Origin of the sequence: Gemella sp. 27098_8_149 (assembly GCF_041433745.1) — a bacterium.
In the GTDB taxonomy this organism is placed as follows: domain Bacteria; phylum Bacillota; class Bacilli; order Staphylococcales; family Gemellaceae; genus Gemella.
Genome location: NZ_JAPWCB010000013.1, coordinates 1 through 57,019 on the forward strand (window position 1 = coordinate 1; position 57,019 = coordinate 57,019).

The 57,019-nt window shown below is 30.4% G+C and carries 49 protein-coding genes and 1 other RNA gene; 12 read left to right on the forward strand and 38 right to left on the reverse strand.

Features of this window, described 5'->3' with window-relative positions; translation table 11 throughout:
• The first annotated feature begins 312 nt into the window (after positions 1-312).
• Positions 313-1,461, forward strand: coding sequence for a site-specific integrase (locus tag O3801_RS06245; protein ID WP_371454424.1), 1,149 nt, complete (start codon positions 313-315; stop codon positions 1,459-1,461).
• A 79-nt stretch (positions 1,462-1,540) separates the two neighbouring features.
• Here O3801_RS06245 and rpmG read toward each other — a convergent pair whose 3' ends face one another.
• Positions 1,541-1,690 carry a 50S ribosomal protein L33 gene (gene rpmG, locus O3801_RS06250; RefSeq protein WP_003145675.1) on the reverse strand — a complete coding sequence of 50 codons (150 nt, stop codon included), beginning with the start codon at positions 1,688-1,690 and terminating at the stop codon, positions 1,541-1,543.
• 151 nt (positions 1,691-1,841) lie between these two features.
• Entirely contained in the window at positions 1,842-2,495 is a 654-nt protein-coding gene (fsa, locus tag O3801_RS06255) for a fructose-6-phosphate aldolase (protein ID WP_371454425.1), read from the reverse strand.
• A 147-nt stretch (positions 2,496-2,642) separates the two neighbouring features.
• Between fsa and O3801_RS06260 the strand changes: the two genes are divergently transcribed.
• Positions 2,643-3,002 (forward strand): hypothetical protein, encoded by a 360-nt coding sequence (locus O3801_RS06260; RefSeq protein ID WP_294683135.1) that lies wholly within the window; start codon positions 2,643-2,645, stop codon positions 3,000-3,002.
• An 81-nt stretch (positions 3,003-3,083) separates the two neighbouring features.
• On the opposite strand, the gene O3801_RS06265 is transcribed toward O3801_RS06260, so the two are convergent.
• The 19 genes from O3801_RS06265 to O3801_RS06355 form a co-directional block, all read right to left on the reverse strand.
• Entirely contained in the window at positions 3,084-3,926 is an 843-nt protein-coding gene (locus O3801_RS06265) for a DegV family protein (protein ID WP_294683134.1), read from the reverse strand.
• A gap of 19 nt (positions 3,927-3,945) precedes the next feature.
• Positions 3,946-4,374 carry a DUF1836 domain-containing protein gene (locus tag O3801_RS06270; protein ID WP_294683133.1) on the reverse strand — a complete coding sequence of 143 codons (429 nt, stop codon included), beginning with the start codon at positions 4,372-4,374 and terminating at the stop codon, positions 3,946-3,948.
• Between the two features lie 129 nt (positions 4,375-4,503).
• Complete coding sequence (locus O3801_RS06275) at positions 4,504-5,865, reverse strand: MATE family efflux transporter (RefSeq protein ID WP_294683132.1); 1,362 nt, start codon at positions 5,863-5,865, stop codon at positions 4,504-4,506.
• Positions 5,866-5,956: 91 nt separating this feature from the next.
• Positions 5,957-6,221: signal recognition particle sRNA large type (gene ffs, locus O3801_RS06280), an RNA gene on the reverse strand.
• Between the two features lie 119 nt (positions 6,222-6,340).
• Positions 6,341-6,601, reverse strand: coding sequence for a hypothetical protein (locus O3801_RS06285; RefSeq protein WP_294683131.1), 261 nt, complete (start codon positions 6,599-6,601; stop codon positions 6,341-6,343).
• Positions 6,602-6,646: 45 nt separating this feature from the next.
• Positions 6,647-7,096 carry a threonine/serine exporter family protein gene (locus O3801_RS06290; RefSeq protein WP_294683130.1) on the reverse strand — a complete coding sequence of 150 codons (450 nt, stop codon included), beginning with the start codon at positions 7,094-7,096 and terminating at the stop codon, positions 6,647-6,649.
• A 10-nt stretch (positions 7,097-7,106) separates the two neighbouring features.
• Complete coding sequence (locus O3801_RS06295) at positions 7,107-7,877, reverse strand: threonine/serine exporter family protein (protein ID WP_294683129.1); 771 nt, start codon at positions 7,875-7,877, stop codon at positions 7,107-7,109.
• A gap of 23 nt (positions 7,878-7,900) precedes the next feature.
• On the reverse strand, positions 7,901-8,581 hold the full coding sequence (locus tag O3801_RS06300) for a tRNA (adenine(22)-N(1))-methyltransferase (RefSeq protein ID WP_371454426.1): 681 nt from the start codon (positions 8,579-8,581) through the stop codon (positions 7,901-7,903).
• Positions 8,582-8,594: 13 nt separating this feature from the next.
• The gene (locus O3801_RS06305; RefSeq protein WP_371454427.1) at positions 8,595-9,803 is read right to left on the reverse strand and encodes a DNA polymerase IV; all 1,209 of its coding nucleotides are present in this window, start codon (positions 9,801-9,803) and stop codon (positions 8,595-8,597) included.
• A gap of 117 nt (positions 9,804-9,920) precedes the next feature.
• Positions 9,921-11,768 carry a ribonuclease J gene (locus O3801_RS06310; RefSeq protein ID WP_371454428.1) on the reverse strand — a complete coding sequence of 616 codons (1,848 nt, stop codon included), beginning with the start codon at positions 11,766-11,768 and terminating at the stop codon, positions 9,921-9,923.
• Entirely contained in the window at positions 11,761-12,537 is a 777-nt protein-coding gene (locus O3801_RS06315; RefSeq protein WP_371454429.1) for a ribonuclease HII, read from the reverse strand. Before O3801_RS06315 ends, O3801_RS06310 begins: the two co-directional genes overlap by 8 nt.
• Positions 12,527-13,405, reverse strand: coding sequence for a ribosome biogenesis GTPase YlqF (gene ylqF, locus O3801_RS06320; RefSeq protein ID WP_371454430.1), 879 nt, complete (start codon positions 13,403-13,405; stop codon positions 12,527-12,529). Before ylqF ends, O3801_RS06315 begins: the two co-directional genes overlap by 11 nt.
• Before the next feature lie 237 nt (positions 13,406-13,642).
• Positions 13,643-14,305, reverse strand: a complete 663-nt coding sequence (locus O3801_RS06325; RefSeq protein ID WP_294683123.1) for a methionine ABC transporter permease — start codon at positions 14,303-14,305, stop codon at positions 13,643-13,645.
• Positions 14,305-15,318, reverse strand: coding sequence for a methionine ABC transporter ATP-binding protein (locus O3801_RS06330; RefSeq protein WP_294683122.1), 1,014 nt, complete (start codon positions 15,316-15,318; stop codon positions 14,305-14,307). The genes O3801_RS06325 and O3801_RS06330 overlap by 1 nt, the downstream gene beginning before the upstream one ends.
• 358 nt (positions 15,319-15,676) lie before the next feature.
• A complete protein-coding gene (locus tag O3801_RS06335) occupies positions 15,677-16,708 on the reverse strand; it encodes a DHH family phosphoesterase (RefSeq protein WP_371454431.1) in 1,032 nt (343 codons plus the stop codon).
• The gene (locus tag O3801_RS06340) at positions 16,684-17,991 is read right to left on the reverse strand and encodes a DRTGG domain-containing protein (protein ID WP_371454432.1); all 1,308 of its coding nucleotides are present in this window, start codon (positions 17,989-17,991) and stop codon (positions 16,684-16,686) included. The genes O3801_RS06335 and O3801_RS06340 overlap by 25 nt, the downstream gene beginning before the upstream one ends.
• A 270-nt stretch (positions 17,992-18,261) precedes the next feature.
• Complete coding sequence (glmU, locus tag O3801_RS06345; protein ID WP_294683119.1) at positions 18,262-19,644, reverse strand: bifunctional UDP-N-acetylglucosamine diphosphorylase/glucosamine-1-phosphate N-acetyltransferase GlmU; 1,383 nt, start codon at positions 19,642-19,644, stop codon at positions 18,262-18,264.
• Positions 19,637-20,491, reverse strand: coding sequence for a pur operon repressor (gene purR, locus O3801_RS06350; protein WP_294683118.1), 855 nt, complete (start codon positions 20,489-20,491; stop codon positions 19,637-19,639). The genes glmU and purR overlap by 8 nt, the downstream gene beginning before the upstream one ends.
• Before the next feature lie 216 nt (positions 20,492-20,707).
• Positions 20,708-22,009 (reverse strand): hemolysin family protein, encoded by a 1,302-nt coding sequence (locus tag O3801_RS06355; RefSeq protein ID WP_371454433.1) that lies wholly within the window; start codon positions 22,007-22,009, stop codon positions 20,708-20,710.
• A gap of 222 nt (positions 22,010-22,231) precedes the next feature.
• Between O3801_RS06355 and O3801_RS06360 the strand changes: the two genes are divergently transcribed.
• A complete protein-coding gene (locus O3801_RS06360) occupies positions 22,232-23,158 on the forward strand; it encodes an alpha/beta fold hydrolase (protein WP_371454434.1) in 927 nt (308 codons plus the stop codon).
• 9 nt (positions 23,159-23,167) lie between these two features.
• A complete protein-coding gene (locus tag O3801_RS06365) occupies positions 23,168-23,995 on the forward strand; it encodes an acetylxylan esterase (protein ID WP_371454435.1) in 828 nt (275 codons plus the stop codon).
• A 55-nt stretch (positions 23,996-24,050) separates the two neighbouring features.
• Here O3801_RS06365 and O3801_RS06370 read toward each other — a convergent pair whose 3' ends face one another.
• From O3801_RS06370 to O3801_RS06385, 4 genes are all read right to left on the reverse strand, one after another.
• The gene (locus tag O3801_RS06370; protein ID WP_294683114.1) at positions 24,051-25,310 is read right to left on the reverse strand and encodes a Glu/Leu/Phe/Val family dehydrogenase; all 1,260 of its coding nucleotides are present in this window, start codon (positions 25,308-25,310) and stop codon (positions 24,051-24,053) included.
• Between the two features lie 224 nt (positions 25,311-25,534).
• Complete coding sequence (gene polA, locus O3801_RS06375) at positions 25,535-28,174, reverse strand: DNA polymerase I (RefSeq protein ID WP_294683113.1); 2,640 nt, start codon at positions 28,172-28,174, stop codon at positions 25,535-25,537.
• A 200-nt stretch (positions 28,175-28,374) separates the two neighbouring features.
• A complete protein-coding gene (locus O3801_RS06380) occupies positions 28,375-29,577 on the reverse strand; it encodes a glycosyltransferase family 4 protein (protein ID WP_294683112.1) in 1,203 nt (400 codons plus the stop codon).
• Between the two features lie 256 nt (positions 29,578-29,833).
• Positions 29,834-30,559 carry a rhodanese-like domain-containing protein gene (locus tag O3801_RS06385; RefSeq protein WP_294683111.1) on the reverse strand — a complete coding sequence of 242 codons (726 nt, stop codon included), beginning with the start codon at positions 30,557-30,559 and terminating at the stop codon, positions 29,834-29,836.
• Between the two features lie 144 nt (positions 30,560-30,703).
• Here O3801_RS06385 and O3801_RS06390 point away from each other — a divergent pair, with 144 nt between their 5' ends.
• The gene (locus O3801_RS06390) at positions 30,704-32,227 is read left to right on the forward strand and encodes a ClC family H(+)/Cl(-) exchange transporter (protein WP_294683110.1); all 1,524 of its coding nucleotides are present in this window, start codon (positions 30,704-30,706) and stop codon (positions 32,225-32,227) included.
• A gap of 45 nt (positions 32,228-32,272) precedes the next feature.
• Here O3801_RS06390 and O3801_RS06395 read toward each other — a convergent pair whose 3' ends face one another.
• Both O3801_RS06395 and O3801_RS06400 read right to left on the reverse strand, forming a co-directional pair.
• Positions 32,273-33,070, reverse strand: coding sequence for a Cof-type HAD-IIB family hydrolase (locus O3801_RS06395; protein WP_371454436.1), 798 nt, complete (start codon positions 33,068-33,070; stop codon positions 32,273-32,275).
• Positions 33,063-34,076, reverse strand: coding sequence for a LacI family DNA-binding transcriptional regulator (locus O3801_RS06400; protein ID WP_294683108.1), 1,014 nt, complete (start codon positions 34,074-34,076; stop codon positions 33,063-33,065). The genes O3801_RS06395 and O3801_RS06400 overlap by 8 nt, the downstream gene beginning before the upstream one ends.
• A 431-nt stretch (positions 34,077-34,507) precedes the next feature.
• On the opposite strand from O3801_RS06400, the gene O3801_RS06405 reads away from it, so the two are divergent.
• From O3801_RS06405 to O3801_RS06420, 4 genes are all read left to right on the forward strand, one after another.
• Entirely contained in the window at positions 34,508-35,242 is a 735-nt protein-coding gene (locus O3801_RS06405; RefSeq protein ID WP_294683107.1) for an ATP-binding cassette domain-containing protein, read from the forward strand.
• Positions 35,235-35,906, forward strand: coding sequence for a methionine ABC transporter permease (locus O3801_RS06410; protein WP_003146663.1), 672 nt, complete (start codon positions 35,235-35,237; stop codon positions 35,904-35,906). The genes O3801_RS06405 and O3801_RS06410 overlap by 8 nt, the downstream gene beginning before the upstream one ends.
• 4 nt (positions 35,907-35,910) lie before the next feature.
• Positions 35,911-36,735, forward strand: a complete 825-nt coding sequence (locus tag O3801_RS06415; RefSeq protein ID WP_294683106.1) for a MetQ/NlpA family ABC transporter substrate-binding protein — start codon at positions 35,911-35,913, stop codon at positions 36,733-36,735.
• Between the two features lie 95 nt (positions 36,736-36,830).
• A complete protein-coding gene (locus O3801_RS06420) occupies positions 36,831-37,664 on the forward strand; it encodes a MetQ/NlpA family ABC transporter substrate-binding protein (protein ID WP_294683105.1) in 834 nt (277 codons plus the stop codon).
• Between the two features lie 239 nt (positions 37,665-37,903).
• On the opposite strand, the gene O3801_RS06425 is transcribed toward O3801_RS06420, so the two are convergent.
• From O3801_RS06425 to malQ, 4 genes are read right to left on the reverse strand one after another with little or no spacing between them, the layout of a single operon-like run.
• Positions 37,904-39,490: an alpha-glucoside-specific PTS transporter subunit IIBC gene (locus tag O3801_RS06425; protein WP_371454437.1), complete on the reverse strand. Its 1,587-nt coding sequence runs from the start codon at positions 39,488-39,490 to the stop codon at positions 37,904-37,906.
• 18 nt (positions 39,491-39,508) lie between these two features.
• The gene (locus tag O3801_RS06430) at positions 39,509-40,303 is read right to left on the reverse strand and encodes an endonuclease/exonuclease/phosphatase family protein (protein WP_371454438.1); all 795 of its coding nucleotides are present in this window, start codon (positions 40,301-40,303) and stop codon (positions 39,509-39,511) included.
• Between the two features lie 25 nt (positions 40,304-40,328).
• Complete coding sequence (gene glgP, locus O3801_RS06435; protein ID WP_371454439.1) at positions 40,329-42,587, reverse strand: glycogen/starch/alpha-glucan family phosphorylase; 2,259 nt, start codon at positions 42,585-42,587, stop codon at positions 40,329-40,331.
• A gap of 1 nt (position 42,588) precedes the next feature.
• Positions 42,589-44,079, reverse strand: a complete 1,491-nt coding sequence (gene malQ / locus O3801_RS06440) for a 4-alpha-glucanotransferase (protein ID WP_371454440.1) — start codon at positions 44,077-44,079, stop codon at positions 42,589-42,591.
• Between the two features lie 237 nt (positions 44,080-44,316).
• Between malQ and O3801_RS06445 the strand changes: the two genes are divergently transcribed.
• Positions 44,317-45,024, forward strand: coding sequence for a UTRA domain-containing protein (locus tag O3801_RS06445; RefSeq protein ID WP_371454441.1), 708 nt, complete (start codon positions 44,317-44,319; stop codon positions 45,022-45,024).
• A gap of 677 nt (positions 45,025-45,701) precedes the next feature.
• Here O3801_RS06445 and O3801_RS06450 read toward each other — a convergent pair.
• From O3801_RS06450 to O3801_RS06480, 7 genes are all read right to left on the reverse strand, one after another.
• Complete coding sequence (locus O3801_RS06450) at positions 45,702-47,051, reverse strand: glucose-6-phosphate isomerase (RefSeq protein WP_060914007.1); 1,350 nt, start codon at positions 47,049-47,051, stop codon at positions 45,702-45,704.
• A gap of 24 nt (positions 47,052-47,075) precedes the next feature.
• Positions 47,076-48,059: a gluconeogenesis factor YvcK family protein gene (locus tag O3801_RS06455; protein ID WP_294683099.1), complete on the reverse strand. Its 984-nt coding sequence runs from the start codon at positions 48,057-48,059 to the stop codon at positions 47,076-47,078.
• Between the two features lie 4 nt (positions 48,060-48,063).
• Positions 48,064-48,924 (reverse strand): RNase adapter RapZ, encoded by an 861-nt coding sequence (gene rapZ, locus O3801_RS06460; protein ID WP_294683098.1) that lies wholly within the window; start codon positions 48,922-48,924, stop codon positions 48,064-48,066.
• Between the two features lie 185 nt (positions 48,925-49,109).
• On the reverse strand, positions 49,110-51,593 hold the full coding sequence (locus O3801_RS06465) for a transglycosylase domain-containing protein (protein ID WP_371454442.1): 2,484 nt from the start codon (positions 51,591-51,593) through the stop codon (positions 49,110-49,112).
• 290 nt (positions 51,594-51,883) lie between these two features.
• Positions 51,884-54,520 carry a pyruvate, phosphate dikinase gene (ppdK, locus tag O3801_RS06470; protein ID WP_371454443.1) on the reverse strand — a complete coding sequence of 879 codons (2,637 nt, stop codon included), beginning with the start codon at positions 54,518-54,520 and terminating at the stop codon, positions 51,884-51,886.
• A 60-nt stretch (positions 54,521-54,580) separates the two neighbouring features.
• Positions 54,581-55,390, reverse strand: coding sequence for a pyruvate, water dikinase regulatory protein (locus O3801_RS06475; protein ID WP_371454444.1), 810 nt, complete (start codon positions 55,388-55,390; stop codon positions 54,581-54,583).
• 1 nt (position 55,391) lies between these two features.
• On the reverse strand, positions 55,392-56,009 hold the full coding sequence (locus O3801_RS06480) for a CBS domain-containing protein (protein ID WP_294683094.1): 618 nt from the start codon (positions 56,007-56,009) through the stop codon (positions 55,392-55,394).
• Positions 56,010-56,260: 251 nt separating this feature from the next.
• Here O3801_RS06480 and O3801_RS06485 point away from each other — a divergent pair, with 251 nt between their 5' ends.
• Positions 56,261-56,860 carry a hypothetical protein gene (locus O3801_RS06485; protein ID WP_371454445.1) on the forward strand — a complete coding sequence of 200 codons (600 nt, stop codon included), beginning with the start codon at positions 56,261-56,263 and terminating at the stop codon, positions 56,858-56,860.
• Between the two features lie 15 nt (positions 56,861-56,875).
• Positions 56,876-57,013, forward strand: coding sequence for an LPXTG cell wall anchor domain-containing protein (locus O3801_RS06490; RefSeq protein WP_048803180.1), 138 nt, complete (start codon positions 56,876-56,878; stop codon positions 57,011-57,013).
• The last annotated feature ends 6 nt before the right edge of the window (positions 57,014-57,019 follow it).

Here is a 57,019-nt window from a genome sequence, read left to right on the forward strand (position 1 = left end):
AGCACTAGTAAAATTACCAGTGCTTTTAGGATTTAATAAAAATGAAAATTATATAAAATGATTTAATACATAGTTTCTTTATTAAAGAATATATACCTATTATACCATATAAATGCTGTTTTATCAATGTTTCATGTAATTACTTAAAATTACAAAGCATTTAAACGACTTTTAAACGTTCTGATTATCAAAGGGTGTAAATTACTTTACCTAACCTTTAAAAGTCTTACCACGTCCATTATATGATGTGATTTTTACCTAATCATTTATTAATTTCTTTGATATGTGCTAGATAGAAAGGAAATGATAAAAATGATTAAACAATATACAAAAAAATCAGACGGAAAGAAGTATTATACAGTACATATTTATCTTGGAAAAGATGAGATCACTGGAAAAGATAGATATACCACTAGAAGTGGTTTTAAAACTAAAAAAGAAGCTCTACTTTGTGAAGCTAAGATTAAAACTGAAATAGCTAATAATGGTTTATTAAATACAGATGTTACAACATTTAAAGAAATATATGAATTATGGTACGAGGGTTACCAACATACCATTAAAGAAAGTACTTTACTTGTTAATCAACACATCTTTAATTTACTACTTGATAAATTAGAAAATATGCAATTAAAAAAACTTACTCTACCTTATTGCCAAAAAATCATTAACAATTACAGCAAGAGTTTTTCACTTGCTGTTCTTAAAAAAATAAAGATCTATGGTAGCATGATTTTAGATTATGCTGTTAAGATGAAAGTTATTTACAGCAACCCTATGAAAGATGTATTATTACCTAAGAAAAAAGATGATATTACTTCAGATGATAAGGATAAATATTACTCTAAAGAAGAATTAAAACAATTTCTTGAATTAGTTGAGAGTGAACAGGATATAAAACTAACTGCAATGTTTAGGTTATTAGCATATACTGGTATTCGTAAAGGTGAGTTACAGGCTCTTAACTGGGATGATATTGATTTTACAAACAATATGATTACTGTTAATAAAACACTAGCATTGAATACTGATAAAAAGGTAGTTGTTCAAACTCCAAAAAGCAAAAGTAGTATAAGAAGTATTAGCATTGATGAGCAAACCGCTAATATTTTAAAACGTTGGAAACTCAAACAAAGGGAAAGATTTTTAATGATAGGTACTAGAATAAAGAAACATCAACCTTGTTTTACTGAAGAGATAACAAACTCTTATTTATACCTTAATTTTATGAATGCTAATTTAAAACGTATATGTAAGAAGAATGAATTTAAACTAATAAAAGTACATGGTTTTAGACATACACATTGTAGTTTACTTTTTGAAAGTGGCTTTACTATTCAAGAAGTACAAGATAGATTAGGTTACTCTGACTTAAAAACAACAATGAGTATTTATGCTCACGTAACAGAAAAACAAAGAGATAATATGGCTGATAAATTTGCTAAGTTTATGGCTTTATAATAATTACATTGTCAAAACATTGTCAAAAGGCAAAACAAAAAGCCTTAAACGTTGATACTTTAAGGCTTCTCTAACTTTATTATTTAGTTTCTCTGTGTAAAGTCACTTTTTTTAATCTTGGACAGTATTTTTTAAGTTCAATACGGTCTGGATTATTTCTTTTGTTCTTTTTAGTAATGTAGTTTCTGTCACCACATTCTGTACAAGCTAATGTTACATTTACGCGCATTAATATAACCTCCTATAAAATTTAATCTTAACAACTTTTTCATACAACAAAATATATTATAACATTACTTTATAAATATTTCTAGTATAAAATACAAAATTTTTAAATTTTTTTAAAGAAAAATATTTTTGACGTAAAAGCCCTCTACTGATTATTCACCAAATACTTTATAATAATCTTGTTTGAATTTTTCAATACCGATATCAGTTAAAGGGTGTTTAACCATTTGTTTAATTACATTATATGGAACAGTAGCAATGTCACATCCTAATTTAGCACATTCTGTAACGTGAATTGGATTTCTAACACTCGCTGCAATAATTTGTGTATCAATATCATTATTCGCAAAAATTTCTACTATTTCTTCAATTAATAATAGTCCATTATGAGCAATATCATCTAATCTACCTAAAAATGGAGATACATAAGTTGCTCCTGCTCTTGCAGCTAGTAAAGCTTGAGTTGGACTAAAGATTAATGTAACATTTGTTTTAATACCCTCTTTTTTCAGTACATTAACTGCCTTTAGACCGTCTTCTGTCATAGGAATTTTAACCACCATATTAGGATGAATTTTAGCAATTTCTCTAGCTTCTTCTACCATATCTTTCCAATCAGTAGTCGTCGCTTTAACTTCTCCACTTATTGGTCCATCTACGATTGAAGCAATCTCCTTAATAACTTCTTTGAAATCACGTCCTTCTTTAGCGATTAAAGATGGATTAGTAGTAACTCCACAAACCACCCCTAATTCATTAGCATTTCTAATATCTTCTACATTGGCTGTATCAATAAAAAATTTCATTATTATTGTTCCCCTCTCATTTGTTAATATAATAATCATATCACATTTGAAAAACGGTTTCAATTTTATAGCTTTCATTGCGTATATTTGTTTATTGTTTTTTAATTAAATATATGATAGAATAACACTATAATTAGGAGGCAGATGATGAAGAAATTTTTAGAAAAAGTACCATATTTAATTTTTTCTTTCTTTTTATTTATAATACTCCCTCTGTGTTCTTATTTTATATCGAATAGATCAGGTATGATAATATTACTACTAATTATCCTATACCCTGTTATTAGTTTTCTAATATCATTTCTATATGCATATAATAAAGAAGACTTTAGCTATATTTTCTCATTTATTATAGGAATTTTTTACATTATATCTTGTTTAATTATTTTAAACTTTGATATTCTTATATATGGTTTAGGATATATATTCTTCAGCCTTTGTGGGCAAGGAACTGGATTTTTAATTGGGAAGCTGCGTAGAAGTAAAAAAAGAGCTAAACAGAGTTAGTTAAAATCAATAAAAAAAGGAGAAGTGCTTTACACAGAGTAATCACTTTTCCTTTTTTATTATTTTATTTGAATAGACATTCTATATTTCATAGCCTAAAAGCATTCCACCTTCTTCTCCATAGAAACTACAAATCCCAGAAGTAGGCACAGTTATAAATTCTACATCAGAGAATCTTTCTTTTAATTTTTCTTCTATTTTTTTACATATATTTTCATTATTTCTATGAGTAATTACAACTCTTCCGCCTTTATATCCAGCCTTAATCATCTCATCAACTACTGTTGAAATAGCTTTTTTCTCTCCTCTTACTTTATGTAGTAAATGTAGAGTCCCTTCATTACTCGCCTCTCCTACCATACGCATATTTAATAATCCTACAACGGCAGCAGCAAGTTTAGATAAACGTCCATTCTTCACCAGATTATCTACTTTTTCTAGAGAAAAAATAAGTTTTGTATTTTTTTGGTACTCATTCATTTTTGAGACTACTTCATCGAAAGATAATCCTTCTTTAATTAGTTCATTTATCTTAAGAAGAAATAAGTCATTTTGCCCTCCTGCTGAAAGAGTATTTACAATATGAATATTAACATTCTCATTTTCTTCTTTTAACATTTTTTCGCCAATTACTGCACTATTATAACTTCCTGACATGCCACCAGTCAAAGTTAAAACTATTACATTTTCTGCACCTCTATATGCTGATAGATATGCCTCTGGACTTGGGCAAGCTGATCTTGCTGCTTCTGAACTAGCATACATTTCTCTCATCATTTCATCAATATCTAGATCTAAAGTATCTACATATACCTTATCCTCAATTTGCAATGAAAATGGCACTCTCTCATAAGTAACATTTTCAGCTTTATTAGGGATCTCTCTAAAATCGCATGCAGTATCAACTACAATCTTCCACTCCATCATTTACCTCCAAGTGTATTTATTTTAATTTTTCTACTAAATCATGGGTTTTTTTATATAATCTTACAGTATCACAAGCTGCAACTATTACATCTGCTAGTCCGTCTCTTTTTTCTCCATTCATACACATAACAAAGTTATCGTACATTTCTTCAGAACTACCTTCTAAAGTTAAACTATTTATTGTCTTACTAATTTCTTGAATTGAAAATACATTTTTTAAACATGTGATAACTATTAATCTTGCTAATTGTTTTCGATTATATTTTTTCTTAATCGGTTTATCCAGATGACCATTTTTAACATAATTATTTATCATTGCGGATGTTAAACCTTTATCATCATCTACAATTGAGGAGCTATCTAATTGATTTACGTATAATAACACTTGATCTAAATATAAGTCAATATTTGGTAACTCAGACCACTTCGGATATACTTTGTTCAAATCCTTGCCTCCTTCTTATCTAGTTTTGATAATCACATTATATAGTTTTCTAAAATATTAGTCAAGTGATTATACAAGTGAAAATAAAAAAGATTTTGTAGTATTTACATTTACTACAAAATCTTTTTATTATTTAGCTAAGTTAATTTTTTTACTAATTCCTCGTCTCATATATAGATAATAGAATAATACACCTAAGGCATAGGCAGCTAGACCAATTATCCATCCTATCCATAGACCTTCTATCCCAATACCTTGTTTAAAAACAAAATAGTAAGCTGTAGGGATTCCTACTAAATAATACCCTATAAACATTACAACACATATTGGTACTACTTTTTTATATCCACGTAGAACTCCTGCTAATGCTGAGGCAAATGAGTCGCAGATAGCAAAACCAATTGCGAATAATAATAATTCTGCCGTTAAAGTGATTACTCCACTATCATTAGTATAAAGATACGGGATTTTTGTATCGAAGAAGAACACTATTAATCCTGCTATACTAGAAAATATCATCCCCATTATTACCGTTAGTTTTGTATACTCTGTTGCCATTTTATAGTCTTTTGCTCCTACATGGAATGCTATTATAATTGTTGCAGCATTTGCAACACTAACTGGTAATGTATATAAAAATCCGGAGAAATTTAATGCCGCTTGATGGGACGCAATAACTGTCGTATCAAAACGTGACACCATTAAAGATAACGTTGAAAAAACAACCGTCTCAAGTGCTGTAGCTAAAGCTATTGGAATTCCTAGCTTAAAGATTTCTCCCCACTTTTCAAATTTAATTTTTTCTTTTTCAAATATTTTATACTTATTGATTTTAGGATTTGTTAAAACTATAAATAATGCAATGAAAAATAGTACTGTATACGTCACTGAAACAGCTACTGCATTTCCTGCACCACCAAGCTCAGGCATACCAAACTTTCCAAAAATGAAACTATAAGCAAAGAATACATTTACAGGTACAGATACTATCATCATTATCATTGATAATCTTGTTAACCCTAAACTATCTATAAACGAGCGTAAAACTACATATAAGAAGATCGATAGCACCCCAAAACTTTCGTAAAATAAATAGTTCTTAGTTATTTCTGCAATATTACTATCCATACCTAATCGATCTACTATCGGTGTTGCTAAAGTATTTAGTCCAATAATTAAGATAATACTAATTATTACAGCTATGTACAGAAACTGTCTAACAACTGTAGGTATTTCTTCCTCTTTATTTTTACCAATCAACTGCGAAACTATTGGGATTAACGCTAAGACTATCGCATTTAAAGTATACATAATTGGATTCCAAATATTAACACCCATACTTACACCGGCTAAATCTGTAGGACTATAATGTCCCGCCATAAACGTTCCAATCATCCCAGATGAATATGAAATTACTTGATAAACTAAAACAGGCAATAGTAATTTAATAAAAATACTTGCTCTTTCAGAAAAGTTTTTTCCTTGATACATAAGCCCTCCTATTATTTACATAATTTTATTTTTTCAAAACACAAAAAAAATCCAAAAGCGAATTTACTTTTAGATATCATCGATTTATACTATATGCAACCGAGACTTGAATAGATTAAAAAACCGTTAGTTTAATCGACAACTCAACCTCGACAAAAACTTACACCCACAATAGACTTACTTAATGCTGCTTCCTTCCGGACCTGACATGGTTCATAAGTATTGCGTCGTAAGGTGCCTTAGTCTCAACATTACGTGTTAAACTCGACATTCCCTATTCTACCCGCATCTCGGTATTCGGTCTTGCTAAAGCGGATTGCAAGTACAGGGCACCGCTAACTCCCCACCTAGCATTTTTTAATTATATCAAATTTAAAAATAAAAAGCAAGAAATAAATAAAAATTCTAAAATAAACTCCAGACTAAGAAAGTTTTTAATTAATTATACTAACTTAATTTAGAGTTTATTAATAATTTATTTTTTTAGCTTAACTAATTCATCAAGATCCAAGATACATTCATTTTCATTAACAACTAAACAAGGAATACCGATTTTCATATTACCTCTTATTCCTTCAAATTGTGAATATGTATCTCTGACATATAGAAATTCTTTAAAATTTCTTAATGAAGTCATTACTTCTACTTCTTTATATGTAATTCCTAATTCTGATAATTTTTCTTTGAACGGTGCTGTATCTGGACAACTTTCTGCAAAATATAAAATATATTCCATTTGTCTAAATCTCCTTCTAAAAGTTTTAATTATATTATATCACTTTTATCGTTTTCTTTGTATTTTCACCCTCTGAATTGAAGCTGAAAAGACTGAAGCAAGTAATATTCCCATAGCGATTGCTCCAGCTTGAAGTATTGTTTCAATACCCACCTTAGACGCAATTCCATAATTCTTAGTTACAATATTTTGCATCGTATTATACATACCATAACCTGGAACTAAAGGTACCATACCCGTATAAATAAATATAGTTGCTGGCAATTTTAATATTCTTGATGCATTAGTAGAAAGAACCCCTACACAAACTGCTCCAAGAAAACTGCTTACTACTACATCAGCTAACAATAAATTTGTTACTACCTGAACTAACCAACCAACAGCTCCAATAACACCACACATAAACAATGATTTTCTCGGTGCATTAAAGAAAATTGCAAAAGCTATACTAACCACAAAACCCGCAATAAATTGTATAAAAACATTATTCTCCATAAATTTCTCCTTATACCAATTTTAATCCCATAACTACACCGAGTGCAATAGCTGTTGATACGAAAATTGCTGCCTGAATTCCTATCATCCCCGAAAGGTAATCACCAGCCATAAAGTCACGGACAGCATTTGTAACCTGAACTCCAGGAACAAGAGGCATCAAACTCATAATAATAATACTAAATGGATTGTGTATTAAGAAAATCTTATTTAATAACATTACCAAAACAGTCGCGATGAATGCCCCTAGGAAATTACTTACAAAGGATGTAAGCTTATATTTTGCGGTTAATGTTAGAAACGCAGCCTGAATAGCCATTATTAAAAACGCGAATAGACTGTCCTTAAATGTTCCTCCAAACATTATTGCAAAGAATGGACCTGATAATGTCAGAGCAGCAATAACAGACGTTGCCGAATATCTTTTCCTAGCCTTGATTTCCTTCATTTTTTTAAATGCATAATCTAAAGTACAACCACCCATTACCATTTTTCTAGAAATATCATTTAGTAGTGCAATCTTTTCTAAATCACGATCTCCCAAAACAACCCTACGCATGGCTGTATATGTATTATCATTATATATAAAAGATACAATAACAAAATTATATGTAACTAAACTATTTGCCGCCTTAATATTATCAAATGATTTGTAAATTCTATTAACTGTATCTTCAACCCTATATACTTCTGCTCCATATGACAACATACTCTTAGCGATTTTTACGCTAAAATTTAATAACTTTTTAGCTTCTCTTTCATCATGCAAAGATTGCAGCATACTTTCCCCTCCTTATAAAAATATTAAGAAATAATTTCTAATATTTTTTTATATTTATTTTTAAATTCAGCTACTTTATTCTCCTGAACTTCATTTGCCTTTTCTAATTGATTCAAAATATACTCAATTTTTGAAAGTTCTTGTTTTTGTTTTTTTACGAACAATTCATTTTTTTCTGTTAATAAATACTTACCAAAATTAATTTCATCTTCTGTTAATTCCATAACACCAGGTTTCGCAACGATAATCTCATAAATGTGACCATCTTCTTCAATAATATTTTCTGCTGTTATCTCATAACCTAATTCTTGTAGTTTTTCTCTAACGAAATTTTCTCCAACATTTGGCTGAAGTACTAAATTTGGTCTATTCGCCAACTTCTCTTTACCTTTTTCTAAAATATCTGCGATTAGCTTTCCACCCATACCACAAATTGTTATTACTTCGATATTATCACTTAACTCAATAGCATCCAAACCTGCAGCTTTTCGACAATCGATAGTTCCAACTAAGCCTTCTTCTCTAACATTTTTTATAGAAACTTTATGCGGCCCTTCTACTATTTCTCCCGCTACAGCATAATCAATTTTATTATTCTTAGCTAAATAAATTGGTAAATAGGCATGATCACTTCCAATATCAGCTAATCTTCTGTTTTCTACATATTCAGCTACTAATTGTAATCTCTTATTAATTGCTAACATTCTATCTCCTTTATTAATCTAAAAAATCTTTACTAAAACTTGTCGTAATAATCGACTTATCTTTTTTATCAAAATTTTCAAAATCGGTTATTATTGTATCACCGAACTCTGCTTTTAATTTCTTAGAAAGTTTTCTAAGTTTCTCTTCTTCTTTATAATCTTTTTTATCAAAAATATCAAGCTGAACCTTTAGTTCTTTTGCTTTTTTAATATCATTTAACGATACACCTAGCAATCTTACTCCTTGTGTGAAATCATAATGTTCAAGTAGTAATTCCCATGCATAATTAAAAATATCATTAGAATCAGAGATAAATTCTGGTATCTTCCTAGATCTAGTAATTGTTTTAAAATCACTAAATCTCACCATTATTGAAATATTATTCCCTACATAATTACGCATTTGCACTCTTGAACTAACCTTTTCACTTAATTTTTTGATTTCTTTTAAAATATCATCTTCATCTATTAAATCGTTGGTAAATGTTTTTGAATTACCAATGGATTTTCTATCAACAGTATATTTCAGTTCAGAATTACCTTCTCCATTTGCTTTATTCTTCAGTCTTAAACCTTGAACGCCTAAAAGACTATGAAGAATCACCTCATTAGCCTCAGCCACATCACCAATTGTATTAATTCCAATATTTTTTAATTTCTTGGTAGATGCTTTACCGCAACCATGCATTTCTCCTATATCAAGATTCCATAATATGTCTTTATAATTTTTCTTATTAATAATTGAAAATCCAAGAGGTTTTTTTAGATTAGATCCCATCTTTGCGAAAAATTTATTAAAAGAAACACCGACTGATGAAGGCATACCTAATTGTTTGTATATTCTTCTTTGAATAATAGCTATTACCTTTATTGGTTCAGAAAAATCACTTAAATCTATATATGCTTCGTCAACAGAAACAATCTCAATCTTATCTGTATATTCTCGTACCAGATCAAAAATCATCTTGGACTCCTGTTGATATTTAGCCATATCGGGACGAAGTATTTTTATATTAGGACATAACTTTCTAGCATCTCCAACTCTCATAGTCGTCTTAATTCCTAAATTTCTAGCTTCATAGTTAGAGGTTACAATTATCCCATGCCTAGTTTTAACTTCACCTGCAATTGCTAAAGGTTTACCTTTTAATTCAGGATTATACTTTTCTTCAACACTTGCATAGAAGCAATTCATATCAATATGAGCAATAACTTTTGACATTTTTTCACCTCTTTTATATAGACTAAAAACGGGAACAACAAGGAGCAATTCAAAATAGACTTTATATAAAAGCTATTTGAGTTGTTCCTCATTTCTATTTCCCGTTATGTTTCATTACTAAATTAATGAAAAGTTAATAATTATTATTGGTTTTCTCTTAGTATTATCATATAGTAAACTTGAAAGCATACTTCTTATTTCAGCTTTCACGGCTGCACATTCTCTAATACTCTTAATAGGATTATTCTCTAAGTATTCGATAATTTTTTCTTCTGCTTCTTTAATTAACTCCATACTCTTCTTAACATATACAAAACCTTTTGTTTGAATAACCGGTCTTCCTACTAGAGCTTTCTCTTTTTTACTGATTGCATACGATGCTACAAAGATACCATCATTTGATAAAAGTTTTCTATCTTTTAATACACTATCCTCAACATCCCCAATACCACGTCCATCGACTAGAATATTACCTACTGGAACATTGTTTTGTAATGTCTTAGATTTATTTCCACTTAATTCTAAAGTTGTTCCTTTAGCTAAAATATGAATATTTTCAGCTACAACTCCTGTTTCAGCTGCGATTTCTGCATGCTTACGAAGATTTCTAAATTCTCCTTGAACCGGAATAAAGTGTTTTGGCATAAGCATATTTAACATCATTTTTAACTCTTCTTTTGTTGCATGGCTAGCAGCGTGAAGACGTTTAGAAGCTGTAACAACATTCGCCCCAAGTTTAACTAATAAGTTTAATGTTTGGAATAACATAACTTCCATATTAGGAGACGGTGTTGCAGCAATCATGATTGTATCGCCTGATTCAATTTGAATTCCATCAATTTTCTTCTCAGCAATATTTTTCATAGCCTCTATTGGTTCCCCTTGATCACCTGAAGAAAGGATACACACTTCATTTTGTGGATAATCTTTTAATTCTTCTACTGAAATTAAATTACTATCTTCAATTTGTAAATAATTCATATTTCTAGCAGTATTGATAGATGCCTCAATAGCTTGACCTAAAAGTAAAATCTTTCTATTTTGTGCTAATGCTGCTCTTACAATATGAGAAATTGTTAGGAAGTTAGAAGCATAACAAGTCACAATAATGCGCTTGTTCGCTTGATAAAATGCATTATCAATTTGTTCTGCCGCTTCATTTTCAGGAACGTTATATCCTTTAACATTAGCGTTACTTGAATCACTTAATAGAGCAAGAACACCTTTTTGACCTAATGTACTAATTTTTACGATATCAGATTTATATTCTTTGCTTACCGATTGGTCGAATTTAAACTCACCAGTATAAACAATATTTCCTTGACTAGTTTCAATACAGATACCTAAAGAATCCGGCATTGAGTACGTAGTCTTGAAGAATGTAACACTAGCATTATTAAAATCATACTTATTATTATCTTTTACATAGTAAAACTTGATTCTTCTCTTAATCCCTAGTTGTTTAAGATGATTTTTTAATAAATCAATTGTTAATTTAGAACCATAAACTGGGCATTTTAATTTATCAATAATATATGGTACAGCTCCCATTGAACTTACGTGTCCATTTGATAAGAAAATCCCTTTAATTTTTTGTTTATTACGGACTAGGTAACTTATATCAGGTATAACTGCATCAATACCTATCATCTCTGTTTCAGGGAACATTAATCCTGCATCAAGAACAAAGATCTCATCTCCGATTTCAACCATATACATATTTTTCGCTACTTCTTCCACCCCTCCTAATGGAGTAATGCGAATTTTTGCTAATTTTTTTGCTTTATTTTTTTGAGATTTAGCTTGGTTTACACTGTTAATTTTCTTTACTACTTGTTTAGAATTGTTAGTTTGTTCTTTTGCAACAACTTTATTTTTAATCTTCGAGCGGTTACCAATATTTTTTTTATTGTTATTATTTTTCTGTAAATTTTTAGAAATACTTATTCCACTATTGTTACTCATTTTTTCCTCCTTGTATCATTGATTTTATAGGTTCAAAGTCTCTTCTATGGATTGGTGTTACTCCATATTCTTTTAAACCTTCTAAATGTTTTTTTGTTCCATATCCTGCATTATTTTCAAAATCATAATGTGGGTATTTTTTTGCATATTCTTTCATTAAATTATCACGATATACTTTTGCTATTACTGAAGCAGCTGCAATAGATACGCTCTTCTCATCACCTTTTACCATGCTAAAATTCGGTATTGGATAATTCTCAAACGGCATAGCATCAATAAGTAAAAAATCTGGTTTAACTTCTAATTTTTCTACTGCTCTTTGCATCGCTATACGAGCTGCATTGTAAATATTATATTTTTCAATCTCAATATTATCCACTTCACAAATTGCATATGCAACAGCTTCTTTTTTTATCTGTTCATATAGTTCTTCACGTTTTTTTTCTGATAATTTTTTTGAATCATTTAATCCTTCGAAATAGCTATCTTGCTTTAAGATTACCGCTGCAGCCACTACTGGTCCTGCAAGCGGTCCTCTCCCTACTTCATCTATCCCGCAAATATACTTACATCCATTATTATAACATTTATTTTCGTAAAATGATTTTTTTTCATACTCTTTTTTATAAAAAAGTTTTTTTTCTTGCTTCTTCGCATAGCTTACAAGTAATTTTTGAACTCCACTTCTCTCATCTTTTTTTAATTCATTAAGTATTTCTTCGGAAATATTATCTTGATTTAAGAGTTCCTTTACTTCACTAATTTTCATTTTGTTCCTCATTTTCTAATAAATTACTATAGTTATCTAATGTAATAAGTCCAAATTTTTGTGTTCTAAAATCTTGAATTAATAATTTTATGGTTGAATCGTAATCGTAATCTCCACCAATTTTTTTAAATCTTTTTTCAGCTACTTTTTCCATAATAAACACATTTTCATCTTCACTTGTAACGTTTATTTTATAAAGATTATTTAAATTCTCTAAGTAATTATTTTTTAATAATTCTATTAAATATAAACTAACATCATCAAGTGGTGTAATATCGTCTTTTATAGAACCAATCAAACTTAATTTTTTACCAATTTCTTGATTATCAAACTTAGGCATAAGAATTCCCGGTGTATCTAATAATTCTATATCTTTATTTAATTTTAACCATTGTTGTTTTTTTGTAACACCAGGTTTATTAGCTGTATTAGCAACATTTTTCTTAATAAGTTTATTAATAAATGTTGATTTTCCAACGTTAGGAACCCCTATTACCATTGATCTAATTGCTCTTGGTTTAATTCCCTTAGCTACTTGACGTGCAATTTTTTCTGCAAGTTCTTCTTTCGCTTTATCTATTACCTTGTTTAAGTTATTACTATTTTTTGCATCTGTATACACTACTGTATATCCTTTATTTTCAAAATAACTTTTCCACTTTGCTGTCTCAGCTCTATCACATAGATCAATTTTATTAAATATAATTATTTTCTTCTTGTCTTTAACAACTTCATCTAGGTACATATTATGTGAAGAAAGTGGGCAACGTGCATCTACTAATTCAAAAACTATATCTACTAATTTAAGCTTTTCTTTAACTTCTCTTGTTGCCTTAGCCATATGACCTGGAAACCATTGAATAACCATAAATTTATCTCCTTATCTTTTTATTTTATAAATTTCTTGTTTTAAACAGTCTTTATTATTTTACCACATTTTCAAGTTTTTTTAACCTATTTTGGTGTTAATTATTCGTAAAACATTAATATTTTATAATTTCCAGACATAATAATTTATAAAATCGTTCATTATTTGTTTATAATCATGATTTTTTTATTTATAAACAAAAAAACAAGATAGCTTTTGCTACCTTGTTCTTCATATTTATCTTTTATCTACTTTCTTAACAATTGTATCACCAAGAATTTGTAGAGCGAATACGATAATTAAGATTAATACTGTTGCAACAAAAGTTAAAGTACTATTGTTACGTTGGAATCCATCTAAGTAAGCTAAGTTACCAAGTCCACCTGCCCCGATAACACCTGCCATCGCTGTTGATCCAACTAATGCTATAGCCGTAACAGTTAATCCTGAGATTATCGCTGGTAAACTTTCTGGAATTAAAACTTTTAAAATAATTGTAGATTTCTTAGCACCCATAGCTCGTGCAGCTTCGATTACACCTTTGTCAACTTCTCGCAGTCCAATTTCTACTAAACGAGCGTAGAATGGTGCAGCTGAGATAATCAGTGCTGGAATTGCTGCTTGAACACCTATAATTGTTCCGATTAAAAACTTAGTAAACGGAATTAATAATACAATTAAGATAATGAATGGAATCGCACGGAATATATTTACAATTCCAGTAACCACTGCATAAAATCCGCGTCCAAATGCAGTCTTACTATTAGATGTTAAGTATAATAGTAATCCTAAAAATAGTCCAATTACAAACACTGCAATAAGTGACTCAAAAGTCATAATTAGTGTTTCTATTGTTTTATCTTGTACTTTATCCCAATTAACTCTTGCAAAATCAAACATTATAACACCTCCGTTAAAATACCTAGTTCATTTAATCTAGATATTGCCTTATCTGTATTTTCTTTAGTTCCAATTAATTGAACAAACAGTGTACCAATATTAGCATCAGCAGTTTTATCAATATGTCCATTAATTATTGTAAAGTCAAAATCTATTTCTCTTACTAAAGTACTAAGAATCGGTTTTTTCGATGTATTATTATCAAATGTAAATTTAATAATAACTCCCTCAGTGAATACTTTTTTCCACTCTTCTATATTCTCTCTCTCTTCAAACTCTGAGGCGAATGATGTTTGAGCTAAGAATTTCTTAGTAACTTCTTGAGTTGGGTGGTAGAATACTTCCGAAACTAATCCATCTTCAGCAATTGTTCCACCATCTATAACAGCAACCTTTGTACAAATTGTTTTAATAACGTTCATTTCATGAGTTATAAGAACAACTGTAATATTAGTTTTACTGTGAATTTCTTTAATTAAGTTTAATACCTCTGCAGTTGTCTCTGGGTCAAGAGCACTCGTAGCCTCATCACAAAGTAATATTGAAGGATTACCAGCTAATGCACGAGCAATACCTACCCTTTGTTTTTGACCTCCAGAAAGTTGAGATGGATAAGCATTTAATCTCTCTTCTAGACCTACTAATTTAGCTAACTCTTCTACTCTCTCTTTAATTTCAGCTTTTGACTTCCCTAGAATTTCTAATGGAAATGCAATATTTTCAGCAACAGTTCTACTCCATAATAAGTTAAAGTGTTGGAAAATCATCCCTATTCTTTGACGTTTTAAACGACGTTGTTCTTCAGTTATTTTATTGAAGTCATCACCTTCGATAATTACTTCACCATCTGTCGCTACTTCAAGTCCGTTTAACAGCCTTACTAACGTACTTTTACCAGCTCCAGAATAACCGATTATTCCATAAATATCACCTTTTTCAACTTTTAAATTAATATCTTTTAGAGCATGAACTTTATTATTGTATATCTTATTAACATTTTTTAATTCAATCATGTCTATCTCCTTTCTCTTTTTAAAAATAAAAAAACACCCTTACTCTGAACTTCAGAATAAGGGCGTTATACGCGGTACCACCTTATATTTTACTTATTACAACTACTAACATAGTCTATCCTATAACGTGGATACCCGAACAAAGTTTACATTTTATGTTTACCTTATTAACCACTCGAACCATTTTCATAAATTTTATAATATACCTTCTCAGCTAACGGTACTCTCTTTAAATATTCCATCTATTACTTATACGAGTATTGGTTACTATTAATTTCTAATAAGTATACCATTATATTTTTCTAGTGTCAAGTAAGATTTTTGAAAACATTCTATAAAATATTCTGAAAATAATCATCTAATTTTCTATTTTGATATTATTTTCTCTAAGATATTCTGCCACTACTCGAGCCATATCATCTAGTAAATCATCTAATTCTTCCCAGTTTTTCACCGTTGCTCCGCTCGCTAATGGATGACCCCCACCAGCATATTTTTCAGCAAGAGTATTGATTACAGGACCTTTAGAACGTATACGCACACGCACCTTATTTCCTTCATCGATAGCGAAACACCATGCATATAAATCTTTTAGACTTCTAAGCAGATTGACCCCCGTTGAAACTTCACCAGGATCTACTCCATATTTATCCATATCCTCTTTTGTAATTTTCAGATATGCAACACCATCTTGATAGACATCATAATTTTCAAAAATAAATGCTCTAAAACGCATAATATTTTCACTAATAATCTCCATCTTATCTAACAATTTACTCATATTAAAATCATATTTAATTAATTCTGATGCAACTCTTAGTGTGTCGTTAGAAGTATTCGGGAATAAAAATCTTCCAGTATCCCCTACTATACCAAGATATAATAATTTAGCTGCTTCGTCATTTAATTTAATATCATATTTATTATTTAAATATTCATAAAAATTATAAATTAACTCACTGCAAGATGAAACTTCAGTATTTACTAAATTTATTCCTCCATAATTGTCCAGTGGTGGGTGATGATCTATTTTTATAAGAAAGTTGTTTTTAGTAAATAATTTCCCATCAATTCTTGGAAAATTCGCCGTATCAGTTACTATAACAAGAGCATCCTTGTAATCTTCTTCAGTAACTTCAGAATTTTTAAATAAAAAATCTAATGATGGTGAATCTTTACCAACTGTTATAACTGTTTTTTCAGGGAAATTTTCTCTGATAAGTTGATACATAGCCCCCTGAGATCCATAAGCATCTGGATCCGGGCGTTCATGTCTATGAATTATTATCTTATCGTTTTCTTTGATTTTTTGAAAAATTTCCTCATATAAATTTTCGTATATATCCATTAATCTTCTTCTTTCTGTTAGTTTCTTTGGAATACTTGACAAGTTACCATAGCTTTAGCTACTAACTCTGTTTTATCGTATACTTCAACATCGAATTTTGCTGTTTTACGACCAATATCTAAGATATTTACTTTTGTTGTTATTGTTCTATCTAATGGTACTGATTTTAAGAAGTAAAGTGTTGTGTTCTGCATTAGAACTTCACTTCTGTTATAGTTATAGCTTGTAATATGAATTGACTCATCTATAATACTTAATAAAGCAGAGCTAGAGAAAGTACCAAATTGATCTAACATTTGAGGAATAACTTTAACCTGCAGTCCATCTGCTCTAGGAACAATACCTTTACGCATTATTTCATCAAATGTATCATTATTATTTCCATCTTGGAATCTATTATTAGTTAATAGTGAATTAATAACAATTTTTCTAGTTACAACCCCTAATAATGTATTTTTAGAATCAATTACAGGCATAAGTTCATAACCTTCAGATAACATAGTATTAGCTACTGAAGATATAGGTGTTTCTAAAGTAGTCGTTTCTACTTTTCTTTCCATTACTTCTTTAATTAAAGCATCTTTTTCTTGTAAAAATACATCTCGTGCTGTTACTATACCAACTAATTTACCATATTCGTTTACAACTGGATATCTAGTGTGCCCCGCTTTTAACTGCAGTTCATACCAGTCTTGAACAGTATCATTTAAATTAATAGTGTATAATTTCTCAACACTAATATAAATGCTTTCAACTGTAATAATATCTCTCTTAATAATTTGGTCATTTGTTACTCTGTTAATTAAGTGTGTAACAGAAAAAGTATCATGAGGTGTAATAATCAACGGTAAGTTCTTACTATCTGCCAATGCTCTAATAGAGTCATTCGGCACGTAACCACCTGTTACTAAAATAGCACAGCCTTTTTCAAGTGACATTTCTATAATTTTCGGACGATTTCCAATTATTAATAATGTACCTTTTCTAATATGTTGACCAACTTGCTCAGAGTCCATAGCACCAATTGCAAAATCTTGTACTATTTCATGTACTCCTCCTCGTCCAGCAATTAATTGTCCGCTTACGATGTTTACAATCTCAGAATAAGATAATTTTTCTACATTATCTCGTTCTTTCTTCTGAATCCTTACCGTACCGACACGTTCAATAGAAGATACAAAACCACGATTTTCCGATTCTTTTATCGCTCGGTAAGCTGTCCCTTCACTAACTTTTAGTTCTTTAGCTACTTGACGAACTGATATTTTACTTCCAATAGGGAGACTCTTAATATATTCTAATATTTTCTGGTGTTTTGATTTCATGATTTTTCCTCCTTATATTTTTATTATAATACAAACATGCATTTATAACACATTATACTCATATGTAATTATATACTTTTTATAGAACTATTTCAAGATAAAAAAATATGAAAGATAAGTTATTTTACTCATCTTTCATCAATTCATTAAAAACATTTACTCATATTCTTACTGTTAAAACATATTGAAGTTTTCTCTATTATTTAACTAGTACAGTTTATTTTAGTTTTTTTTACTATAACAATCAAATAAATATTCAACTATAATATTTTACGATTTTCTACCTGCTGGCATTTTTTTAGCATAACCCATTTTATTTTCTTGTTTTACACGAGCTATTACTAATGTATCATCTGGGGCATTTTCTGTAACTGTCGTTCCAGCTGCAACTACTGCACCATCTCCGATTTCTAGTGGAGCTATTAAATTAGAATTACATCCTATAAATGCATCACTTCCAATTTTTGTTTTGTATTTATTTTTACCATCGTAGTTAACTGTGATTGTACCACATCCAATATTTGTGTTGCTTCCTACTTCTGTATCTCCAAGATAACTAAGATGTGCAGTCTTAGATCCATCTCCATATGTAGTATTTTTTAATTCTACAAAGTTTCCAACTCTAACATGCTCACCTAAATCGCAATTGTTTCTTATATGTGCATATGGACCCACACTAGTAAAATCTCCAATTTTAGAATCACTAATAGTTGATGATAATACTTTTACTCCATTTCCTATTTTCGCATTTTCTAAATATGAATTCGGTTTAATTTGACAATCTTCTCCAATTACCGTATTAGATTTAATAGTAACATTTGGATAAATTGTTGTATCACGACCAATAATTGCATTTGGTGCAATGTACGTATTAGTAGGATCTACTAATGTAACTCCAGCAAGCATATGTTTAGTATTGATTCTATTTCTCATAACATTTTCTGCATAAGCTAAGGCTACTCTATCATTCACTCCAAAAGTTTCATCAAAGTCATCACATAGATATGTCTCGATTATCTCTTTTTGTTCACGAATTAAAGCAAGTACATCTGGTAAATAATATTCCCCTTGGTTATTATCATTTTTCACTTTTTCTAACATTTCAAATAACAGTTTATTATCGAAACAATAGATCCCAGAGTTGATTTCTTTGATTTTTTTCTCTTGTTCTGTTGCATCTTTTTCTTCGACAATCTTTACTAACTTCCCGTTAACATCACGAATTATACGACCATATGCAAATGGATCATCAGCTATTGCTGTTAATACAGTTGCTTTAGCATTTGTATTCTCATGGTGATTTAGCATACTATTGATAGTTTCAGGGCGAATTAGTGGAGTATCTCCATACATTACTATAGTCGTACCTTCTTTATCTTTAAGTTCATCTTTAGCAACTTTAACAGCATGTGCTGTTCCTAATTGTTCTGCTTGTAAAACAAACTTAGTTCTATCCCCTAAGACTTCTTTAACTCTCTCTGCTCCATGACCAACTACAGTGATTACTTCTTGCATTTCTAAATCACTAAGGCTATCTAAAACTAATTCAACCATAGTTCTGTCGCAAACTTTGTGTAATACCTTATATAACTTCGACTGCATTCTAGTTCCTTTTCCAGCCGCTAATATAACTGCATATCTATTATTACTCATTTTCAATATCCTCTTTTTCTACTTGGCGTAATTTTTCTATAACATTCCCTAATTTAACATCAAATGTTCCATTAAATTCATCGATATTTTCAATTTTTGATAAGTATAAATAATCATCTTCATGTTCTCTTGGCGAATCAAAACATTGCGTGATTATTACTTTCCCAACAACATCAACATCAAATTCACTCATTAGACTCTCCATACCTGTTAGGACTCCCCCACCACGCATAAAATCATCCACTAATAGTACTTTTGATCCTGTATTTAAACTTCGCTTAGATAAAATCATCGTTTCTATTTTCTTAGTCGAACCTGAAACATAGTTAATTGCAACAGTAGTTCCTTCCGTAACTTTATTATCTCTTCTAATAATAATTACAGGTTTATTCAATATTGAAGCTATAGCATAAGCAACAGGAATCCCTTTTGTTGCTACTGTAACTACAGCATCTACTTCTTTATTCTTATAAACTGTAGCAACCACTCGTCCTAGCTTGTTCATTAAACTAGGATTTCCTATAATATCAGACATGAAAATATATCCACCAGCTAATAAACGATTTCCATCATTAATCTTATCAAGAAAACCATTAAGAATTTCTCTAGCGTCTTCTTCTACCAATGTCGGTGTAAATAAAACACCCCCACTTACTCCTGCTAGAGTTTTAACTTCTCCAATATTTTCTTCTTTAAAACCATTTTTTATTATGTGTATATCTTCACTTATAGAAGACTTAGCTTGATTGAATTTTGAAACGAAATATGTTAATGGAATTAATTTATTTGGATTATTTAATAAATATTCCGTCATAACTACTATTCTTTCACTTCTCTTTAACTTCATCTTATACTCCTTACATGTATATATAAAGATTTCTCTAAACTATATAATACATTCAATATATTTTATTCGTATATTATATGTATATAATACCACTATTGTTCGGAATAGTAAAGATATAGCAGAGATTTTTAAGTTCATTTTAACTAATTAGACATTTTATTACTTCATATATAAAAAGAAGAGATAGCATTTTCATACTATCTCTTCTAATCTATTTTATTTTTCTTTCCAAACTTCTAAAGTTCGTATTTGATTTTCTTCAACTTTTCTAACAACAAATGTTAGTTTATCTATAGAATATACCGCTCCAACCTTAGCTTCGTATTTTTCTAAATATACATACGCACCAATAGTATCAACTTCTTCGTGAGGTAGATGGACTTGGAATAACGCATTTACATCTTGAATTGGCACCCATCCATCAATTAGATAGTGGCCATTTTTTAGTTTTTTAATTAAGCTTTGTTCATCTTCGTCGAACTCATCTCGAATCTCTCCAGTAATCTCTTCAACTATATCCTCAAGAGTAACTACTCCACTAGTTCCTCCATATTCATCTGTTATAACAATCATATGTTCTCTATTTTGCTTAATAGTTGCTAAAACTTGAGAAATAGGTGTATGCTCAAAGATTTTTATCGCTGGTGTAATGTATTCTTCTAAGTCTTTAGTTGTTTCTATAGGTTTATCTGTAAATAATAATTTTTTAACATTCAAAATCCCTAGAATTTTATCTTTATCTCCATCTTCAATTACCGGATATCTTGTGTATTCTTCTTGCTTTAACTGTCTCATTATAATCCCTAAAGAATCACTCATGTCTATTGCTTCAACTTCAGTTCTAGGTGTCATAATTTCCTTAGCAATTTTATTATCAAACTCAAATACTCTTTCAACATATCTATATTCTACATCGTTTATTTGACCGTGTAGTCTTGAAGATTTCATAATTGTTCTAAGTTCTTGTTCACTATGAATATCATCATGCTCAGAAGCAGGTTCGAATCCAAACATTTTCGCTATAAGATTAGCTAATGAATTAAGTAACCACACTAACGGTCTCATAACTTTGTCGAACATATACATTGGCCACGCTACTCGTAAACATGTTTTTTCTGCTGATTGAATAGCTATAGTTTTAGGAACTAATTCTCCTAAAACAACATGTAAAAGCGTCATAAATCCAAATGATACTACTAATGAAATAGTATGCGTAACTGTTTCGTTTAAATTTAACAATTCAAAAATAGGATTAAATAAAGCGTGGAATGTTGACTCCCCTATCCAACCTAATCCAAGAGAAACAATTGTAATCCCTAGTTGAGTTGCAGATAGGTAGTGATCTAACTGTTCTACCATCGTAACTAATATTTTTGCTGTTTTATTTCCTGATTCTACTAATTCATTCACCCTTGTTGGTCTAAGTTTAACAAGCGCAAATTCAAACATTACAAATATTGCCGAGGCAATAAGTAATAATACAATTATTAATATTTTAATTAAGATACTGAGATCCATATGGTTTTAATTTAACCTCTTTCCTTTTTATTTTTAGTCATTAATAAATAATTTTACTACATATAAACTTTTTTTTCAATTATTATTGCACCTTTTAAAAACATTGATTTAACAAACATGATGTCTATACTATACTTTTCTTTGAAAATTCATTATATTGGAATTATTTGTTATCGAGTGGTAGTATATAAAATATATGAAAACGCTATAATGAGGTGTCAGATGAAAAATTTTGTAGACTTTAATAATTTTTGGGATAAAAAAATAAAACTTATCGAGGATATACAACTAAAATACGATTTAAATAAAACTTCATTTTCAAAATTTGACAACATAGAGTTCTATGATTTAACTTTCACTAGCTATGATAATTCTAAAATTTATGCCAAGTATATAAAAAATATAAAATATAGAAAACTCTATCCTCAGAAAAATATTCCTGTACTATTTTATTTTCACGGATATCCTGCATCAAGTAGAAACTGGTTAGAAAAATCAACATTCGCTTCTCTTGGATATGATGTAGTTGCCATAGACTTTAGGAATCAAGGTGGCAAAAGTAAAGATTCAAGCAACTCTGCACCCTCAGTATTTGGCCATCTAACAGTTGGACTTGATGAAAATATAGAAAATATGATTTTTTATAAAAATATTTTAGATAGTCTTATTTTATCCAAAATCGTATCATCCTTTGGAGACATTAACGAGAAAGAAATTGTTAGTTTTGGAGCATCACAAGGAGGAGCATTTTCTATAATATTTTCAGCGTTAAACAAAAATGTAACTAAATGTATTAGTCTCTATCCTTTCTTGGCGAATTTCAAAAATATCTATGAAAAAGACAATAGAAAAAATGCCTATGGTGAATTAACTCACCACGGGCGTTGGTTTAATACAACCGGTAAAAATACTAAAAACTTCTTGAATAACCTTTACTATCTAGATACTATAAATTTCGCAAAAAATTTAAAATGTTCCGTTTTGTTCGGTATCACTAACCTTGATGAAGATTGTCCAAAAGAGACTCAAGAAAAAATATATAATGAAATTACTAGTAGAAAAAAATCTTGCATCTACAAAAAGTACTATCATGAAAACATCCCGAATTTTAATGATGAAATAGTTAAATTTTTATTAGAAATTGAATAGGAGTCAAACATGAAATTAGAAAAAAATAGAAAACTAGTATACAAAGAAAATATAATTGATATTCCCCATCCATTCATTCAATATAAGAAAATAATTTTTAAAGGAATAGATAATTCACAAATAGAATTAGATTTAGCTATACCTAAGTCAAACATTAAAGGAGTCATAGTTGACTTCCCTGAATTCAAAGTAAAAAATAAAGATTATTTGAATTTAACTAAATACAGTATGCTAGACTATGCTTTAGCCTCGTTACATATTAGAGGGCAAGCTGGTAATAGCGAGAATAAAACACCTTGTTCTCATTTCCCATTTTTAGATAATAGCTCATCATTTTTATATTTTAATTTAGTTTTTCAAGATGCGCTAGACACCATAAGTATTATAGAAAAACTCTTTCCAAATAAAGAAATTCTAGTGACTGGTGTAGGACAAGGAGCCGCTATTAGTATAGTTTGTGCTAGTTATTACGATTATATTAAAGAACTATTCATCTCCGACTGTTCACTTTGTGATATTAAAAATACTTATAACAATAATAAAAAGGATCCTTTCTTCAAAAATATTTATAAATTTGAAAGAGATTTTTCTGATAAGATAGATTATTTAAATGCCACACTAAATTCCATAGATATACTAAATTTCAGCAATTCCTTAACTCAAAAAGTACATTATGGATTATCATACTTAGACCCTAGAACGCCTATCGATGCACAATTGAAACTATTAAGCACTCTAGAAAATGTCGAAATTCAACATTATTTATTCTTAGATTATAAAAAAATATTCCAACATCAATTCGATGATTATATACTTGAAGTTCTCTCAAATAAATAGCAAAGGTGAATCACTAGAAATCATGTATTCTAGCAATTCACCTTTTAAATTATAATTAGCTTAATTTACCTTTTAGTTTCATGTTTTTAACAATTTTCTCAATAGAATTTACATAAGCAGCTTTTCTCATCGGAATAGCAAATCTTTCTTTCACTTCCCAAATATCATTAAATGCTTTTGTCATAACTCTTGCTTGTTTTTCTACAACTTCTTCTTCTGTCCAGTAGTAACCTTGTAAGTTTTGTACCCATTCAAAGTAAGATACAGTAACACCACCACTGTTGGCAAGAATATCAGGAATTACTACCACGTCTTTTTCACGTAATACTTTATCACCAGCTAAAGTCGCTGGACCATTAGCACCTTCAGAAACAACAGCAGCTTTTATTAAATTAGCTTCTTTTTCATCAATAGCATTCTCTAATGCACAAGGACACACTACATCAACATCTAAAGCCCAAAACTCATCTAAAGTTAATCGTTTTGTGTTTGGTAATGTATGGAATCTTACTCTCTTATCTTTACATTCTTGCAGTTCTGCATATGATAATCCTTCTTCACGATAAACAGCATATTGAACACCATCATCATCACGCTCAGTTACTGCAACTACAGTAGCGCCAAACTTCACAGCTGTATCTACAGTATAGCTACCTACATTACCGAAACCTTGAACAGCAAATTTCGCACCTTCTGTAGATTTACCTAATTTCTCTAGAGCTAATTTTGCAGCAAGTGCCACACCATATCCAGTCGCTTGAGTTCTACCTAAAGAACCACCTAATTCTAATGGCTTACCAGTTAACGTTCCAATACCTTGTTCTCCAGTAAGAACATTATACTCATCGATCATCCAAGACATGATTTGTCCATTAGTATTAACATCTGGTGCAGGCACATCTTGTTTTTCACCTAGATATTTGTACAGTCCTCGAATATATCCACGTGATAATCTTTCTAATTCACCTTTTGATAAATCTTTTGGATCTACGATAATACCACCTTTACCTCCACCATATGGTAGATTAGCAACAGCACATTTAAATGTCATCCAAATTGATAATGCTTTAACTTCATCTGCTGTTACAAGTGGATGGAATCTTAACCCACCTTTTGTAGGACCAATTGCATCATTGTGCTGAGAACGGAATCCTTTGAAGTATTTCACCTCACCATTATCCATTCTAACAGGTATAGAAATCTCAATAAATCTTTGTGGATCTTTTAAAGATTCATACACTTCTTCTTTATAACCTAAAACTTCACAAGCACCTTTAATTTGCTCTCTTGCGTTAACTAATGGATTGTTATTCATAATCACATCTCCTCAGAATGTTATTTTACATTTGTCATGTAATATTTTTTATTAATTATAACAAATACAATATATTTTTGTAAACGTTTTTGTTTTCACTTCATATTTTTCTTATTTCTTAAAATATTTACTCTTAAAAATAAAAACTTTATAAAAAAAGCTAGTATTACAACATGTGTTTATGTTAAATACTAACTTTTCTTATTTATAAATATCTAGTTTATTTATTTCGCATCATACCATGACGCTCCACTACTAGCCTCCGCTTTTAGTTGAACATCTAAATTAGCCGCTTCTTCCATGATTTTAATCATTTCTTTTGTAAACTCTTCTTCGATATCTTTATTTACATCAAAGATCAATTCATCATGCACTTGTAATAATAATTTTGCATCTACATTTGTTTTTTTTAAATATTCAAATACATTAACCATAGCTATTTTTATAATATCCGCAGCAGTTCCTTGAATTGGTGAATTCATCGCAATACGCGCATTTAGATTAGCTACAATCTTGTTCTTCGCATTAATATCCGGTAATGCTCTTCTTCTATTGAATAAAGTTTCTACATAACCATGTTCTTTTGCAAAATCTACGATATCAGTCATATATTTATCAACACCTTTGAATGTTTCTAAATATTTATCAATGAACTCTTTCGCACGTTTTCTAGTAATTCCAAGGTTATTAGATAATCCAAAATCAGAAATTCCATAAACAATACCAAAGTTAACAGCTTTAGCTTCTCTACGCATTGAAGAAGTTACTTCATCAAGACTAACTCCATTAACATCACTAGCTGTTTTAGTATGAATATCTACGTCATGTTTAAACGCATCTATCATTCCTGCATCTTGTGCGATATGAGCTAGAACTCGAAGCTCTATTTGAGAATAGTCAATTGATAAGATTACTCTATCATCAGAAGCTGGAACGAATGCTTTTCTGATTTTTTTCCCTTCTTCGATTCTTGTTGGAATATTTTGAAGATTTGGATTTACAGAAGATAAGCGTCCTGTTTGAGCTAATGTTTGCTCATAACGTGTATGAATTTTCCCTTCTCGAGTAATATCTTTTACTAAGCCTTTTGCATAAGTTGAGTTTAATTTTGTAATAGTTCTATATTCCATAATCAATGGAATAATTTCATGACTATGTTGTAATTGTTCTAGTACCTCTACAGCTGTAGAATATCCAGTCTTCGTTTTCTTAATCGGTGGCAATCCTAGATCCTCAAATAATACTACTCCTAATTGTTTAGGTGAAGCTATATTGAATTCTGAACCAGCTAAAGTATATATGCTAGCTTCTAAAGTTTTAATTCTTTCATCAAACTCCGCACTCATTTCCTCAAGAGCTTTCTTACTAACATGAATTCCTTCAAATTCCATATTAGCTAACACTTTAGCGACTTTTATCTCTATATCTTTATATAAATCCACCATATTTTCTTCTGCAAGTTTTTCTTCCATCAATGGTTTCATAAGAGAAATACTCTCTGCAATTTCAGCTATATACGGATTAATAACTTCTTGAGCTGGTAAAGTTCGTTTTGCCCCCTTACCATATATTTCTTCATCACTGCTTATTATTTTTCCGAGATAGTTAAAGATTATTTTATCAATTTCAGTTTTTGCATTAACATCAATTAGATAAGATACAATTTTTACATCGAAAACTTCTCCATTAATATCTACGCCATTTCTCTTCGCTATAAATAAAATCTTCTTAAAATCATAAACAGTTTTAGTAATTTCACTTTGAAGATAATCAACTACAAATTTATTAGTGAAAAATTGTTCTTCACTAAAAATATAAGCAGTTCCTTCTTTATAGACTACTATTCCAACCACATCTGAGTTATGGTAATCTTCTGTGTAACACTCAATATGTAAAGTACTGTCGGTAAAATCTATTTTCGTATTTTTATCCGCTAAAACAATATTAATCTCTTTTTTAGGAGTAGTATTCTCTTCAACTACTTCTCCTGCCTCTTCGCTAGAAGTTTCTTGAGATAATTTTCTTAAGAACGAAACAAACTCAAGTTTTTCAAATAACTCTCTTTTAAGTTCTACATTCTCACTATATGTTAAATCTTCTAACTTATTATCAACTGGAACTTCAGTATAAATAGTAGCTAACTTCTTACTTAACAGAGCATCTTCGCGTCCTTCAGTTAGACGCTCTTTTAGTTTTTTACCACTAATATTATCAATATTTTCTAGTACATTCTCCACAGTTTTATATTCTGTTAATAATTTTATAGCAGTTTTTTCACCAACTCCAGCAATACCAGGGATATTATCACTCTTATCTCCCATAAGACCTTTCATATCAACGATTTGTTCTGGAGTTAAACCATATTTTTCAGCAATAAATTCTGGTGTATAGTAGTCAATATCCGTAACACCACGCTTAGTATAGTAGATTGTTATATTTTCACTAGCTAGTTGAGTTAAGTCTTTATCTCCTGTTACTATTATTACTTCTAGCCCTTCTTTTTCAGCGATTTTAGCATAACTTCCAATAATATCATCCGCTTCATAATCAAAATGTTCTTCATACTTTATTCCATATGAATCAAGAAGCTCTCTAACATATCCGAATTGCTCTACTAACTCACTAGGAGTTTTATCCCTAGTACCTTTGTATGCTTCATAACTTTGGTGTCTAAACGTTTGTTTTCCTTTATCAAAGGCAACTAACGCATACTTTGGATTAGTATCTGCCAATATTTTTTCTAGCATCAATGTAAAACCATATACACTATTTGTATACAGTCCTTTTTTATTTTTTAAAGCTGGCATAGCGTAAAAAGCACGATAACTTAAACTATTACCATCTATTAATATTATCTTATCCATCTAATTCTCCTAATATTTGTTTTTTAAACAACTAAAATGGGGTAACTTCAAAAATCGTGTTTTAAAATCGATTTTCTTTAGTCACCCCCGTACTATTTATCTCATATTCGAAAATCACTTCTTAAATATATTTAAATACCTGTAAACTACTGAGCTTTGTTTTAAGTATTTACTTTTAGAAATATTCACTACCTATTATTCTACAATAAATTGTAAATAATTTCTATTTTTCTCTTCCAAGAGTGGTGTTCAATTTCTTCTAGTAACTCAGCAGGAATCTCACGTTGCTCCCTTGTTCTTTCTATCATAAGTTCCAAAGCACCCACTATTCTATTAATAAATGCTGGTTTTTCTTCTTCAACAGCCTTATCAGTGTCATAAATAGTTGGCATTGCTATGTATTCTATTATCTCAGAATTATTGATTTTATCTCCAAGAAATTCTATTAGTCCTTCTATCTCAGTAGCAACTACTCTTAGTCCGCTTCCTAAAGCTTCGACCGCTATAAGACCTAACCCTTCAAAATAAGATGGTAGTATAAAAATATCTTTATGCCTCATTATTTCCCCTAAGTGTGCTTGATCTACTGCATTATAAATTTTTATTTTCTTAGAATCACCAACTAAAGCTTCAACCCTAGGTCTATCTTCTTCTTTTAAATTCCCTATTAATTCTAATTCTACATTATTGTCTTTTTTCTCTAATAATCTAAAAGCCTTAATTAACTCATAAAAACCTTTTGATTCATCAAATTTCCCTGCATATAATATTTTCACATTATCGCGTTTTTCATATTTTTCTGCAGGATAAAAAATCTTCTCATTATATCCAGCACCAATATTTATAATCTTATCCTCAGGATAATTGTAAATATTAGAAATACCCTCTATAACACCACTGCTTAGTGCTAATATCTTATCTAACTTACCAAGGCTTTTAACATACTTATCTTTCATTGCTGGGTTCTTTTCAGCTTGTCTTATATCCGTATTATGACAAACTCCAATTACTTTTTCATCCTCAAACACATCGCAAACTATCGAACTTAAAATCCATAAGTGATGTGTAATTACAACGTCTGGTTTAAATTCTTTTTTAGCTCTCTCTAATTTTTTACGGAATGCTTCCTGCCAAGTTTCCAACATTTCATCTGTCATATTTTTGTACAAAGTATTTTCATAAGGCATAATATCACTCATACCTACGATAGGAAAACTAATATCCTTACCTTGAAACTCAACTTCAAATTTCTCTTCTAAAAAATTAAAATCATATTCCGGCGTTGTTGCATAAACCGCAGCTTGTTCAACGTCAAACTGTTTTAGCCCTTCAATTACATTAGTAAAATATACACCACTTCCTGTCTTAATAGGTAATTGTGCTAATACGTGTAAAATTTTCATAATTATCTTCCTCTATTTCATATTTTCCGTCACTTATATTATAACCTAATTTCAAATTTTTTTATAGTCAAGGTATTAAAAATTTAAGATAATTAAATAAAAAGAGAAATTTACATTAAGCAATCCTACTCTATGTAAATTTCTCAAAATTTCTTTTCATCATCCAAAGGATTCCTCTCTCTTATTAATGAAAAGATTATTCCTTTGTTAACATTAATTTTAAACGATAACCTATCGCTTATTTTATTATCTATGCTCAACCACAAGACGACGCTTCTTGATCATCTTTAGTTTCTATATAATCATTTTTATTATAAAACGCATTTTTATATCTATCTAACTTAAATGGTTCGACTAGATTAATAACAGTAAATCCATCTAAACCAAGTTTTTTACATACTTCTTTACTTTCTTCAGGTTTGTCACTATAAACAAAAATTTCTGAGTCTTTATTTAACTTATCTAAAATACTATCTATTTCATTAGGTAAAACTTTGATTTCTTCATCACTTAAAGTTTCACTACCTAAGTTTAAAAATTGCTTATTTTTACTTACTGAGATACGGTATTTGAATTCAGATAATAATGCATTGCTGTATATTGCTTTACCATAATCATATTGCTTAATTCCATCTCCAATATGAAGTTTCGTGAATCCACGCTCTCTTAATAATTTTTCAGTATTACGAGATGTTACATCAACTACACAATATAGAATTATATCTTTATCCTTATACTCATCTAGCACATCGCTATTGTTTTTGAAAAGTTTAATAGGTAAGTTTACCGCATTAATTGCATGCCCTCTTGCATATTCTTTTCTCCAACGAACATCTACAACAAGTGCTTCTTCAAAAGTTTTTTTCTCTACTTCAGCTCCAGCGATTCTCCCTGGCTTACCTTTAAGTAATTTAAGCCAAAACGCATAAAGACCTAATAGGATAATTAATAGTACAATTACTATAATAACAAATATTTTCATCTATTTTACTCCTTTCTTAACATAATTATATTATATCACACATTTTGTATTTTTAATAATAAATGATATTATAAAATTACTTTGATTTTTTTATAAAATAAGAGTAAAATTATGTTATAGACATTTTTTAGAAAGGAGATTTAGATGAAAATTTCCAAAATCAGTAAAATAGACAACAAAAATTTAAAACTCGAATCTTCATTACTTTTTGATGGAATATTAGTTGGCCTAGCTGCGGGAATAGTCGGTGCGTGCTATAGATTACTTATTGGATATAGCGAAAAACTTGTTCACTATACAGCTGACTTTATAAAAACTGGTTTTATATATAAAATTATATTATTAGCAGTTTTAATACTACTCGCATTATTTTCTGGATTCTTACTTAAAAGAGAACCTATGGCGAGTGGAAGTGGAATTCCTCAAGTATCAGCAGAAATAACAGGAAGACTTAATTCAAATCCATTACGTGTACTTATTTATAAAATTACCGGAGGATTAACAGCTAGTTTAGGTGGTCTATCTTTAGGTAGAGAGGGCCCATCCATTCAACTCGGAGCAATGAGCGGAAAACTTGTATCAAGAATTTTAAAAAAGGATAGTATTAAAGAAAAATATCTTATTACTTGTGGTGCTAGTGCAGGTTTATCTATTGCCTTTGGTGCGCCACTTGCAGGTGTCCTGTTTTCTATAGAAGAAGTTCATAAGCAAATCACAAAAAAAATTGTAATTTGTTGCTTCAGTGCTGCTGTTATGGCAAATATCGTCGGACAGTACATCTTTGGTCTTACTGCTATTTTTAAATTCCCAGATGTACCGTATGTGGAAGTTGATATATATCCTTGGGTTGCTCTATTAGGTATTTTACTAGGAATATTTGGAACATTCTATAATGTTACTATAAAAATACTATTCAAAATTTACGAATATTTCAAATTAAATATAGTGTTTAGGCCCCAAGTAGCTTTTCTCATTTCATTTGTTCTATTTATTTTTTATCCCATAGTTTTAGGGAGCGGACATAGTTTAGTAGAATTTTTAATTGAAAATAAATTTAGCTTTATGTTTTTATTAACTTTATATTTTATAAAAACTTTATTTTCACTTATATCATTCACATCCGGCGTTGCAGGTGGTATTTTCCTACCAATTCTGATTCAAGGAGCTGTACTCGGTACATTATTTAGTAATTTCTTTGATGCCAAATATACAGCATTATTTGTCATCTTGTCAATGTCTGGATATTTAACAGCAATTGTAAGAAGTCCTATTACTTCAATAATATTATTATTTGAAATGACACAAAAACTTAACTATTTCCTTCCAATAGCACTTTGCTGCTTATTTGCATATATAACTGCGAATATCCTAGGAACAAAACCAGTTTACGAATATCTATTAGATCGTATTTTATCAAGCAATAAGCTAGATGATGACGAAGTTGAAATGGAAGTAGAAATCCTTACAACAATTTCTAACGACAGCTTTTTAGTTGGAAAATCAATAAAAGAAATAGAATGGACTGAAAATACACTTATCTCTCATATCGAACGCTCTGGTAGAGAAATCGTACCAAAAGGGACAACTATTTTAGAAGCTAATGATAAACTTACAGTTATCATGCCTAAAGAAAGTGTTGATTTATTTTTAGAAAAATTTAGTAAATAATTAAAAGACTAGAAGATTCATGTAAGATTCTTCTAGTCTTCATTTTTATATTACATTAAAATGTTTTAATGCATTTGTAATTCCATCATCATCTACGCTTGTCGTGATATAATCGGCAATCTCTTTAACATTATCTCCAGCATTCCCCATCGCTACACCTATTCCAGCATGTTTAAGCATATCTATATCATTACCACCATCACCAAATGCCATAGTCTCCTCTAATTTAATACCAAAATGTGCGATAACTGCATCAATTCCAGTATTTTTTCCACCATCTTTTGGAATAACATCAGTGAAATGAGTAGTCCATCTTGCTGCTTTTGAATTAGGCATATATGCTAAAAAGTCCGCTTCTTCCTCTTCTGATACAAAGACATTAAGTTGATAGATTTTTTCACTAATTGCTTTATCATATGCTAGCGGATCTTCTTTAAAACGCTCTGGATCTCCTAGCTCATCTTCTAACCATTTTACCCTTGAATTTTTCAAATTCATAAATGCTCCATCTAATAAAGCAAAATCACAAGCAATATTATTCTCCTTAAAATAAGGAAGGACACTTTTTATATCTTCTTTAGATAATATTTTATCGTTTAAAACTTCCCCATTTTCTAAATAACAATATTGACCATTTATTGTAATATAGCCATCAAATTTAAAATCTAATAGGTCATTTAAAAATGTAGTATGGAACGGTGCTCTTCCAGTAGCTATAAATATCTTAACACCTTGTTCCCTTAATTTTTTTAAAGTATTTACAGTATTCTCTGGAATTGTTTTTGTTTTAAAACTTCTAATCGTTCCATCGATATCAAAAAAAATTGCTTTTATTTTAGTCATTTGTATTCTCCATCTTGTTTAAATCAACTACACTATCTCTTGTTTTTAATTCATAACCAATTAATAGCTTCATAGCTGTTTCTTCTTTTTTTATAATATTCAATAACATCTCAACAGTCTGCTTAGCGGCATCCTTAAGATCAAACTTAATTGTTGTTAACGGCGATTTTAATAATGCTGAAGATGTATAATCACCAAATGCTGCTACTGAATAATTCTCTCCAACACTTAAACCAGATTCTTCTAGAGCTTTTATCGCCCCATAAGCCAGATTATCCGTTGCACAAATTAGACAACTGTCTTCTTTCAACTTTTCTATGTTCTCTTTTACTATTTCATATCCTTCTTCCATTCCGAAATTAGTAATTAGCACATTCTCGGGTTCTAGATTATACTTTTCAAGAGTTCTTATTACTCCTAATTTTCTATAATAACCTACAGCAATATCATCTTCTCCAACTCCCAAGTAAGCTATATTTCTATGTCCACTTGCTAATATATAGTTTGTTAAATCTCTAGCAGCATTAAAGTCATTGTACTCAACACTATATGTATACTCTCCTTCTTGCCCTAGCATAACAACAGGAACATCTATAGACTTAATAGTACTTTCATATGTCTTACTCATAGTAGTAGGTAATAAAATAATCCCATCTACATTCATTCTCGCTAATTTTTTTATATACTCCAATTGTTTATTTTCATCAAAATTAGCATTCATTATTAGCGTCTCATAATTGTTGTTTTTTAACTCTTTATCAAGATATTTTAAAGTATTTCCACTAACATAAGAGTGAAGACACGGAACTATTACTCCTATAATTTTGCTATCAGTACTCTTTAATGCTTTAGCAAAAGTATTCGGTGTATAATTATACTTATCTACTATTTCTTTAATTCTTTCTCTTGTTTCTTTTTTTAAATTCCCACCATTAAAGTATCTAGAGACAGTAGTAGTACCTACTCCGGCCATTTTCGCTATATCTACTATTGTCAATTTCTTCATAGATTACCTCCTTAGACCATAACTATAATTATATACGATTCAAGAAAATAAATAAAGAATTATATAAGAACATTTTTAGAAAAAATAATCACTAAATATTTATTAGAAATGAGAAATTCCCCTCCTGTAATAACGACATATTTTTTCACTTTTAATAATTATTCTAATACAATTTGACTGCTAATTTTATTATAAAAACTATAAGAACTACTCTGATAATAGTAATCTTTACTATTTTTATTACACTTAATTAATTATTCTAAAATCCAAACCTTCTAACTGTACCAGTACAAATAAATAATTTTCACGCAACAGACCTCTAAACACTATCAAACATGCATAGAACAATACGAACAATTAATTTAAAAAAATTAAACAAAGTTCTTGAAATCCTTTACTAAAAGTGATATAGTTTTCATTGGAGGTATAATATGATAGTTCAATTAAAAAACGTATCAAAACAATATAAAGATGCTAACTTTAAATTAGAAAATATTTCTTTTGATATTAATAAAAAAGAAGTTATTGGAATTATCGGAAGAAATGGTACAGGAAAAAGTACTATTCTTAAAATGATAAATGGGATTGTTTCATACGATAGCGGAGATATACTATATAAAAACTCTTCTATTAAAGGTATGGATGCAAGTACCCTTAGAAATACTAGAAAAAATCTAGCGTATATATTCCAACACTCTAATCTTATTGATAACAAAACAGTATATTATCATTTAAGTCTAGTATACAAATTAAATAAGGTTTCTGTTGATAAAAAGAAAATAGATGATATTCTTGAATTCATGAATATTACAAGACTAAAAAATAGTCTTTGTGGTAGCCTAAGTGGTGGTGAACAACAAAAAGTCGCTATTGCTATGGCACTATTACAAGAACCTGAAGTTCTACTTTGTGATGAAATTAGTTCTGCCTTAGATACTAATAGTGAAAAAGAAATTTTCGCTCTTTTAAATAAATTGCGTACAACAACTGACATTTCAATTGTTATGATTTCTCACAGCCTTTCATTACTTAAGAACTTTTGTGACCGAGTAGTAGTTATCGATGATTCGACTATTAAAGATATTGTCGTACCTAACAAAAATGCAAAAGACGATTACGACAGTAATTACTATAACTACGTAAAGGAGTTTTTATTAAATGATTGATTTATTTAAAGCCAATTACGATGGTATTATGAAAGCATTCTGGGAAACAAACTATATGATGATTTACTCTATGTTAACAGTATTTTTCATTTCCCTACCATTAGGTATTATGCTTTTTGCTTTCAGTCGTGATTATTTATTAAAAAATAGAGCAGTTTATGAAGGACTTAGCATTTCTCTTAATGCCCTACGTAGTGTTCCGTTTCTAATTTTTGTATTCATATTAATTCCTGTAAATAGATTTCTATTTAAAACATCTTTTGGGAATATTGCAGCAATCTTGCCTCTTACACTAGTTGGTGTAAGTATCTATGCACGATTTGTTGAACAAGCCCTTATAAATGTTCCTAAAAAGATTGTAGATAGAGCTATAAGTATGGGAGCTACTAAAATTCAAATTATTAGATATTTCTTATTACCAGCTACAATGGATAACTTAATTTTATCATTCACCTATACTACTATTAGTTTACTAGCATATACTACTGTAATGGGTGTAATCGGAGCCGGTGGTCTTGGTGAATTTGCATTCAGATATGGATATCAAGAATACAATTATGATCTAATGTATTTAATAGTAATAATATTTATTATATATGTATTTATTATTCAATCTATAGGTTATGGATTAGCTAAACGTTTCACAAATAAGAAGGAGAAATAGATTAATGAAAAAAGTATTATCTATTGTTGCTAGTCTTTTAGCTCTTGTGCTTGTATTAACAGCATGTTCTAGCAAAACTAGCGATAAAAAAGAAGAAAAACAAGAAAACAAAACTATTAAAGTTGCTGCCCATGTCCCACCATTTACTGACATGTTAGAATTAGTTAAAGAAGATTTACAAAAAGAAGGATACAACCTTGAAATTGTAAAAGTATCTGATAACGTTCAAGCTAACGTTGCTTTAGCAAACAAAGAAATCGATGCTAACTTCTTCCAACATGAACCATTCATGAAACAGTACAACGAAAAAAATCACACTAACTTAGTAGCAGTAGCAAAAGTTTATAACTCAATTCCTGCTTTCTACTCAAAAACTGTTAAAAACATCAAAGATCTTAAAGATGGTGCTGATGTAGCTATTCCATCTGACGCTTCAAATATGGCGCGTGCATTAAGATTATTAGCTCACGGTGGATTAATCACATTAAACGATCCTAACAGTTACAACGTTACTGTAAAAGATATCAAAGATAATCCAAAACATCTTAAATTTACAGAAGTTGGTCTTTTAAACTTAAGTGATGCATATGCAGAAAAAGATTTAGTATTCAACTACCCAACTTACATTGCTAAATTAAACCTTACACCAATGAAAGATGGACTTCTAATGGAAGATAAAGCTGACTTTACATACGCTGGTGTTCTTGCCGCTCGTGAAGACAACAAAGACGATGCTAAAATTCAAGCAGTGAAAAAAGCTTTAACTAGTCAAAAAGTTAAAGACTTCCTACAAAAAAATTATGATGGTAAAGCTACTGCAGCTTTCTAATAAATATTTATTATTATTAATCCAAAATCTATAATATATACAATCAACAACCTTACCTCTAAATAAAAAAATATAACTAACAGGAGATATATATAATGAAGAAAATAATTTCATTTATAGCTAGCCTAGCTGCTTTATTATTAGTTTTAACAGCGTGTTCAAGCAAAACTGAAGCACCTAAAAAAGAAGAGAAGAAAGAACCAGTTACTGTAAAAGTGGCTTCTCACACTTCTCCAATGACAGACATGTTAGAAATGATCAAAGAAGATCTTAAAAAAGACGGTTACAACTTAGAAATCGTTAAAGTTTCTGATAACGTTCAAGCTAACGTTGCATTAAACAATAAAGAAGTTGATGCTAACTTCTTCCAACACAGACCATTCATGGAACAATTTAACCAAAAAAATAATGCTCACCTAGTAGCTATCCAACCTATTTACAACGCTACTGTAGCATTCTACTCAAAAACTCTTAAAGACATTAAAGATCTTAAAGATGGTGCTGATGTAGCTATCCCTTCAGATCCAACAAACTTAGCTCGTGCTTTACGTTTATTAGATCACGCTAAGGTTATTACTCTTAAAGATCCAAATAGCTTTACAGTAACAGAAGCGGATATCAAAGACAATCCAAAACACCTTAAATTTACTAAAGTAAGCTTACTTAACCTAAACGAAGCTTATAACGAAAAAGATTTAGTATTTAACTACCCAACTTACATCTCTAAATTAGGATTAACTCCTGATAAAAACGGTCTAGCTCTTGAAAAAGAAGGAGACTTAACATTCGCTATCTCACTAGTAGCTCGCGAAGATAACAAAGACGATGCTAAAGTTCAAGCAGTTAAAAAAGCATTAGCTAGTGAAAAAGTTAAAGATTATATTAACAAAGAACTTAAACCAAAAGGACACGCTACTCCAGCGTTCTAATATAAATTAAAATACTTAGCAGACAATGTTTGCTAAGTATTTTTTTTCTTTAATATACCTTTATAACTACCCTAAATCACTCTGTTTAATAATCTTCCCACGCTAATTAAACATATATTATTACACTCTCAAATTCCTGTATACCTTCTCTTGAATAGAAGGCAAATAATGTCTGATAACTTGCTATCATATCAAAAAAAGAAACTGACTTTCACATCAGTTTCTTTTGATTAATTATCTTATTTGTGTAATTCTTTTTCGAAAGCTTCTCTAACTTGTCCTACTGAGAACCCGATGATTACTTGAATAGCTTTACCGTTACGAGAAACTCCAAGAGCTCCAGAACGTTTTAAGAATGCATCATCTTTAACTAGGCTTTCATCTTTAACATTAACACGTAATCTTGTTACACAGTTAGTAACGTCTACGATGTTATCTTTACCACCTAAACCTTCAAGAATGATAAGAGCTTGGTCATCATGAGTAGCTGCATCATCTTTAACTTCTGGTTTTGGTGCATCTTTACCTTTTTCACGGTACTCTTGTTTAGAGTAAAGTTTTGTTTCGGCATCATCTGCTTCACGTCCAGGTGTGCTTAATTGGAATTTAAGGATTAAGAATCTAAATACAAAGAAGTAGATTACAGAGAATACTAATCCAATTCCGATTTGAACGAACATTTGTGAAGAGTGGTGTTTGAACATTGGTAACCAGTTAAGAGCTAAGAAGTCGATTAATCCACTTCCGAAGTTACCTACAACTCCAAATTGGTACATAGTTGCTGACATTAATGCACCTAATACTGCGTGAGTAGCGAATAACATTGGTGCTGCGAATAAGAATGTGAACTCGATTGGTTCAGTGATTCCTGTTAAGAAACCAGTAAGTGCTGCTGGGATTAATAACCCTGCTACAACTTTTTTCTTGCTGTCTTTAGCTGTTACATACATAGCTAAAGCTGCTGCTGGTAATCCAAATACTTTTGAGTTACCGTGTAATGAGAATCCACCTTGAGGGAATAACTCTTTTAATGGAGTTGAGCTTTGAGAGAACTCTTGGATGTGTTGTACCCAGTAAGCTGTGATTCCATTTTCTACTACTGCTGGTCCAAACATGAATGGTCCATAGATGAAGTGGTGTAATCCAGTTGGGATTAAAATTCTTTCTAGGAATGTGTAAGTGAATACTCCCGCAACTCCAGAAACTTTTAAGAATCCTTGTAATGCAGCAATTCCTAATTGAACTTTTGGCCATAATAGAGCTGTTAAGAATGCAGCTGGAATCATGATTAAGAATCCTACTAAGATTACAAATGTTGATCCTTGGAAAATTCCTAATAATTCAGGTAATTTTTTATCAAAGTATTTATTGTGAATCCATACTGAGATAGATGCAATAACGATAGAACCGATGATTGAAGTATCTAATGTGATTGCTCCAGCGATTCTAGTTAAACCTGTAGGTAATTTAAGAGCTGGCGTTACATCTACACCAAAGAATTTAAATTGAGTTAAGAATCCATTGATGAAGTAGTTATAAACCATGTAGATTAAGAACGCTTCTAATGCAGCACGACCATTTGCTTTTTTAGCAAGACCAATTGGAATACCAAGTGCGAATACTACTGGCATTTGGTTAAAGATCGTCCATCCCCCTTGTTCTACTACGAACCAGAAGTTGTACCAAAGAGTACCTTCTGTCGCGATGCTCCCTACTAAGTTAGGGTTTTTTAAGATTGAAGTTAATCCAACTACTAATCCGAAGAATGCGAATAAAATAGATGGCATTAACATCGCGCCACCAAAGCGCTGAATTTTTTGTAACATAACATTTTCCTCCTTTTTTTATTTTTCTGCTAATGTTACTTCTAAGCCATTATGATCAGAAATTATTGGATAATTATCATCATTAAATATAACAAAACTTTCTTTTACATCCAATTTTCTATTAATAAAAACATAATCCAATTTTTTCTGACACATAGAATCTTCCCAACCACTTATATTTTTATATACGGTAACGCCCCCGTCTTTTTTCTCGGCTAATTCATATGTATCGTATAATCCTTTATCAAGTATTCTTTTATAATCATCTACTTGATGGAAATAATCCGTATTGAAATCTCCCATGAAAACTTTAAGATTATTGTTATCTGTATAATTAATTAGGTTATTAAGATTTTGATCTATGTCTTCCCCTTTACATGTTGGCAAATTCATATGACAACTGTAAAATTCTACGATCTCATTATCTATTTTAAGATCGACTTTTAAAATTTTTCTCGATTCGATAGAAGTTACGGTTTGTTGTGCCGTACAGTAAAAATCCTCTACGGCAACAACTTCACCTTTAGCTAATATCGCTAAACCTTCTTCGAATTTATCAAATCCAATATGAGAGTATGTCCAATAGTAATTATAACTATCTTCTCCATATTCTCTTATCTTATCAAGTAATAATTTCCCAAAATTATCTTCTTTAATTCCATCGTGAACATCTTTACTATTAATCAATTGATTTACTTCTTGCATGGCAACCACGTCATAATTTTTTTCTACAATTACCTTTGCTAAAATATCTAATTTTTCAAGCTGATTTTCTTCTAACCAACTATGTACATTAATTGTTAATAGTCTCATTTAATGTTCCCCACTTCTTTATTTATTATTTTTTATTCCAAATATCTTCATTGTATTGAGCAATTGTACGGTCAGATGAGAAGAATCCTGCTTTTGCAATGTTCGCAATAACTTTCTTCATCCATAATTCACGGTTTTCGTAATCTGCTAACATTTCTTCTTTCTTAGCGTAATATTCCTCAAAGTCAATAAGTGTCATGAACCAGTCTTTATTAAGTAGTTCGTTGTATAGTCTTTCTAATCTTTCTTTGTTTCCAAGTTTAACTAAATCTTCAGATACGATAAAGTCAACAACCTCTTTAACACCATCTTTTTCATAATATTCTTTAGAAACATATCCAGCAGTTTCGTAAAGTTTAATGATTTCATCACTTTCTTTACCAAAGATGTAGATATTTTCACGTCCAACTAGTTCATCAATTTCCACGTTAGCTCCATCTAGTGTTCCTAGAGTTAATGCTCCGTTTAACATGAATTTCATGTTACCAGTTCCACTTGCTTCTTTAGAAGCTAATGAAATTTGTTCTGAAATATCAGTTGCTGGTATTAATTTTTCAGCTACACTTACGTTATAGTTTTCTACTAAGAATACATTTAAGTATTTGTTTACTTCTGGATCATTGTTAATTAATTCTGATAGACATAGAATTAAGTGAATGATATCTTGAGCTATAATGTAAGCTGGTGCTGCTTTACCACCGAAGAATACTGTGATTTTTCTTTCTGGTAATTTTCCATTTTTAATATCTAAGTATTTTTTGATTACATATAAAGCGTTCATTTGTTGACGTTTATATTCGTGGAATCTCTTGATTTGAGTATCAATAATACTGTTTTCATCTAATTCGATACCTTGAGTTTCTTTTAGGTATTCTTTAAGAACAAGTTTGTTCTCGTGTTTGATTTCTTCTAATTTAGCTGCTACTTCTTTACTATCTACAAATGCTAATAGTTTTTCTAATTTAGTTGCATCTGTTAAGTATTCATCACCGATTAGGTCTTTTAAGTAAGCCGCTAACGGTCTGTTAGAAAACTCTAACCAACGTCTGAATGTGATACCGTTAGTTTTGTTGTTAAATTTCTCTGGATATAATTCATAGAAGTGTTTTAACTCAGAGTTTTTAAGAATTTCAGTGTGTAGGTAAGCAACCCCGTTTACACTGTTAGAGAAGTGAATATCCATGTTTGCCATGTGTACTCTGTCATCTTTATCGATGATTTGAATATCTTCACCTTCATATTTTTCTCTAATAACTGCATCTAATTGTTTGATGATTGTTACTAAGTGTGGCACCACTTCTTCTAAGTATGCTAATGGCCATTTTTCTAACGCCTCAGCTAAGATAGTGTGGTTTGTGTAACCAGTCATTTTTTGAACGATTGTATATGCTTCTTCAAATTCAATTCCGTGTTTTTCAGTTAATAAACGAATTAATTCAGGAATTACCATACTTGGATGAGTATCGTTAATTTGAACATATGCATATTCGTATAGATCGTGAACATTACTTCCTTTAGCAATTGCTTCATCTAAAATTAATTGAGCCGCGTTTGATACCATGAAGTATTGTTGGTAAATACGTAGTAATTCACCATTTTTATCACTATCATCTGGATATAAGAATAATGTTAAGTTTTTCTCGATATCAGTTTTATCAAAACTAATACCATCTTCAATAATACTGCTATCTACTGACTCGATATCGAATAAGTTTAGGTAGTTTTTAGTATCTTTTTTATACCCTAATACGTCAATTCTTTTTAGTGATGAAGTTAAATTGAAGTTTTTGAAAGGTACTGTGTATTTAACATCAGTGTCTCTTAACCATGAAGAATCTTCAATCCAGAAGTTTGGCTCTGCATGTTGTTCATTTTTAACAAATACTTGTCTGAATAATCCGCAGTGATAGTTTAATCCGACTCCATCACCATTGATTCCTAAAGATGAGATAGAATCGATGAAGCAAGATGCTAAACGCCCAAGACCACCGTTACCTAGTGATGGTTCTAATTCTGCTTCTTCAACATCACTAAGACGTTTGTTAGCTGCGTTTAATTCTTTTTCGATTTCTTCGTAGATTCCTAAGTTAATTAGGTTATTTGATAATAGTTTACCAATTAAAAATTCTGCTGAAATGTAGTAAACTTTCTTTTTATCAGAGTTTAAAGCTTTTTTATCAGCTTCTTCTTTTACATAATTTAATAGTTGTACATATATTTCTTTATTATCTAAATTACTTAGTTCTTTATTTGTATTTTCTAATACATATTTACTAAATGACATTTTATACCCTCTCTCTTGAATATCTTACTGTAATGTTTCTTAAAAATTCTTTTCTCTCTTCTGTTAAATCTTCTGCAAGCATTCTCCACTCCCAGTTTCCTCCAACTGTTGATGGAACGTTCATTCTGCTTGTTGCATCTTTATCTAATAAGTCTTGCATTGTTACGATTGCGTAATCACTTACTGAAGAGTAGATTCCTCTAATCATTGCTTCAGTAATTGTTTCATCATCACGACGGTTTAAGTATTCAGAAACTAGTTCTCTTTCTGATTCGCTTAGTTTTTCATACCACCCATTAACTACATCGTTATCATGTGTTCCTGTGTAGGCAACACTATTTTGAGTATAATGATGAGGTCGATCTAGATTATCTTCTCCAGGGAAAGCAAATTGAAGAATCTTCATACCAGGATATCCAGAATCATCTAATAATTTTTCTGCTTTAGCATCGATAAATCCTAGATTTTCTGCAACGATTGGTAAATCACCTAATTGTTCTTTAATTTTTTGGAATAATTCAATTCCAGGACCAGCTTCCCAAGTACCATTTACTGCATTTTCTGCATCTTTATCTATTTGCCAGAAATCTGAGAATCCTTTGAAGTGATCGATACGAAGTACATCATAGATTTTAAAACTTTCTTGAACTCGGTAAATCCACCATGAGAATCCTTGTTCTTTGTGTTTTTCCCAATCATAGATTGGATTACCCCAAAGTTGTCCAGTAGGACTGAAATCATCTGCAGGACATCCTGCTACATAAAGTGGTTCATTGTTCTCGTCAACTTTAAATAGTTCTGGCATAGTCCACATCTCAACACTATCAGCACTTACATAAATTGGCATATCTCCAATAATTTTGATTCCTTTTTCATTAGCATATTCTTTTAGTGCTAACCATTGTTTAAAGAAGAAATATTGAGTTACTGTGTAGTATCTTATACTATCTTGAAGTTCTGTACGATATTTTTCACGAGCTGCTTGTTCACCTTTTTTAATATCTTCATCCCAGTGAATAAAGCTCTTATATCCAAAACTTTCTTTTATAGCCATATATTCAGCATAATCAGCTAACCAACTTGAGTTCTCAGCTTCAAATTTTTCAATTTCAGCTAATACTTCATTGTTTTTACTAGTGTTAGCAACTGCTTTTTCTAGAATTGGTCTTCTTGCTTCAAATAATAATGCATAATCAACTTTTTCAGGATTTTCTCCAAAGTTAACATTTACATAATCACTTTCTTCAAGTAATCCATCTTCTTTTAATAATGAGAAATCAATTAGATTTAAGTTTCCTGCTACAGCTGAGAAACTTTGGTATGGTGAATCACCATAACTTGTAGTTGTTAATGGTAAAATTTGCCAATAAGTTTGTTTTGTTTCTTCTAAGAAATCAACAAAATCATAAGCACTTTTACCAAATGTTCCTATTCCAAATTCACCTGGTAATGATGTAATATGCATTAAAACACCACTTGAACGTTTTGTCATCCTATTTTCCTCCATTTTATTTTTAACTTGTCTGTACAAAATAAGTTCTTATTAATCAACAATAATTATTATAATAAAACACTTACATTTTGTCAACACATTTATGTAATTCTTTTTATTTAGTTATGTAACCTATACGTAAATGTTCGGAACACTATAAAACTTTTACATATTTCTTGATTTTTAATCCTTGTACATTTATAATAATATAGATAAACTTTGAGAGGTTAATAGTAAATGAGCAAATACAAACAAGTCTACAGAGACTTAAAAGAAAAAATTGACACTCGAGTATATAAACGTAATACTGAATTACCGAGTGAAAATGAGCTAGTTAAAGAATATGGTTATTCTAAAGATACTATCAGAAAAGCTCTATCATTATTAGAAATTAATGGTTATATTCAAAAAATCAAAGGTAAGAATTCTTTAATTCTTGGTCATGGTAGGATTAAAAATAACTATCTTGGAAATATTAAAACATCTTCTGAACTAAATATCGATGGAAAATACGAAATTAAAACTTCTTTAGAATCCCTTTATATCATTCAAGGCGATAAAAAGATAATGGATATTTTCGGATCTGACGAAGATAATGATTTTTACAGAGTTAGTCGTAGTAGATTAATAAACGGCGAACGACTAGAATACGAAGTATCTTATTTCGATCGTAAACTTGTTCCATTTATTAACAAAGAAATAGCTGAATCTTCTATTTATAAATATTTGGAAAAGGAATTAGGACTAAATATCACACAGTCAAGACGTGAAATTTCATTTAGATATGCTACTGAAGAAGAAAAACAACATATGGACTTAGGTGAATATAATATGGTCGCTGTTGTTGAGAGTATCACATATTTATCAAATGGAAATATACTACAATACGGAATACTAACATATAGACCAGATAAATTCACATTTGTAACTATGGCAAAAAGATAAAAACGACTCGTAAATTACGATTTTATTAGAATCGAATTTATAGAGTCGTTCTTTTTTTTGTTTTTAATTTTAAACTATCCTTACTGTTTTAATTGTAGCTTGCGACACCTTCATATCTTTTGTTATCTCAAAAGGATATTCCGGTTAGAAGGAGTGACTCAAAAATCGTGATTTCGAAGAAATCGATTTTGTCGAGTCACCCTCGCACAGTTTATTAGATATCTAAAAAGCTTTTATAGAGCGAATTTAGATATCAATAAACCACTGCGTCTATGAGTTTTCATGAAAACTATTTTTAAACCTAGTACTTTTGAGTCTGTACCCTCGCTGTGAAACACAAAAGTGTTTCACTTCAGCTACTACAAAACAGTAAGAAAAATATAAACTTGATTAACAAATCAATTTATTAATATTTAACTAGTATTATTAATTTTACTCAAATATTTTGTAATGGTGAAAATGGAACTTGAAAAGTTCCATCGGTAAAATTAAGACTAGAGGCCTAATTTTAAGGTGTAATATCCACTTTAATTGTCTAAATGACAATTAAAGTTAGATGGAACCGTCCGCCACCATACTTAAAATATTTGAATAGTAAAATTAAATTATCTAAATATACATAAAAAAAAACTGATAAAGGAAAATTATTCCTCTATCAGTTTTTATTTTATTCGAGATTATTTTAATCTTTCTTCTAATTCTGCTTTTAAGTCTTCAAATCCTGGTTTTCCAAGAAGAGCAAACATATTTTTCTTATACGCTTCTACTCCTGGTTGGTCAAATGGATTTAGACCTTGCATGTATCCAGAAATACCTACAGCTTTTTCGAAGAAGTATACTAAGTATCCGAATGTAAACTCGCTCATATCTGGAAGTTCTACTACAAAGTTAGGTACTCCTCCATCAGTGTGAGCAAGAAGAGTTCCTTCAAATGCTTTAGTATTTACAAAGTCCATAGTTTTTCCAGCTAGGTAGTTAAGTCCATCTAAGTTATTTTCAGCTTCTTTAAGTTCAATATCTTTATTTGGAGATTTAACTTTTAAGATAGTTTCAATTAGAATACGACGTCCTTCTTGAACATATTGTCCCATAGAGTGAAGATCAGTTGAGAAGCAAACGCTTGATGGGTATAATGCTTTTCCATCTTTACCTTCAGACTCACCGTAAAGTTGTTTCCACCATTCGTTGAAGTAAACCATTGATGGTTCATAAGAAACAAGAATTTCGATTAGTTTACCTTTTTGTTGTAGTACGTTACGCATTACAGCATATTGGTAAGCAATGTTAGTACTTAAATCTGGTGAAGAAAGTTCATCTTGAGCTAATTTAGCTCCAGCCATCATTTTATCAATGTCAATTCCACTTACAGCAATTGGAAGTAACCCTACTGCAGTAAGAACTGTGAAACGTCCACCGATATCATCAGGTACTACAAATGTTTCATATCCTTCATCATCAGCTAATGATTTTAATGCTCCACGAGCTTTATCAGTAGTAGCGAAGATTCTTTCTCTTGCTCCTTCTTTTCCATATTTCTCTTCAAGTAATTCTTTGAAGATACGGAATGCAATCGCAGGCTCAGTAGTTGTACCAGATTTAGAAATTACGTTTACAGAGAAATCTTTTCCTGTAGTTTTTAAGTAATTCACTAACTCTTGAGTATAACTTGAAGAAATAGTGTGACCTACGAAGAAGATTTGAGGAGTTTTTCTATCTTTTTCATAGAAGTTATAGAAACTATCATTAAGCATTTCAATTGCTGCACGAGCTCCTAAGTAAGATCCACCAATTCCGATAACAACAAGTACATCAGAATTTCCTTGAATTTTTTTACTAGCTTCTTTAATTCTAGCGAATTCTTCTTTATCGTAGTTAGTTGGTAAATCAACCCATCCTAAGAAGTCACTACCAATTCCAGTTTTATTGTGTAATTGATCGTGAGCAACTTTCACATAACCTTCCATATTTTTCACTTCTTGTTCGTTAAAGAAGTTAAGTGCTTTCGAATAATCAAATTTTAAGTGCATTTTTGGTTCTCCTTATTTGTTTTCTCACCTTTTATTATAAATCATTGTTGGCTTATCGTCTATAATATAATCGTAAATTAATTCAGAAACTTTGTCTGCATTGTGTCTAATCGTATTATTATCAACGATTCCTACATCATTATTTTTTATTAATTTTATTCCCAACTCTTCAATTTTCTCTTGATCGATTTTGACCGGTTCTTGTTTTTCTTTGTGATATTTCGATAAAATACTATCATCAAACTCACGTGAATTAGCAATTACTAAGTCAAAAATATTCTCTTCTACATGTTTATTTATCGCAACTATATGGTCTGAAACTGTATAATTATCTGTTTCTCCATGTTGAGTCATAACATTACAAACATATATCTTCTTAGCATTACTTTCTCTTATTTTTTCTGAAACCTTAGATATTACTAAGTTAGGTATTATAGAAGTATATAAACTTCCTGGTCCCATAATAATATAATCGGCTTCTTCTATTGCCCTAAGCACATCTTCATTAGGTTTAACTCTAGAAGGAGTAATGTATACATGATCAATAACTCCTCCAGCTTTTGTAATAGAAGATTCTCCTCGAATAATTTCTCCATCTGATAATACAGCATTTAATGTCGCTATATCATTAGTAGTCGGCAAAACAGTTCCACGTACATTTAAAATTCTACTCATAACTTTTACCGCAGTAGAAAAATCACCATGAATATCAGTCATAGCCGCTATCATTAGGTTCCCAACAGGATGCCCTTTAACTTCTCCACTATCAAAACGATATTGAAACATTTTTTCTAAATACGGTTCAACATCAGATAACGCTGCAATAACATTTCTAATGTCTCCCGGTGAAGGAATATTCATATCACTTCTAATCTTACCAGAACTTCCTCCGTCATCTGCTACTGTTACTACAGCAGTTATCTCAAGAGGATATTTCTTTAATCCTCTTAAAAGAACAGACAAACCAGTTCCTCCGCCAATAGTAACTACTTTTATTTTAGTTCTCATTTTCCTACCTACCCTTATTAATATCGCGATGTTCTAAATACACCCTATATCCTAATTTCGAAATATCTTCATGTAATTTTCTAGCTACACTTACAGAGCGGTGTTTCCCACCAGTACATCCTACTGCAATAGCAACTTTATCGCGACCCTCATATTGATACTTATCTACCATAAACTTCATAAGCTCTAAATATTTATCATAAAATTCCTGAGTAACTTCATCCTCAAAAACATAATCATATACTTCACTGTCTTGACCAGTTTTTTCTCTTAATTCGTTTATATAGAACGGATTTCGCAAGAAACGAACATCGACAATATTATCTGCATCTATTGGAACCCCATATTTGTAACCAAAACTTGAGATTGTAATATGATAACTATCTTTCTTCTCAATTCCAAAGTCTTCTAGTATTTTTTTCTTCAGATCCTTTACAGAAGTATTTGTAGTATCATAAATATAATTCGCAATCCCTTTGATATCATTCATATCTTTTCTTTCTTGCGCTATACCTTCAAGTAAACTAAATTCTGTAGATAAAGGATGATTTTTTCTAGTTTCTTTATATCTATTTACCAAGACTTGATCATCACTATCTAAAAACAAGATTCTTACATCAAAGTACTCATTTTGTTGTAGTTTTTTTAATAATTCTTTTAAATCAACAAAAATATGTTTACTTCTTATATCAATACTTATCGCTGTTTTATCAATATCTTTTTCTTCTATTATTCTTAAAAAATCTTCTACAACTAATCCAGGTAAATTATCTGTACAAAAATACCCTTGATTTTCAAAGACTTGTAATGCTGTATTTTTCCCTGCTCCACTTATTCCTGTAATTATAACTAATTTTTTCTTCATAGCTTCACATCCATCTTTATAATAATATAAGTTTTATGGAATAATATATTCTGTTAAACAAAGAACAAATAAACTGCTCCATTTCTATATTGTACACCATTTCTAATTTTTTGTGTAGTATTTTAAAATATCAATAAAAAGAAAACTACTGTAAGAAAATAATCTTACAGTAGTTAAGAGACTAATTATCTCGTATTCCTATTTGTATTGTTATTAACACCATTATTTACTCCATTATTGTTTCTTGTACCTGGAGTCGCAACAGTATTATTGTTGTTTCCTCTTGATGATGAATTATTGTTGTTATCATTTGATGTATCGTTTTGATTATTATTTGAATTATCATCATCAGAATTATTATTACGATTATTGTTGTTATCGTTGTTATTCTCACGACTTCTTTCTTCTTGCTCACGTTTGTTTTGTTCTTCTATTTGACGACGCTCACTTTCTGTAATAATCTTAACTCCTCCATTTATAGAACCAACATTTCCTGGAACCGTAAATCCTTTTGGAGGATGAATTCTTACAATATTTTGCATATTAATTCGATACAACGCTTGTGTCTTCTGAGTATCATCTTGAGTCATATACTTAGTAGGACCATCTATTGCATCAAATCCTTGCCATACAGCCATTGTATAGTTACTAGTGTAACCTATTGTCCAAGAATCTTTAGAATAGTTGTTTATATCGAAACCGTATTTCTGAGCTTCACCTTCTCCGAAAGTAGTAGTACCTGTTTTAACCGCCATATCAGCTCCACTAATACGAGCATTAGCTGCAGTTCCATTAACTACGTTTCTTAGCATAGATGTCATGATGTATGCTGTAGAGTCTTTTATAACTCGTTTTCTATCATCTGTACTGAAGCTTTTCACTTCAGTTCCCTCACTATCATATACTTTCTTAATAGCTTTAGGTGTTGCATAGTATCCACCATTACTAAACGGAACATAAGCACCTGCCATTTGCAGTGGTGAGAATCCATCACTACTTCCTCCAATTGGAGTAGTAATTGAATCATCAGTAATATTCATTCCAACATTAGCAGCATATTGTTTTACTCTATTAAATCCTACTTCTTGGTAAGTCTTAATAGCTGGTATATTATATGACCATACTAATGCATTATTAATAGTTATATTACCGTGGAATTGTCTATCCCAGTTTTGAATTTGTGAACCTTGAATCTTAGTATCATTAACAGTATGATCAGATCCCCAGTTTAAGTACTCAATCGCAGGTCCATATGCAAAAATCGGTTTAATCGATGAACCAGGTTGCAGTTTCGCTTGAGTAGCAATATTAAATCCATGGAACGTTTGTTTTTTACCACCATATAAAGCAGCAATACCACTATTTTCATTATTTAATACAACCATTGCAACGTTACTTGCTTGTTTTATTCCAGCATAGTTTGCATTAACACTTTCAGTTAAAGTGTCTTGAATCTTAGAATCAAAGTTTGTATAAATTTTAAGTCCTAAGTTTAAGACATCTCCTTCATAGTCTTTGTATTCTTTACTGTTTTTCAATTCATTTACAATTTGATTCATGTAAGAAGTATATTTAGAATCGAACTCACTTGATAGTAATACACGTTCACTTTCATCACGCTCTATTATTCCTGATAATACATCTGTTTTTTGAGCAGCTTGTGAATCAGCTTCTGATATTTTTCCATGATACTGCATTAAGTATAACACCGTATCACGACGCGCCTTAGCAGCCTCTGGATTATCGTAAGGATTATAAGTATTAGGGTGCTGTGGCATTCCCGCTAAAAGAGCCATTTGAGGAAGAGTAAGTTGATTTAATTCTTTCCCATAATAATATTTCGCAGCGGTTTTTAAGCCGTAAACCCCATCTGAATAGTAGATTCTATTTACATACATTGTAAATATTGATTCTTTATCATAGTTTTGCTCAAGTTTATATGCAAGGTATGCTTCTTGAACTTTACGTTTTACACTCTTATTATCGTCAAGGAAGGTTCTCTTAATCAATTGTTGAGAAATAGTTGATGCCCCTTGTGAACCAAAACCACTAGTTAAGTTTGACACAACTGCTCCTACTAGACGTCTAAAGTCTACCGCACCATGTTCGAAGAATCTATTGTCCTCTGTTGCTAAGATAGCATCTTGCATTTTTTGTGGTATATCCGCAGTTTCTAAATTCTCACCAATTTGGTTACCTAATTTCGCCACCTCATTGTTATTTGTATCATAAACAATTGTTCTTGAATTATTATCTAAGATTTTAGAATCAAATGCCGGTGCTTGGTATATCCAGAACACACATAATAAGAAAATTGATATAATAGCAACACTTGCTACATATAAACCATACCTAATAATTTTCATCCATAATGCTTTATTGTTCTTTTTAGAATTTGGATTACTTATTCTATTTGGACCTGTCGGTCTTCTCGGACCTCCTGTTCTTTTTCCTCTATCAGGTTGCTGAGGATTTTGCGGCTGAACAGGACGATTTTTCCCTTGTCCGCTTCTTCTCATTATTTCTTCATTTGTTAATGGCCTTCTTGGTTGACCATTGTTCGTTGGATTAGTATTTTCTCTAGATATATATCCACCTGGCATAACACTCTTTCTTTCGTGAGAGTGTCTATCTCTTCTTGATAACCGATTGTTATTATTTTCTGCCATAGTATATCCTCTCTTTTTTATATATTTAAACTTTCACTTTATTCATATTAATTTTTCATAATAAAATGTCATAATATACTACATTAATTTTAATGTATATTGGGAAAAAAATCAATTTACTTTGCATATATTAACTATTATTTAACAATATTGTAACATAAGCCAAGCTCTTTCAATTATATGCTTAATAATTAATATCAAATTTAAATAATTTACTATTATACTCTAAAGCTCATTATAATACATAAATAAAGAAGCTATCTTGAGTCGATAGCTTCTCTATAGAAATTTTATTTATTTACTGCTGCTTCAATATTTTTTATAGCTGCCTTAGCTGCCGCAATTCTAGCAATAATTACCCTATATGGTGAACATGATACATATCCTAGTCCTATTTTTGAGCATAGTAAGATTGATCTTTCATCTCCACCATGTTCTCCACAGATTCCAAGTTTAATACCTGGTTTAGTAGCTTTTGCTTTTTCAACCGCAAGTTTCATAAGTTCTAGTACTCCACTATCATCAAGATGAACAAATGGATCTGACTCTAAGATATTTTTTTTCTTATAAATATCAATGAATTTTTCAGCGTCATCTCTAGAGTAACCAAATGTTAATTGAGTTAAATCATTAGTACCGAAACTGAAGAAATCTGCATGTTCTGCAATCTTATCTGCAATTAGACAAGCTCGTGGAATTTCAATCATCGTTCCTACTTTATATTTGAAATCTGCATTGTACAATTGAATTTCTTTTTCCACAAGTTCAACGATTTGTTCTCGTAATACTGCAAGTTCTTTTTCTAAACCTACTAAAGGAATCATAATTTCAACATTTACTTCAATACCTTCTTTGCGAGCTCTAATTGCTGCAGAACTAATAGCTTTCGCCTGCATTAAGTAAATTTCTGGATATGTAATCCCTAGTCGACAACCACGATGTCCCATCATAGGATTGAATTCTGCAATACTAGCTATTTTCGCTTCTAATTGGTTAACACTCACACCTATTTCCTCGGCAATAAGTTTTACAGTATTTTCATCTTTTGGTAAGAATTCATGAAGCGGTGGATCTAACAGTCTTATATTAACAGATTTACCTTTAGCTTCTTTGAAAATCCTGTAGAAATCTTCACTTTGAATTGGTTGTAATCTATCTAAGAATCTAATTCTCTCATTAGTATCACTTGCTAAAATCATTTTCCTAACTAGACTAATTCTATCTTCTTCAAAGAACATATGCTCTGTTCTACATAATCCTATTCCTTCAGCTCCAAACTCAAAAGCAACTTTAGTATCAGTTTCATTATCTGCATTTGCTAGTACTTTAAGTTCTCTAATTCCATCAGCCCATCCTAAAAGTTTATTGAATCTATCACTAAATTTAGCATCAACTTTATCTACTTCACCAAGATACACTTTACCACTACTTCCATCTACTGAGATTGTATCACCTTCATGTAATGTTACCCCAGAAATTTTTAGAGTTTTTTCAGCATAATTAATAATCATATTTTGGCAACCACAGACACAACATTTACCCATTCCTCTCGCTACCACAGCAGCGTGTGATGTCATACCGCCACGTAAAGTTACAATAGCTTCCGAGCTAATCATACCTTCAATATCTTCTGGAGAAGTTTCTTCCCTTACTAAAATAACAGGTTTTGTTTTCGCCGCTTCTACTGCTTCTTGTGCTGTGAAATAAATACTACCAACTGCTGCTCCAGGTGATGCTGCTAACCCTTGAGTTAATTGTTTAGCTTCTTTTAATGATTTTTCCTCAAATGTAGCATGAAGAAGTTTATTAATTTCTTCTGTTCCTATTCTTAAAATCGCCTCTTCTTTAGAAATTACACCTTCTTCCGCCAATGATACCGCAACTTCAACTACTGCATTTGGTGTTCTTTTTGCATTTCTTGTTTGAAGAATATACAATCTACCATCTTCTATAGTAAACTCAATATCTTGCATATCTTTATAGTGTTGTTCTAATTTTTTAGAAATTTCAACAAATTCTTTATATAAATGTGGCATATCCTCTTTTAAGACACTAATATTTTTAGGAGTTCTTATACCAGCTACAACATCTTCCCCTTGTGCATTAATTAGGTATTCACCAAAAAGTTCATCCTCTCCAGTTACAGGGTTTCTACTAAATGAAACACCAGTACCACAATTATCTCCCATATTACCAAACACCATAGCTTGAATATTTACAGCAGTACCAAGTTTATCACTAATATTGTGTAATCTTCTATAAACTTTAGCACGATTATTATTCCATGATTTAAAAACAGCTTCAATAGCTAGCATAAGCTGCTCTTTTACACTCATAGGAAACTCACGACCTACTTCTTTTTTATAGATTACCTTAAACTCTTCAACAATATTGAATAAATCTTTCTCATTTAATTCGCTGTCTTGCTCGTAGCCATTAGCATTTTTAACTCTAGTTAAAACTTCCTCAAACTTATATTTTTCTACATCCATAACAACGTCTGAGAACATTTGAATAAATCTTCTATAACTATCATATGCAAAGCGATAGTTATTATTTTTCTTAGCTAATGCTATAGTAGTTTCATCATTTAATCCAAGATTTAAAATAGTATCCATCATTCCTGGCATAGAAAATACTGCGCCACTACGAACAGACACTAATAAAGGATTATCTATACTTCCTAATTTTTTCCCAATATTTTCTTCTAAAATTTCAAGTTGTTCATTAATCTGTTTTAAAATCTCAGGTTTAATTCTTTCCCCATTCTCATAATAACTATTACAACTTTCTGTGGTAATAGTAAAACCAGGAGGAACACTAATTCCTAAACCTTTCATTTCTGCAAGGTTTGCTCCTTTTCCTCCTAATAAAGATTTCATATCTTTGTTTCCTTCGCTGAAATTATAAACATATTTTTTTGACATTTTAAGATCCCCCTATAAAATTTTATTATTCTATAAAATTTCGTTTTATATTATTTTTGTTTAAACCTCTTGGCCTCTTTCTCTCATAATCCCAATTATTAATTCAGCTGTCTCCTCTACAGCTTTATTTTGAACGTCTATTATCGGACATCCAAGTTTTCCCATAATCTCTAGAGCATATTCTAACTCTTCAAAAATCTGGATTTCATCTGTATAATCCGAATTTCCAACTACCCCTAGAGTTTTTAGTCTTTCTTCCCTCAACTTATTAAGTTGTTCTACCGAATTTGTTAAACCAATTACTTTTCTTTTTACTTCATATAGTTGTTCTGGCAGTATTAAATCTTGAATAATAGGAACATTCATAACTTTTATATTTCTATTTGCTAAATATAAACTTAATGGTGTTTTAGAAGTTCTTGATACACCTAAGATTATAACATCTGCTTCTTTTAGACCATTTATATCTTTCCCGTCATCATACTTCACAGCGAATTCTAAAGCATCTATTCTCTTGAAATACTCAGCTCCCATCTTTCTATTTAAACCAGGATTTCCTTCCGCCTTTACTCCTAATTTTTCTTCGAAAGTACTGAGCATTTCACTTAATAGATCTATAACTTTTATATTTTTTTCTAACCCTTTTTCTTTCACATAGCTTGCTAAAGCACCATCAACTAAAGTTTGCACAATTACATCTCCATCATTAACATTGGATATAATACAATCTACTTTTTCTTTTGTACAAACATTCGAATTCTTAAGTACTTTATATTGTTTATTTTCATAAGAAAATTGCACTAATGCTGCATCTACTACATCTTTTGCAGTATTTCCTATAGAGTCAGAAATTATATGTACAGTTAACATATTATCCCTCCAATATTTCTAATAATAACTTAATTAATGTAGTTTTCGATATTTTCCCGACGATTACCTTACCATCCTTTTCATCCCTTACAACAGGTAAGCAATCAATCTCATGTAAAATTAATTTTCTTAATGCATCAGTAACTAACTCATCTTCATATATGTATATAACATTCGGAACACGTGTCATTGCTAATACTATAGGAAGATTTTGTCCATCAGCATTTCTAGATAATTTCAGCATATCCTTTCTAGATGTTACACCAGCAAGGTGATTATTCTCATCTACAATAAAAATAGTCCCTACATCATAAATAAATAATTTTGATAATACCTCAGAATAGTTCGCTGTACTTTTAGCTGTTATCGCTATTCCCATTACATCTTTAACTAATTTACTTTTAATTTCCTCGCGTACTTCTCCTGGTGAAAAGTTATAATTATAGTAATATCCAACATTAGGTTTTGCTTCCAAAATTTCTAACATCCCTAAGACCGCAAGATCATTTCTTAAAGTAGATTTCCCCAAAGAAAGCTTTTCTGCAATTTCATCACTCGTTATCGGCTCAAAATTCTTTACTATTTCAATTATAGCTTTGTGTCTTTCCGTAAGTTTCATTGTTCCTCCTTCTTGTATCATAATTTTTATTATACAATATGTTACACATTAATTCAAGCGTTATCATTAATTAATGTGTAATAATATTTTTAATATATTCAGTTATTTACTTTTAAATTAGATATATTATGTGATATTAATAACATTTATTACCAAATTATTAAAATAGAGTTACTCGATATCTATTTTATTTAAATTTAAATATTTATATGTTATAATTAATCTAATAATATATTGAGGGGAAAAATTGTATGTCAAAATTATCAAAACTATTCGCAATCGGTACAGGAATAGCCGTTGCTAACTATTATTCAAAAAATCCAAATAAAGTCGAAGAACATGCTGAATATGTTAAGAAAAAATCTAAAGATTACTATGGTTATACACGTTGTATGATTCGCTACACTAAGAAAAACGGTGTTGAAGAAGCGGCAATCTACCTATACAACGACCTAGTAAAAAATCTTAAAAAAGCTAAAAATGCTTTAGAGAATAAATACAACGATGCTGTTGATTACGGAAAAGAATTATCTAATAATGTAACAGATATTAAAGGACATGTATCTAACGTAAAAGAATACACTGCAGAAGTTAAAGAAAATCTAGGGGATGCTAAAAAAATCGTTGAAGAATTAAAACCTTCTGTAGAAGCTTATAAAGAAAAAGCACTTTCTTCTTTCGAAAAAATTAAAGATCAAGTTTCTAACATCAAAAAAGACGTTGACGAATCAAATGTTCAAGAAAAAGTTGAAAATTTCTCTAATAAATCAACTGAAACTTTAGAATCAGTTAAAGAACGCGTTGAGACTGAAGTTCTAAACAAAACTCCTGAACAAAAAGAAGAAAAATAATAACGAGGATTTAAGATGAATCTACTATCACTAAATACTCTTCCTAACACAGGAGAAGCGGTTAAAAATTATGGTGCATACATTGGTATAATCATAATAATCGCTATAATTTTCTTCCTAATCTGGAGAAAAAAGAATAATAAAGACGATTAAAAACTC

Coding starts and splice junctions, on each gene's coding strand:
- O3801_RS06245 (WP_371454424.1), top strand. CDS start 313: ATGATTAAACAATATACAAAAAAATCAGACGGAAAGAAGTATTATACA.
- rpmG (WP_003145675.1), bottom strand. CDS start 1,690: ATGCGCGTAAATGTAACATTAGCTTGTACAGAATGTGGTGACAGAAAC.
- fsa (WP_371454425.1), bottom strand. CDS start 2,495: ATGAAATTTTTTATTGATACAGCCAATGTAGAAGATATTAGAAATGCT.
- O3801_RS06260 (WP_294683135.1), top strand. CDS start 2,643: ATGAAGAAATTTTTAGAAAAAGTACCATATTTAATTTTTTCTTTCTTT.
- O3801_RS06265 (WP_294683134.1), bottom strand. CDS start 3,926: ATGGAGTGGAAGATTGTAGTTGATACTGCATGCGATTTTAGAGAGATC.
- O3801_RS06275 (WP_294683132.1), bottom strand. CDS start 5,865: ATGTATCAAGGAAAAAACTTTTCTGAAAGAGCAAGTATTTTTATTAAA.
- O3801_RS06285 (WP_294683131.1), bottom strand. CDS start 6,601: ATGGAATATATTTTATATTTTGCAGAAAGTTGTCCAGATACAGCACCG.
- O3801_RS06290 (WP_294683130.1), bottom strand. CDS start 7,096: ATGGAGAATAATGTTTTTATACAATTTATTGCGGGTTTTGTGGTTAGT.
- O3801_RS06295 (WP_294683129.1), bottom strand. CDS start 7,877: ATGCTGCAATCTTTGCATGATGAAAGAGAAGCTAAAAAGTTATTAAAT.
- O3801_RS06300 (WP_371454426.1), bottom strand. CDS start 8,581: ATGTTAGCAATTAATAAGAGATTACAATTAGTAGCTGAATATGTAGAA.
- O3801_RS06305 (WP_371454427.1), bottom strand. CDS start 9,803: ATGTCAAAAGTTATTGCTCATATTGATATGAATTGCTTCTATGCAAGT.
- O3801_RS06310 (WP_371454428.1), bottom strand. CDS start 11,768: ATGAGTAACAATAGTGGAATAAGTATTTCTAAAAATTTACAGAAAAAT.
- O3801_RS06315 (WP_371454429.1), bottom strand. CDS start 12,537: ATGAAAATTAGTGAAGTAAAGGAACTCTTAAATCAAGATAATATTTCC.
- ylqF (WP_371454430.1), bottom strand. CDS start 13,405: ATGGTTATTCAATGGTTTCCAGGTCATATGGCTAAGGCAACAAGAGAA.
- O3801_RS06325 (WP_294683123.1), bottom strand. CDS start 14,305: ATGTTTGATTTTGCAAGAGTTAATTGGGATAAAGTACAAGATAAAACA.
- O3801_RS06330 (WP_294683122.1), bottom strand. CDS start 15,318: ATGATTGAATTAAAAAATGTTAATAAGATATACAATAATAAAGTTCAT.
- O3801_RS06340 (WP_371454432.1), bottom strand. CDS start 17,991: ATGAAATCAAAACACCAGAAAATATTAGAATATATTAAGAGTCTCCCT.
- glmU (WP_294683119.1), bottom strand. CDS start 19,644: ATGAGTAATAATAGATATGCAGTTATATTAGCGGCTGGAAAAGGAACT.
- purR (WP_294683118.1), bottom strand. CDS start 20,491: ATGAAGTTAAAGAGAAGTGAAAGAATAGTAGTTATGACGGAATATTTA.
- O3801_RS06355 (WP_371454433.1), bottom strand. CDS start 22,009: ATGGATCTCAGTATCTTAATTAAAATATTAATAATTGTATTATTACTT.
- O3801_RS06360 (WP_371454434.1), top strand. CDS start 22,232: ATGAAAAATTTTGTAGACTTTAATAATTTTTGGGATAAAAAAATAAAA.
- O3801_RS06365 (WP_371454435.1), top strand. CDS start 23,168: ATGAAATTAGAAAAAAATAGAAAACTAGTATACAAAGAAAATATAATT.
- O3801_RS06370 (WP_294683114.1), bottom strand. CDS start 25,310: ATGAATAACAATCCATTAGTTAACGCAAGAGAGCAAATTAAAGGTGCT.
- polA (WP_294683113.1), bottom strand. CDS start 28,174: ATGGATAAGATAATATTAATAGATGGTAATAGTTTAAGTTATCGTGCT.
- O3801_RS06380 (WP_294683112.1), bottom strand. CDS start 29,577: ATGAAAATTTTACACGTATTAGCACAATTACCTATTAAGACAGGAAGT.
- O3801_RS06385 (WP_294683111.1), bottom strand. CDS start 30,559: ATGAAAATATTTGTTATTATAGTAATTGTACTATTAATTATCCTATTA.
- O3801_RS06390 (WP_294683110.1), top strand. CDS start 30,704: ATGAAAATTTCCAAAATCAGTAAAATAGACAACAAAAATTTAAAACTC.
- O3801_RS06395 (WP_371454436.1), bottom strand. CDS start 33,070: ATGACTAAAATAAAAGCAATTTTTTTTGATATCGATGGAACGATTAGA.
- O3801_RS06400 (WP_294683108.1), bottom strand. CDS start 34,076: ATGAAGAAATTGACAATAGTAGATATAGCGAAAATGGCCGGAGTAGGT.
- O3801_RS06405 (WP_294683107.1), top strand. CDS start 34,508: ATGATAGTTCAATTAAAAAACGTATCAAAACAATATAAAGATGCTAAC.
- O3801_RS06410 (WP_003146663.1), top strand. CDS start 35,235: ATGATTGATTTATTTAAAGCCAATTACGATGGTATTATGAAAGCATTC.
- O3801_RS06415 (WP_294683106.1), top strand. CDS start 35,911: ATGAAAAAAGTATTATCTATTGTTGCTAGTCTTTTAGCTCTTGTGCTT.
- O3801_RS06420 (WP_294683105.1), top strand. CDS start 36,831: ATGAAGAAAATAATTTCATTTATAGCTAGCCTAGCTGCTTTATTATTA.
- O3801_RS06425 (WP_371454437.1), bottom strand. CDS start 39,490: ATGTTACAAAAAATTCAGCGCTTTGGTGGCGCGATGTTAATGCCATCT.
- O3801_RS06430 (WP_371454438.1), bottom strand. CDS start 40,303: ATGAGACTATTAACAATTAATGTACATAGTTGGTTAGAAGAAAATCAG.
- glgP (WP_371454439.1), bottom strand. CDS start 42,587: ATGTCATTTAGTAAATATGTATTAGAAAATACAAATAAAGAACTAAGT.
- malQ (WP_371454440.1), bottom strand. CDS start 44,079: ATGACAAAACGTTCAAGTGGTGTTTTAATGCATATTACATCATTACCA.
- O3801_RS06445 (WP_371454441.1), top strand. CDS start 44,317: ATGAGCAAATACAAACAAGTCTACAGAGACTTAAAAGAAAAAATTGAC.
- O3801_RS06450 (WP_060914007.1), bottom strand. CDS start 47,051: ATGCACTTAAAATTTGATTATTCGAAAGCACTTAACTTCTTTAACGAA.
- O3801_RS06455 (WP_294683099.1), bottom strand. CDS start 48,059: ATGAGAACTAAAATAAAAGTAGTTACTATTGGCGGAGGAACTGGTTTG.
- rapZ (WP_294683098.1), bottom strand. CDS start 48,924: ATGAAGAAAAAATTAGTTATAATTACAGGAATAAGTGGAGCAGGGAAA.
- O3801_RS06465 (WP_371454442.1), bottom strand. CDS start 51,593: ATGGCAGAAAATAATAACAATCGGTTATCAAGAAGAGATAGACACTCT.
- ppdK (WP_371454443.1), bottom strand. CDS start 54,520: ATGTCAAAAAAATATGTTTATAATTTCAGCGAAGGAAACAAAGATATG.
- O3801_RS06475 (WP_371454444.1), bottom strand. CDS start 55,390: ATGTTAACTGTACATATAATTTCTGACTCTATAGGAAATACTGCAAAA.
- O3801_RS06480 (WP_294683094.1), bottom strand. CDS start 56,009: ATGAAACTTACGGAAAGACACAAAGCTATAATTGAAATAGTAAAGAAT.
- O3801_RS06485 (WP_371454445.1), top strand. CDS start 56,261: ATGTCAAAATTATCAAAACTATTCGCAATCGGTACAGGAATAGCCGTT.
- O3801_RS06490 (WP_048803180.1), top strand. CDS start 56,876: ATGAATCTACTATCACTAAATACTCTTCCTAACACAGGAGAAGCGGTT.